Genomic DNA, 57,671 nt, shown 5'->3' with positions numbered 1-57,671 from the left:
TCGTCACAATATCTGTAAGGATCATCAAAAAGTCCTAATTCATATTTTGCTTTTAAAATTCTTTTTACTGAATCGTCAATAAGTGCTACATCAACTTTCTTTTCATTGACTAAAGCTACAAGTCTATCTACATACGCATACGATTCCATATCCATATCAGACCCGGCTATGACTGCCAGTCGCGCAGCATCTTTAAGATCTTGCGCATATCCATGATCTATCATTTCTTTAATGGATCCCCAATCTGAAACAACGAAACCATCAAAGCCCCATTTTCCTTTAAGAATATCACGTTGTAAGAAGCTATCACCCGTTGCAGGTATTCCATTTAGCTCATTAAACGAGTTCATAAAGGTCATTACACCCGCATCTACCGTTGCTCTAAATGGAGGGAAAACGGTATTATAAAGGGTTGAAGTTCCAATATCCACCGTATTATAATCACGTCCTCCCTCAGCAAATCCGTAAGCAGCAAAGTGTTTTGCACAAGCAGCAATTGTACTGGCAGATGATAAATCTTTTCCTTGAAATCCTCTAACTCTGGCTTTAGCGATTAAACTGCCTAAATAGGGATCTTCACCACCACCTTCCATGACTCTTCCCCAGCGGGCATCGCGTGAAATATCCACCATAGGAGCAAATGTCCAGTTAATACCTGCTGCCGAAGCCTCAAGAGCAGCCATTTTTGCGGATTTTTCAATGGCTTCCATATCCCAGCTGGCACTTTCTGCAATCGGAATTGGACTCAATGTTTTATACCCATGTATTACATCAAAGCCAATAATGAGAGGTATTCCAAGCCGAGATTCTTCAACAGCTACTTTTTGAACCGCACGTACTTCTTTTACTCCCCGTACATTTAGCATGGAACCAACGCGTCCTCTTCTTAAGTCGTCATACTTTTTGGCTGCATCACCATCTTGAGGAGTAGGTCCCGTAACATTCCAAAAGCCATTATATTGATTCATTTGACCGACTTTTTCTTCTAAAGTCATAATCGCCAAGAGCGAATCTACTTTATAGTCAATCGCACTTTTAGTCGAATTTTGAGCCGAATTTTTCATTTGATTGTTCGATAGTTCTGTATTACAAGATACTATAAACAGTGTGATGAATACACTAAACAGGAGTTGTCTCATAGCTTGATTTATTGATATACCTTAACATAATCAATTTCCATCGTACTTTCAACAAAATTTGGGTCAATAGTACCTCCAAAGTTTCCACCCATTGCTACATTGAGTAACAAGAAAAAGTCTTTATTGAAAGGCACATCCTGACTATTTTCAAAGAAAAGTGTTAGAGAATCATTGACATAAAATTTGATGTTCTCTTCGGTCCATTCAACTGAATAAATATTAAAATTATCTGATACTCCGGCTACGGTTTGTTCGTCAAAAATTGGATTACCGCCAGAGTTTCCAGGAAAGTGCAACGCAGATGATACTACATCCTGGTTATTACCCACATGTTCCATAATATCCATCTCTCCCGCACCGGGCCATGGATTACTATCAATGTCTGCACCCAGCATCCAAATGGCAGGCCATGTTCCACCACCGGTTGGAAGCTTAGCACGTACCTCTACTTTACCATATTGGAAATCAAACTTATCTTTTGTTAGTAAACGGGCAGAGGTATATTCTCTTCCTCCAAAATTTTCTTTTCGTGCAGTAATTTTTAATATCCCATTCTCAACGATCACATTTTCAGGACGGTCAGTATAGTATTGGCTTTCGTTATTACCCCAACCACATAAATTGGGACAACCATCACCTAGATCGTATCCCCATACATCTGGATTTGGAGCGCCATCAACATCAAATTCGTCTTCAAATATTAAATCATCAAAGGGATCTCCTCCTGTATCATCACCTACGGGTGTGGTGGTAAACTTATGATACCAAGCTAACACAGGGTTTAATGCATCTCTAGTTCGTACGTATAAAGAGTTTTCAGAAATTTCTAAAATTTCGTAAGATGAAGAACTCACGTAATATCCCATAAATCCACCATCACTAAAGTTTAGCTGAGTTCCTCGCGTTTGATCTGAAGGAACTTCACCGCTTGCTGGGGCGAGAGTTACATTTTTAACTCCGCTGGTATCGAAATTGAAACAAGCGTCTCCATCACTGCCATTACCACCAACAATAGCCTGATGAGCTGCGTTAAAAAACGTTTCTCCGTTGTTGTTGAGTACGTAGGTTAATTGATTATTATTAAGCGAGAATGTTAATTCATCATTGCAAAGACATTGCGTTTGATCAGAACATATTCCAAAAGGTGCTGCTGAGAAAAACGACGGAGTCCACCAAACGCTTGTATCTTCAATCGGATTAAAAAAGTCTATTGACGGACCAACCCCAAGGTGTCCGGACTCAGAGGCTGCCAAATACCATGTCTTTGATTCTCCTTCACCTCCACTAAGAATATTGAGAGCTTCTTGATCCTCAAAAGCACTAAACACTTCAATAGAAATAGTTTGTGAGGAAACAGCACCGCCGGTACCGGCAGCAATTGCGGTTACATTATACGTGTTTATTCCGGGCTCTGTAAATCTATACGTTAATACGCCTTCTGGCGCAGAAACAACTTCGGTTGTATTTCCTGTAAAGCTAAATCTATAGCTTACCGCATTATCGGCATTTAAATTAAAGGTTACAAATCCAGATCCGTCGCCAAAAGGATTGTCTGCATCTTCTCCTTCAATTTCAAAGGATAATTCTAAGTTGGTTGGAGCAACTACATCTCCAAATTCCTGATCTTCTTCCTGGCAACTCACCAAGAATAAACTTATTACTCCGAGTAAAAACACTATCTTTTTCATTAGTTAATTCTTAATTATGAAAATATACGTTATCGATATATATCGTTGATTCTCCGGCCGGATCAGCAGAAATAATAAACTGATTAATATCATTTTGATTCATTCCTTCAAAATCTGTTAGCGGAATTTCTAAACTAACCCATTCTCCTTGATTAGGCATAAAACTTAGTTCAAATTCTGTATCATCATTTCCACCGAATCCACTACCTCCAAAGTCCACTAGCTTCACTCTGAACGCTGTTATATTTGGTGTCCATAAATCTATATGCAGCATAGTCATTCCATTCCCTGTGAGGTCGATAGGACTAGTTATGGTTTCAGTCCCATTAAAATTGAGGTCAGTATATTTCTTAGCCGCATTGCCATCAATAAAAATATCTTCTAAAATAGCTGCACTCCAATCTGTATTCCAGGTGTCTACAACAACATCATCGTATACATCACTGAACATTGAAATTACATTAGCCTGCGGTAACACAGGATCTGGAGCAGCAGTATCTGGACTATCGGGATCTGAATAAAAATAGATGTTGTCAATATAAACAGTTCCATCATTATCTCCTAAATCAGAAATGATCAATTGGTTGATATCGTTAAGATTCATCCCTTGAAAATCTGTTAAAGGAATATCCAGACTTACCCATTCCTTTGAGTTAGGGAAAAACGAGAGTTCAAACTCAGTATCATTGCCTCCGCCAAAGCCATCGCCTGCAAAATCTACCAGTTTTACTTTAAACTCAGTAATGTTTGGGGTCCAAATGTCCATATGAAGAAACTCAACACCTTCTGCCACTAAATCTAATGGACTAGTTACTGTTTCAATTCCATTAAAAAACAGGTTCGAATATTTTTTTGTTGGGTTTCCATTTATTTCAATTTCTTCATAATCGGCATCACTCCAATCCGTATTCCATGTATCTACTACCACATCGTCATAATTATCTGAAAATAATGAAAGTACCAAATTTTCTGATTGCACGGGGTCTGGAGCCGGGGCCGGTGGACCTTCACCTTGAGAAAGTTGAACATCATCAAAATAATAAATACTACCATCGCCAACATTACCAAAGTCAAAGAATAGAATGACTTTTTGGTATTCTTCATTGAGATCAACTAAATCACTAAAGTCAAAAAATAATTCTTCCCAAGAATTTTGAGTTGTGGTGATAGCAGAAGTTTCAATAAATATGTCGGCATTTTCTACGTTCTCCAACTTAAGTAAAACGGTTATTCCACTTGCAGGGGACCAGGTCTTTACGCTAATATTTTTTAGCGTAGAAAAGTCAATAGGCGTATCCACGGTTAAAATTGATCCCGCAAAGGTTTCTGCACCTACCTCTTTAAGACTTTCTGCTACACGAGAACTTGTGTTAATACCAGACGCATCAGGATTATCAATTACTGCATTAACGGCCCCTCCAAATGTTTCAAAATCATACGGGAGTGTATTATCTTCAAATGTAATGGGTAATAATAAAGGATTCTCAATAACAACACTTTGAGTCACCGCAGTAGTAGCTTCTCCACCACTTAAAGCGATTACTGTAGCTTGATATTCACCTATATCTTGATAAACATAATTAAGAATTTCATCCTCCATAAACGGGATGGGATCTTCATCATCATCTATCCCAGGAAAAAAGTAAAAAAAGGTTTCAAAATCTGCAGAAGCTGAAACATTTACGGCAAAATTGTTAGAATCGTCCGGTGTGATATCAACCACTACATTTTCAGGGGCTACAAATGTCACAGTTAACTCCTGTTGGGTTTCATTTGTTTCACCATTGATATTTGTAGCGATAATACGAACGGTGTAGATACCTTCTTCATAAAAATTAACAGCACTTTCTCCCGCTAAAACTTCTTGAGAAGAGTTTTCCTCGTCTCCAAAAAAGACTTCGAACATCGTGGCGCTTTGCGCTGAAGGAGTAATGGTTACCTTACCGGTATTATCCTGTGTAATGATATAGGTAGCAGTAAGGTCACTGGGTTGTTGTAATCCATTTAAATAATCTATATCACGTTCTTCATCGTCACATGAATAAATAAAGATCGAAATACATAAAATCAAACAATATTTAAGTGTTTTCATAGTCTTATATTAATATCCTGGGTTTTGTTCCCAACGATTTCCAGCTAATTCTATTTCTATTTGTGGAATAGGAAAAAGTTCGTGTTTTCCCGCCTGAAAGCCCGGGATCTCCGTACTGGCTCTTCCCGTTCGAACCAGATCAAAAAAGCGATGTCCTTCACCTACCAATTCTACGCGTCGTTCTTGATAAATTGCATCAGTTAATGAAGCTCCCGTAGAGGAGATTTCATCTAATCCGGCTCTGGTTCTCACCTGGTTCACATAGACCAAGGCTTTTGGATCATCTTGTCCGCTTCGGTTAAGTGCTTCAGCAGCCATAAGCAAAACATCTGCGTAACGAATACTGCGGTAATTATTTGGATTGGTAAGGTTAGCATCACCGGTACCCAAATCACCTTTTCTTGCGATATATTTTCGGTTAAAATAACCAGTATGCTCATAACCCGTGCTAAAAGTAGCCCCTGTGCTGTCAGCCCATTGCTCTATATCAAGAATAGCTTCATTACGTCGTACATCACCCGCTTCAAATGCGTCAAAAGCATCTTGTGTGGGCACATTAAAACTAAAACCTGAATCAAACTCTGGTCCTTGATAATTTCGTATTCCATTAAATCCTACGGCTATATTTCCTTCACTACATTGTAAACAATCAAAACCAGCTCCTTCTTTATCAGTATATTGTATTTCAAAAACAGATTCTGCATTATTTTCATTGTCATTTTCAAACATGGTACTGTAATCATCTATAAGACTATATGCGCCAGAATTTATAACGTTTTCTAAGGGTACTATTGCTTCGGAAAATTTATCCTGATACAAAAATACTTTTCCTAGTAAGGCTAAAGCAGCTCCCTTGGTTATTCTCCCGGCTTGTATCTGGGTAACCGGAAGATTATCTGCCGCAAACTGCAGGTCTTCTTCAATCTGCGCGTATACCTCAGCAGACGGATTTCGATCTACCTCAAACTGATCGCCAAATAAAACACGTTCATCTACGACTAATGGGACATCTCCAAAAAACTTTACTAACTCAAAATAGTAATATGCCCTTAAAAACCGTGCTTGTGCCAACACTTCGTTTTTACCGGCAAAATCTATTTTGTCCTGAAACTCAAGAATAAAATTAGCTCTGTTTATGCCTGAAAACATCCAACCCCAGATATCTCTCAATTGAGCGTTGCTAGGTGTATGAATCATATCGTCAATTTGTTGAATCCCTATAACATCTGTAGCGCTTTCACCTCCGGCCAATGTATTATCTGATGCGATCTCACCTAGCATTACATTAAGGTAGGTAGTCTGAAGCAAATCATATGCTCCTATTAGGGCTTGCTGATAATCTTCTTCTGTATTGAAAAAATTATCAGATGCAGGATTTAGCGAATCAACATCCACAAAATCGTCGCTGCATGACAAGGTTGTCAATAGGACGGTACAAACAACAATATGATATATTCTCCTTTTCATGAACCTAAAATTTTAAATTTGTTCCAATTAAAAATGTACGGGGATTTGGATAAAATCCACCATCAATTCCTGCTCCCAGGGGTGCTCCCGAAGAAGCCGCTGGATCATACCCTCTATATTCTGTTAGGGTAAACAGGTTATTCACAGATACGTAAAATCTTGCTCTTGTAAGTCTGATTTTTTCTAATACATTCTCTGGTAGAGAATATCCTAATTGAATATTCTGAGCACGTATAAACGATCCGTCTTCAACATAATAGTCTGAAAATACGTTATTCGTAGTCGCACCTGTAGTTACTCTGGGGTTTTCATTTGTGCTACCGGGACCGGTCCATCGATCAAGTGCGTAAATGGTTTTGTTTGTTATGGGATCATTACGATCATAATTTCGAACAATATCATTTCCTAAAGAAGCAAAGAAATAACTTTGAAAATCAAACGCCTTGAAGTTAAAATTGATATTTAATCCGAATGTAGCATCTGGAATAGGATCACCTACAAATGTTCTATCCTCCAAATTAATCTCACCATCTCCATTTTGATCCACATATCTTAGATCCCCAGGTTGTGCATCTGCACCAAGATCAGATTGTGAGGCATGAGCATCAACTTCTGCCTGAGTTTGAAAAATTCCATCTGTTTGATACCCGTAAAAAACTCCTAAAGGCTGCCCTACTTGCATTCTAGCTATGGGTTCTGGTTGGCCTATCCCAAAAAAGGCGTCTTGTTCAAATCCTAATCCATTATTAACTTCTAATACCTCATTATCTAACCAGGTAACATTAAAACCTGCGTCAAAACTGAATGAATCTGATATATCTTCTCTATACTTAATCTGAAATTCTATTCCTTCATTTTTTACTGATCCTGCATTGACAATAGGAACTCCAGATCCCGGAGCATTGGCACCAGTGACTAGGGATGTTTGTACAGGTAGTAATAGGTCTTCTGTTTCGCGATAAAAGTAATCTGACGTAATTCTTAGCTTGTTGTTGAAGAAATTAGCCTCTACACCACCGTCATACGTATTTTGCTCTTCCCATTTAATTTCTGGATTAGCAATGGCCCCTGTCGCGTTACCAAAGAAAAGTTCATCATCAAACACATATGTTCCTTCGCCATCAATAAGTGATACAAATCGGAAAGCTGGAATCCTATCGTTTCCAATTTTTCCGCCAGAACCACGTATTTTTAAGAAATTAATCGCGCCGTCTGAATTGAAAAATTCTTCATCAGATATAATCCAGCCAGCAGAGAAGGCATAAAATATTCCAAATTTATTTTCGGGACCAAAAATTGATGACCCATCTCTTCGCACTAATGCCGAAAACAAATAACGCTCTTTGAAATCATATTGAATCCTTCCGAAGTAAGATAATAATCTTGTATCAAATATGCGGTTATCAAGATTTTGAAAATTATCTAAGATCGTCACGGCATTATCTACTTCTGCGTCTGCAAGACCTTGTGCCTGAACATTCTCTCCGGTTCTTCCATAAAAATCTCCGGTTGTTTTAAATATAGATGTTCCAAACGTCGCCGATACCTTATGGACATCATTAAAAGTATTGTCATAGTTCAGAAATGCATCAAATGTATAATCTCTAAAATATTGATTACTTTCATTTACTGTTGCAAAGTCAAGACGATCAAAGACAGTATTTGCTCCTGGATTACCAAAATCAACGACCGGGAAAAATCCTTTCCCTATCACTTCAGAATAATTCCATTGATAATTAGCCGTTGCTTTGAAATTATTTAAAAATGTATAATTAGCGCCTAGTACTCCATTTAACTTATTGACTTCAGTGTTATTAAATGTATTCGCAATCTGCGCCAATGGATTGATAACTTCTATTGGATAATTGAGCGCTCTGGAGAAAGATCCATCAGCTTGTCTTGGAGTGATGGTAGGGTCAATATTTAATGCGTTAAATAAAACCGATCCTAATCCACCTTCGGATATTGTTCTTCTGTTTTGGTGTGTAAATGTGATGAGTCCTTTGACATTAAAATCTTCAAACAACTCTGTCCCTAAATTTAATCGTGACGTATAGCGATTAAAATTTGATTTATCTCCCCCTACAATACCATCTTGATTAAAATAGGACACTCCTAATGCGTACGTTGATTTTTCAGTTCCTCCACGCAAATTCAAGTTATAATTCGTAATTGGGGCAGTTTCAAAGACTTCATCCTGCCAATCTGTACCCTGACCTAAACCAGATACGTTAGTATAAAAAGGAGATTGACCGTTAGCTGCTAATGCTTCGTTACGAAGCAAGGCATATTCTGTAGCGTTAAGTAGTGGTATTTCTCTGGTGGTTTCCTGAAACCCAGTGTAAAAATCAAATTCTCCCTGAAGAGGCATTTCCTTACGTCCAGATTTTGTGGTTATAAGGATTACTCCGTTTGCTGCACGTACACCATAAATACCTGCAGTAGCATCCTTGAGAACCGTAATATTTTCAATATCCCCAGGGCTCACTACACTTAAATCTTCGATTACCGCTCCATCAAGCAATATTAATGGTCTATTATCGCCATTAGTTGAGACACCTCTAATTCTTATGTCTAATGCAGCTCCAGGAGCTCCTGAAGAAGAGGTAATATTTACACCGGCAACTTGACCCTGGAGCGCTTGCTCAATTCTTGCAGGTTTTAACGTCTCAATAGTTTCTGAACTAACTACAGAAACAGCCCCTGTAACTTCTTTTTTCTTTTGTGTTCCATACCCAACAACCACCACTTCATCTAGTTTTGCCACGTCCTCAACTAACTGTACACTTATGGCTTCATCTGAGCTGACCAGTATCTCTTGTGTTATAAAGCCAACATAACTAAAGACAAGTGTTGACGGGAGTTGCAGATTATCAATCGTAAAATTTCCATCAAAATCCGTTACTGTTCCCCTGCTTTCACCCTTGATTATCACACTTACCCCTGGTATCGGAAATCCATCAACCTGACTCACAACAGTTCCAGAAACTTGTGAAGATTGTGCAAATGATATACTACTTAAGAACAATAAAACAAAAAATGTACGTATTGTATTCATAGGTTGATAATTATTGAGTTAAAACTATCAAAATACTTTATTGAATTCTTAAATCGTACCCCTACAAAAAATATACATTGAAAAAAAAAGTGCCTTTTATTAACAAAATCTCAGCTAAACCCCGTGCGATAACGATTTCGGAACACCAAAATGATGCGATTTTCTAATTTATATTGAATCTGTTGTGGTAATGTTGTGGTAAATTAAGAGGGTGTTGCAGTCTTAAATAGACAAGATGTAGTCAGATAAACTCGATTTCTGCGTGAGATTGAGTTTTTTACGCAAACGATATCGCTTAACTTCTACACTTCGCGAAGAAATATTTAGCAATGGAGCTATCTCTTTTGAAGAAAGATTTAGTCTAAGGTACGCGGAGAGCCTTAAATCGTTAGCGGTTAAAGAGGGATGTCGCTCTTTCATTTCCTTAATGAAATCTTTATCCGCATTATTGAATGCTTCTTGAAACAGCTCCCAATCTCCTGTATTGGAAAGATTCCTATCAATAAGTTCTATTACCAGTGGAATATTTACTTCTTTACTTTTATTAAGCGCATTTTTAATTTCTACCAAAATCTCGTTTTTTCTTAGGATGTTCATCGTAGATGTAGCCAGTTCTTTATTCCTGTTTTCAATATCTTGTTGTAGGCGTTCATTTTCTATTCTTACCAATTCCTGTTGAGCCTGTAGCCTTTTTTGCTCCGACTCTTTTGTTGATGCCAATATCATACGTTCCTGCTTGTTACGATAATATTTCTTATATGCCATATTCACCAAAAAAATAATTAACAGGAAGAGTAAAACGTATGATACAATAACGCTATTTGATAAATACCAGGGCTCCTTAACATAAAATGAATACTTTATTTCGTTATTCGAATCCGGATTGCTTGATTTGATTTGTCCCGTAAATGTGTAGTCGCCGTAAGGGAGATTTTCAAAGTCTATTTGATTGCTATTCGTCCACTCACTCCATTCATCATATAAGCCACTCAATTTGTATCGATAAGATGGTGAAAAAAACTTTTCGTATGTTGGAGTCGCTAATTGAAAACGTATTAAATCTGTTCCATTTTCAAAAAAAATGTCCCCCGTTAATTCTACTTTATCTCGTATTTCTTTTTTTCTACCTACTTCTACAGCATCAAGAAATAGATCTACCTGAATAGGTTTATATTTTAAAATATCAACAGTAATGTAACCAAAGGACGTCCCAACTAAATATACGTTTTCTTCTAATTCTAAAATTGACTCATAACTGGATACTGTGTTTCTAAGGTTTTCTGCGAGGTAGATGCTGCTTAAAACCATTCGATTTTTGACTACTCCCGGACTTACATAATGTATAGCATCTTGAGTAAAAGCCCATAATCTCTCTTGGTCGTTCTCATATATTAACTTTCCAGAAACATATTGAGATTCATCCCGTAGTTTACTTAATGTTGAGTCTTTAACAAAATGATTTTTGACCAGATCATAGGTATAGATGCCTTTTTGGTATGAATACAACACATCTGATTTGTAACGAATCAGATCAGAGTTGAGTCCTTTTCTTAGCGTGTCTTGGCGTATACCCTCTATATATAAGAAATCAGAATCAACAGCAAGTTCATAAATACCCTTATACTCATGATTTACGAAAATTCGTTGCGCACTTTCAAATGCAATATGCCTTGAGGAGATATCAAAACCTTTAATTTTATTCTTATAAATCCAAGTATTACCCTCTTTAATTATTACATGAAGTCCGCTGTAATTTCCCTGAAGTAACATATCCTCACGATTAGGAACTGAGGTTAGCATCCAGGTTCCTTCAGGACCATTTTCAAGAAGCCTTGCGTTAGCACCGTCAACCGTAAACGTTCCCTTGTTATGACCACAAAAAAGTGTTCCATCTATAACATCCAGAAACCACACTTGTCCGTTAGTGTTACTCACAAAAGAATATTCTGAATCACTCGCCAGGTCCTTATAAAACAATCCTTGATTTGTGCCCAAGTAAAGTCTATTTTGATGAATTGCAGACGCGTAGACACTACCCAATAAACCTTTAGGATCATTATATATTCTAAAGGCCGAAGCTAAATTGATGCAGTTGATTCCATTATCTAAGGCTAACCAAACATTCCCATCTTGATCTTGAAAAAGGTTCAAAACAGTATTATTCTCAAGCCCTTTGCTGTAATCAAGATGATACTCTACCTCTCCTTCACTTGAAATAACATATACACCATGAGCAATTGTACCGACTGCATAGCCTCCTGTTGTCAATGCAATGCTATTATAAACAGTAACATTTTCTAGAATTTTATTTACAGCCGCATTCCATTTTTGATGATTCCCTTCAGAATTAACCCTATGAAATCCTGCTCCTTGCGTTTGATACAACAAATCTCCAGATGATTGAAAAATATTAACAATAACCTCTTGGCGAGCAAGTGAAGAATCGTCTACTACTACCGCAGTTCCATTTTCAACTTTATAAATACCATGACCATAATCTTGGAAATAAATCTCATCGTTAACCTGAAACATTTTGGTCAAGGTAGAGACAGATTCGATGATATCAATTCTTTTGGTCAATGTATCATAGATATAGATTCTGTTGAGTGATTGAAATATAATTGTATTCGTAACACTTAAGATATTCCAAAATTGTTCGTCCTCTACAAGATTTACCTTCAATTCATCCACCAGGGATTGGTAATATAACGTTCCCGTTTTATCATAAAGCCAATAACCAAAATCCATATAAGATCCGGTATATACTATGTCATCAACAGCATGAACCGATCTGAGAATAGTATTATTTGGTGAATTATAAAGCTGCCAAGTAGAGCCGTTAAAAGACAATAATCCTTTATTGTTGGCAAAAAACATGTTTTTATTACTCCCCTGGCTAACGCTCCAATTTTGGTTTTCAGCGTTATAATCTTTCGCAGAAAAACCTAATAAAGGAGGTAATTCCTGACTATGAATTGAAGAAATACTACATGTAAAAAATAGAAAAAGACTTATGAGTCGTTGCATACATATTTCAAATATGTTGAGTCACTAAAATACGTTATTATTTGATTTTAGTACCTCTTATATAAAAATGTATGGGTGAATTTTTACATGTAGTGTGTGCAAAGTTCAACGTTTTATGGTATAGAAATATCTTAAAGGATTATTTATTCACCAAGATCAAATACTGCCAGGGTTCAAAATTATGTTTCGTGCTATTTGACATATTTACATCTTCTTTACTGGCATAATTTACCATATCGCCTGAATATTCTAAACTTGCCGAAACAGGTTGATCGCTAAGATTAGCAATAAATACTACCTTATTGCCATCCTTTTCTCTTTCAAAGGCTAAGACTTGGCTATCAGCAGAGGTTTTGATGCGGGTATAACTGCCTGGAGCTTCACCGGTGTGCAATGCAGGATTATCTTTAAGTGCTCCTAATTGCTCATACAACGGATAAAACTCTCCTTTGGTTTTAGGAATTGAATCTTTTTCAAAAAACTTTAAACGGTGATCCATATCGTACTCTTGTCCACTGTAAATCAATGGCATCCCTGGCGCAACAAAGGTTAATGCAGCAAAGGTTTGTGCGGCTTCACCCATACGTTCTTCTACAGTTCCATTCCAAGAGTTTTCATCGTGGTTAGAGGTAAAGTTCATGATAATATCATTATCCTCGTACATGCTATCCACTACCTTCATGCGTATGTCCCAAGCAGAAACATTTTTTTTACCCTGTGCAATATCATTCATTACATGATGCGTATCCCATCCATACGCCATGTCAAATAACTCGCGCTCTTTCATTAGTTCTGGTTTCCAGGCTTCGGCTAACATAAATAGGTGTTTCTTTTCACGGAGTTTAGGGATCGTCTCTACCCAAAAGTCTGTAGGTACCATCCCGGCCACATCACATCTAAATCCATCAATATCTTCCTGCTCTACCCAATAACTCATATCAGCCAGCATTTGTTTGCGCATCTCTTTGTTACCATAGTTTAGATCAGCAACATCTGCCCATCCTACCGGGGTACCATCTTCGTTTAAGGGTTCAGAAACTTCTCCTTTGTCATTTTTTGTGTAATACTCTGGATTTGTGGTAATCCATTTGTGATCCCAACCGGTGTGGTTAGGTACCCAATCCAAAATAACATACATATTATTATCGTGAGCCGTTTTTACCAGCTCTCTAAAATCTTCAATGCTTCCAAACTCTGGGTTTACCTTAGTGAAATCACTCACCGCATAGTAACTCCCCAGGTATTTTTTTCGCTCTTCTTCATCTTCAATTTCTTCGGCGAACTTATCGTTAGTAGCTTTTCGCTTTACTTTTGAGATCGGAAAAATGGGCATTACCCAGATGATTTCTACGCCTAATTCTTTAAGCTGCGGAATGTCTTTGGTAAATGCCGAAAATTTACCTTCCGGGGAATACTGGCGAACATTCAATTCATAGATCACCCCATCCTGAACGACCTCATGTGTAGGGGGTTTAAGGCTTTCTTCTATTGAAGCTGAATTCTCAGCAATGGCTTCTGTTTCTTTTTTGTCGTCTTTACAACTTACCATACTTATTACAGCAAGTAAGAGCAGCATGATTTTTTTCATGGTTTTCACTGGTTATTGGTTATTAGATTATTGGTTATTAGATTATTGGTTATTAGGTTATTAGGTTATTAGGTTATTGGTTATTAAGTTATTGGTTATTTGTTATTGAGTTATTGAGACTGTCAACTGCGACTGAAAACTAATTAGCCTTCATTAAGCTAATCGCCAATCCACCACCCGGAGCTAATCGAATTGTTCTAGTATCTCCCTTCTTGATTTCTTCCGTAGAGATATCAATTGCTAATGGATTACTGTCCCAATGCGCATCTTTTCCATCCTGATAGATTGTTGCGGTATAAGTTTCACCTTCAGCTAAAAAATCAAAATTCGCAGTGATTTCACGTTCATTCTCATCTGTGATACTGCCTAAAAACCAATTGCCGGTCTCCCGCTCTTCTCTGGCAATCGTCACAAAATCACCTACTGCTCCATTCAACACCTTCGTTTGTTCCCAATCTACGCCTACGTCTTTAATAAATTGAAAAGGCTCCATATTCGCCTCATAATGCTCTACCAAATCTGCTGCCATCTGCACCGGACTATAAATCACGACGTACAATGCTAACTGTTGTGCAAGCGTGGTATTGACCTGATTGTCTTTTTTATACTCATTAAACTTGATGTTAAAAATCCCCGGAGTAAAATCTATAGGACCGCCCAGCATTCGCGTAAAAGCAACAATGGGTAGATGTTCCGGTGGATTACCCCCGTCACTGGCCCAGGCATTAAATTCTTGCCCACGTAATCCTTCTCTAGAAATTGTGTTAGGATAAGTTCTACGTAAGCCCGTCGCTTTGATAGGTTCGTGTGCATTAATCGCTACTTGATATTTTGCCGCTTTCTCTACGGTGTTGTTGTAGTGATTCACCATATACTGACCGTGGTGATATTCTCCCTTAGGCAGGATTTTACCCACATAACCCGTTTTTACAGCGTGTATGCCCAAATCTTTCATTAAAGCAAAGGCAGTATCCTGTTGCTGGGCATAAGTTTCTGTCGCAGCAGAAGTTTCATGGTGCATGATAATTTCTACTCCTTTTTCTCGTCCATAGCGCACAACTTCTTGGATGTCATAATCTGGGTAAGGCGTTACAAAATCAAAAACGCCTTCGCGATCTTCAAAACCTATCCACTCTTCCCAACCGGTATTCCATCCTTCCACCAGCACTCCGCCGATATTATTCTCAGCAGAAAAATCAATGAAGTTTTTCACATTCTCAGTAGTGGCTCCATGCCTACCATGGGCTTTTCCGGTATCGGTCCATTTTCCATCTATCTTTTCCATCCCATAATCCCACGAGGATTTACCCAAATGCATCTCCCACCATACTCCTGTATATTTCATGGGAGTAAACCAAGAAACATCGCCTAACTTGTTGGGTTCATTTAGATTGACAATGAGGTTTGACTCAATAAGATCCGGCGCATTATCTGTAATGGTGAGTGTGCGCCAGGGTGTACTGAATGGAAGTGTACGTTTCACCTTATACTCGGTATTTTTTGAGCCTACCAAGCTACTGGTTAAAGTTAAATTTTGAGGATCAATTTTTAAGGTCATCCCACTATAATCTACTAGCGCCGCTTCATGAATGCTAAGATGTGTACCATCTTTGCCCACCATGGTTACGGGTGTAGCGACCGAATTTTCAGGAATGTAAGTCTGTGCCAGATTATCGTCGTTCGCATAGTTAAGTGCATCTATTTCTGACAATTGAGTCGTACTGTACAAATGCTCATAAATATCCCAATCGCCCGGAATCCAAAAAGTAGTATAATCTTCTGTCAAGTTAAACTGGGTATTTTCTTGAGCAATAAGCGCTTCTGTCATATGATCCTGCTCCGGGAAATGATATCTAAATCCTACCCCGTCATCATATACCTTAAAAATGAGCTCAAACTTACGGGGGTTTTCTGTAGTTTCGGCAAGCTTTACGACCAACTCATTGTAAGTATTTTTGACGTCCATCTGTTCGCCCCACGGCATTTGCCAGGTTTCATCTACCGATCTTGTAGATGTGGATTCAATTTGTAACTCTTGTTTGATTGCTTCGGCGTTAGTAAACTCAAAACCTACATACGATGTATCTATAAGCATCTTATTTTTATAGTCTACAGTATAAGCCAACTCCCCATTTTCATTTAGATATAGCGCTACGCTAATATCTTTATTAGGAGAAGAAATATTTGTGTCAAGTTGCTCCTTTTCGGCGCAGCCAACAAAAAGAAGCAGAAGGAGTAAGGTCAATATATAGCCTGGTTTTTTCATGAGGTCTATTGTTTAATTTGCAAATCCACTGTGGTACTGGCGTTCCAATCCACATCAACGCGTAATTGATTTTCGGTTTCACTATACTCAAAAGTGACTTTCTTGTCATTTATTCTAAGACTACGGGGTTTTTTCGCTACTCCATGAACAACCAAATTCACCCTTCTATTTTTAGGCTTTTCATTTTTCCCTACTAAGGTCGTCATGCCGATATAATGCGTATTTTTCTTTTTCACCGCATGAAAACGCAGGAGACGGTATTTGCCATTTTTGACCGTATTAGGTGTTTTGCCGTCATCCTCAAATAAAGTACCGCTACTCAATTGATTGCTGGTAAAATAATGTAGCATAAAGATATCTGTGCTATAGTCTGCGGTGGATTGAATAGTCTCAATCATAGGGATAAAACTTCCTTCTTTTACAAACGTGGGAATATATTCTTTTGTAACGCTTATCGCGGAAGACGATCCGCCAGGATACACCTCTTTAGTATAAAAATCAATCCAGTTGGATCCCTTGGGAAAGTACACTTGCTTAGTCGTGACGCCCGAAGCCGTGACAGGAGCAATCATAAAAGCGTCTCCCCAAAGGTATTGGTCTGAAACTTCGTACAACTCCAGATTGTTAGGCTCTTCAAAAAATAAAGGTCGCATTAATGGAATCCCGGTTCGGCTATTTTGATACGCCAAGGTGTAGTTGTACGGTAAAAGCTGATAGCGCAATTCTATGGCTTGTTTGGCTAGCTGTTTTGTTTCTGCATCATGAAACACAGGTTCTGGCGCGATATGTTCTTGCGCATGAGGACGACAAATCGGCTGAAAAACACCGTATTGCAGCCATCTGGTGTATAATTCTGCATCAAAGGTTTCTCCACCGGCAAAACCTCCCAAATCCGAATGCATATAGCCCAAGCCCTGTAATCCCATTTGAGTAGCAATTTCTACTTGGGGTTTGAGTCCGCCCCAGCTTCGACTCACATCACCCGACCAGGGAATAATGCCGTGGCGCTGCGAACCCGAGTATCCTGCCCGCATTAAAATAAACGGACGCTGATCTGGAAAGTCTTTTTGGTAGCCTTCGGCAATCATGCCTGCCCAATCGTGACCGTACGTATTGTGAATTTGTTTAGCAGGAATCCCCGCACCATGGATCATATCAGCCGGGTGAACCTCTGGCTCTCCCAAATCCCCCCACTGTCCTGCGACTCCGTAGGAATCAATCAATCCCTTATATACCGACCAAAACCATTCTTTTGCTTTGGGGTTGTAGAGGTCGACTAAGCCCGTATTGCCAAAATAAAAATCATAAGTATAGGGATTGCCCAAACTGTCTTTACCTACATAGCCATTATCACGCACGATGTCCCATTTGCTTGAACTGGTTAAGATAAAGGGTTCTGTGATGAGTATGGTATTGATGTCATCTTGAGCCAAATCTGCGATCATTTTTTTGGGGTTGGGAAAAGAATCTTTTAGAAATTCTAAGTTGCCCATGCTCCCCTTGATCTCTTTTCCAAACCAATAGATATCCAAAATAATTGCATCTAATGGAATGCTGTCGTTTTTGAACTTTTTTACCGTTTCTACTACTTCTTGCTGCGAGTGGTACCCAAACCTACTGGCGAAATTACCCAACGCCCAACGTGGTGGCATGGGCTGGCGTCCTGTGAGTTTGGTATACGCGTCCAGGATGGATGTCCACGTATTTCCAGCTACGATTTGATAAACCAAATCGCCACCATCTGGCTCAAAAGAGAGTTGATCTTCCTTAGATCCGGCCAAATCCAAATATCCTGTAAAGCTATTATCAAAATGTAAGAGATATTGATTCGAAGAAAGTGCGATTGGAAGGGTGTAATTCAATAATTCTGAGCGCTCTTCATACCCATAATGTGCCTGGTTATAGAGTTTAAGGCGGGTCCCTCTTCGATTCATCCCTAAAGCTCTTGCACCCCCGCCCATAAGTTTCTCTGGAGTTGTAACACTAAAGGTGAGTTTTGTGCTATCTGCCGGGGCTACTAATTCGCTGGTCAATGGATTGTCTAGGTACGCGTATTGAATTTCTGCCGGGCCGGTTTTGGCGATAAAAAAGGATAGGCCATTCGTTTTGACCGTGATGCGTTCATCGGTTTCTTCCAGCACAAAATCAGTTTGGTCAGGTTTCATTACCACTGCGTGTGATGGAATTTGTCGTTTACGCTTCCCCTCAAACCTTCTGGCCTCAATGATACGATCATTAAAAGGAGTGAATTCGTATGAAATTCCGTCTGTAAATTCTACGGTCACCCGGTTATTTTCTAGTGTGTGCGATACGTATGTTAGAGAAGTTTGCTGAGCAAACAGGGAACCTCCTAAAAAAATTAAGACATGGAATAAAACAGAATGTAATTTCATTAAATATTGTTTTGTTGCGTGATTAAACGCTAATGTTCAAAAGAATCATTTCTAAAGTCTCCTTCAAGCAGAGCGGTTGCTTCAATTTACAATGAAGCTATCATCAGATACTAAATAGATTGTCTTTTTAGAATGTAATGCATCTATTTTTCCATTAAAAACTCCATCCATACATCAACGCGTTTTTGCCAAGATGCTTCAGAATGATCAGTTCCTTCAAATTTAAGGTTTTTAAAGTTTTTTGCCGTATACCCGGCATTATGATAAAGCGAATCCACTGTTGGTGCGTACTTGGGATAATATTGATCTAAGGTTTTTGTACCAAAGTCGTAGTAGACATGGTGTGTTTTAGGATTTGGCATGGTCGCCTCAACGTACTTAAAAATGGCTTTTTCAAACGGATTATCCGGAGTGGGATTTGCTCCCGGCCAGTGCGTAGAGATCCCCGCGGCACCTCCTAAAATTTCTGGATACTCATGGATGGCATACATAGACATAAGTCCGCCCATACTGGATCCTGCTACAAACGTATTTTCCTTATCTGGTTTAGTGGCATAGGTCTTGTCTACAAAGGGTTTTAATTCTTCTACTAAAAATTTAAGATACTCATCGCCTGTAAGATTGGTGTTGAAATTTTGTTTTTGGGCATCTGCTCTAATCGCTTCGGCGGTTTCTTTAGGCATGTAATCAAAGGTTTTTTCGGGATAAAGATCCTGCCAACGTATGTCTGAAATACTGTGAATACCAACTACAATAACAGGTTCGATTTTATCCGCATTAACTAGTTTGGTCACTGTCTCATCAATTTTCCATTCCTGTTTATTCCAGGTGGTAGTAGAATCAAATAAGTTTTGACCGTCGTGCATGTACAATACCCCATATTTTTTTGATGGGGTGTATCCCTGCGGAAGCCAGATATCGACCCTTCTTGATTGAATATAGTTTGACGGAAAAGAATCTACACTCTCCAGGGTTCCGCCTGCCAATACGGCATTTTTTACTTTTACCGGACTTGGTTGTTGTGCATTACCGCTGAAGCATACAATAAGTAGGAATAAGATTATATTTTTCATTTGTGGTACGTTAATTATTAATTTTAGATTCCTGCCTTGCTCCTCCGCTAAAGCTTCGGCGACACGCGGACGCGGGAATGACAAATGAATTATAATTTCGTGGTCAGCACTGTGCTCCCCTTTTTATTTAACTTCATGGTATCACCCCAGGTCGTCACATCACCGGTAATAATATTCTTTAGCTGTTTGCCGCTGAGCATCAACTCTTCAAAACGATTCAAATTGAGATCATATGCCGTTTCATTTTTATTGATGATGTGAATGACCTTTTCTTCTCCATTAGAACGCACTAAAACATACACTCCCTCTACGGGTGCGAAATGTATCGTTTTCCCTTCTTGCAGCGCCTTACTGGACTTACGGTAGTTGAGTATTTTTCTTAAGTAAGCCTGCATATCCTTTTGTTCTGGCGACAGCCCATTTCCTGTAAAAGCACTTACCGTATCTCCTTGCCAACCACCTGGAAAATCGGTGCGAATGAGTCCGTGATCGCCGGGCTTATCAAAATCATCCATCATGATTTCTGTCCCATAATAAATCTGCGGAATACGCGGTAATACTAACAAATAACTCAGCGCCATTTTGGTATTCGCCACGTCACCGTCAAATTCTGTAAACACTCTACTCTTATCGTGATTATCTAAAAACGCCATAATTTTTTGCGGATACGCATAGGCGAAGTCATTGGCCAGCCCTTCATAAAGGTGGACTAAGCCTTCGTTCCAACTTTCAGGTTCTTTGATGCCTTTAATGATGTTACTTTGCATAGCAAAATCCATGGTAGAAGGCAAATTAGATTGATAATCTCCACCCACGGGTGAATTTTTTTGCCAGTAACTAATCAGCAGCGGATTGTAGCTCCACTCCTCACCTACAATACTAAAGTTGGGATACTCAGTCATAATGGCGCCGGCCCAGTTCGCCATAAATTTTTTATCGGGATAAGGATAAGTATCCTGACGAATGCCGCCTAACTCCAGGGTTTCTATCCACCATATGCTATTTTGAATGATGTATTTTGCCAGAAAGGGATTACGCTGATTTAAATCTGGCATAGTCTCAACAAACCATCCCTCATTCATGCCTTTTGCATCTACTTTTGACGCATAGAGATCCTGATTGGTGGTTCTTCTATGATTCGAATACATAGGTTGTTTACCGGCTTCAAAACGCTTTTGAAAATTTACCCAATCTTTAAAAGGCAAGTCTTTCATCCACCAGTGTTCTAACCCGCAGTGGTTAGCCACTTGATCCATGATGAGCTTCATGCCTTTAGCGCTGCTTTCTGCAGCCAGCATTTTGTATTCGTCTAAGGTCCCAAAACGCGGATCAACCTGATAATAATCGGTAATGGCATAGCCATGATAGGATCCTTGTTTCATATCATTGGTCAACAATGGAGAAGGCCAAACCGCGGTAAAACCCAGTTCTTTAATATAGTCCAAGTTCGAAGTTATCCCTTCGATATCCCCGCCGTGGCGTTTATAATCATGGCTGCGATCCACTTCTTGCTCTAATAATCCCTTAACCTGATCATTAGCAGAATTAGCATTCGCAAAACGATCTGGAGTAATGAGATAAATGGCATCACTGCTGTTAAATCCTATGTATTCCTTGGCAGGTTTGCTTCGGGCGAGTAAGGGATAATCCACCTTAACTTTCTTTCCTTTTGGAGGTGAAAATGTCAATGCGATGTTACCGGGTTTCGCTTCCGCTGAAAACAATAGATCCAGAAAGAGGTAATTTGGACTGTCGGTCTTATTCACTTTAGTGAGTTTAACACCAGGGTACTCTACTTCAACTTCCGCGAAAGCGATATCAGGATGATGCACTAGTACCTGTAGCATGTTATTTTTCATACCGGTCCACCAATTTGGGGGCTCCACCCGGTTGAGTTGGGCACTTAGAGAGGTACAGACAAGTAAGAATACTAGTTGAAATAATTTCTTCATGATCTCACATTTAAATTTTTTTTATGTAAAGTGACACTTCAAAACACCATGAGATAATGAGTTGGAGTTATCCAAGTTTTATATTGACATCTTCTCTTTTGGAGCTATGTGCTTTTCTTTTCCATCTACGACAAGCGTTAATTCTTGATCTCCTTCTACATTAAAGGAAGCACCCTCTTTCGTTACCGAAACGGTTATGATTTGGTCCCTAAAATTAACCTTAAATGAATATGAATTCCACTCCTTCGGAATTTTAGGACTAAAATGCAATTGATTGTCTTTTACGCGCATGCCGCCAAAACCTTCGACTATACTCATCCAGGTTCCTGCCATGGAGGTGATGTGAAGACCCTCATGTACTTCTTTATTGTAATCATCTAGATCAAGTCGAGAAGTTCTTAAATAAAAGGTGTAGGCCATCTCCATGTCATCCAGCGATGCAGCTAATACGCTATGTACACAGGGTGAAAGTGAAGATTCGTGCACCGTAAAAGGTTCATAAAAATCAAAGTGCTTTTTAAGCTCTTCTTTGGTAAAATGATCTTCAAAAAAGTAGAATCCTTGTAAGGTATCTGCCTGTTTGATATAGGGCGAACGCAAGATTCTATCCCAGCTCCAGTATTGATTAATGGGACGTTCACTCATTGCCAACTGATCCACAGGATTCAGTTCTTTGTCTAAAAAACCATCTTGCTGTAAAAAGACTTCATGTTCGTTGGAATATGGAAAATACATATGATCAGCCACCTCTTTCCATTGGTCAATCTCACCTTGAGTAAGTTTAGTTTCCTTAAAAATACGCGCATAATCTGAAGCGTATTCCTCTTTCACCTTATCTAGTTGCTCCACAGCATAGTCTATACACCATTTTGCAATGTAGTTGGTATACCAGTTATTGTTGACGTTGTTTTCGTATTCATTAGGACCTGTAACTCCTAAAATGACATATTTATTTTTGGACGTCGAAAAATTAGCGCGCTGTTGCCAAAAACGGGCAATACCGATGAGTACTTCCAGACCCTTTTCCGGAATATAACTATAATCCCCCGTAAAGCGATAATAATTGAAAATCGCGAATGCAATTGCGCCGTTACGGTGAATTTCTTCAAAGGTGATTTCCCATTCATTATGGCATTCTTCACCATTCATGGTTACCATGGGATATAACGCGGCACCATTAGAAAACCCAAGTTTTTCTGCATTTTCAATGGCTTTACCTAAATGTTGGTAACGATATGTTAAGAGATTTCTAGCCACGCCCTGATCTTTGGTCGCCATGTAAAAGGGAATACAATATGCTTCAGTATCCCAATAAGTACTTCCGCCGTATTTTTCGCCTGTAAATCCTTTAGGACCTATGTTCAAACTGGCATCTGTCCCCAAATAGGTTTGATTAAGCTGAAAAATATTGAATCGTATGGCCTGTTGTGCTTTTACATCACCGTCAATGGTTATGTCACCCATTTTCCAGATCTCAGCCCACGCCTGCTTTTGCTCTGCTAATAATTGATCAAATCCTTTTGTGGTAACCTCTTTTAGGACCGCTTTCGCAGAAGTCACTAATTGATCCTTATCGTGGTTGCGATCTACCGTATATCCTCCAAACTTTTGTACTGCTAGGGTTTCTCCCTTTTTCGCTTGCGCGGAATACGAAAACCGAACACTTTTATCATCTTTTGTAACGCTAGGTTCACCTGAAGCTTTTTCACCATCCTTTATGAATTGAGTTTCCATAAAGGTACAGGTCGAAAAGAAGGTTTTCATGGTATGCGCTTCTATAAATGCCTGAGAACCTTTAGCGTTAACCGATGTTACCTGCCAAAACTGATCATCCCAGTTAGAATCTTCATTGGTGATGCCTGCATCCAGATAAGGTTCAAATCTGATTTCGGCCTCTTGGTTTACGGGAGTAATCTTATAATCGATCGCACCTACTTGATCTGTAGATAAACTTAAGAATCGGGTGACTTCTACCGCTATCTTAACTGAATTTTGTAAAGTTGCAGTAAAGCTACGCGTATACCAACCCTCTTTCATGTTCAATTCACGCTTAAAATCTTCAATAGATGTGCAACGGTATAAATCCAACTGCTCATTATTGATCCATACGTCTATCCCAATCCAATTAGGAGCATTGAGTACTTTTGCGAAATATTCAGGATAACCATTTTTCCACCAGCCTACACGGGTTTTATCGGGATAGTAAACTCCGGCAATATAACTCCCCTGAAAGGTTGGCCCTGTATATAATTCTTCAAAATTAGCGCGTTGGCCCATCGCTCCATTGCCCAGTGCAAAGAGACTTTCAGATGATTTTACGCGTGTAGTATCAAATCCTTCTTCTATGATCGACCATTCATTTGGTATGATATAATCCTGATTCATTGATTTATTCTTTTATTCGGTACGTTGAAATATTTTATTCTCTATTAAAAATTTTACTTACTGTGGCGCTTCGACAAGCTCAGCGACCATTCGACAAGCTCAGCGACGATCTAATACATTTAGCAACTGGCACTTACTTGCGGATTAGTTCCTGTAAAAAATCTTTAGAAAGTTCTGTGAAATCTCTAAAAATATGATCTGCCTCATGTAATACATACTTATCTCCTATGCCAATACTTACCATTCCGGCAATATTTGCCGCTTGTACTCCGGCGACAGAATCTTCAAACACAATGCAGTCTTCGGGCTTTATGTCGAGTGCTTTTGCACCAATGAGGAAAACTTCCGGATCTGGTTTAGCTTTAGACACATCTGTACCATCCACAATAGCATCAAATTGATCTGTCAAATCTACTTTTTCTAAAATTCTACGGGCATTTTTACTGGCTGAGCCTAACGCTATGGCTTGGTTTTGCTCTTTTAAATACTCCAGCGTTTCAGCCACCTTAGGCAAAAGCTCATCTTCATCCATGCGATCTACGTGAGCCAGATATTCTTCATTTTTATGCGCCATAAGGCGGTCAAATTCTTCTTGAGAAATGCTTTTGTTTCCCCAGTCAAGAATTTTCTCTAAGGATCGTACTCTGCTAACTCCTTTGAGTTGCTCATTTTCTTCTTCGGTAAAATCAATCCCGAGTGAGTTTGCCAGGTTTCTCCACGCTAAAAAGTGATATTTGGCCGTATCAACAATCACCCCATCCAGATCGAATATAAATCCTTTACGCTTATTCATTAATATTAATTTTTCTGTTGGTAGACACCCCTAAAGTTAAGAATCCTGCCAAGATCATTGCACATCCTCCTACAATCAATGCATATACAGGTTCATTATTAAATAATTCTTTGACCAAGAAGCCCAAAATTGTGGCTGCTACAATCTGCGGGATAACGATAAAGAAATTAAATACCCCCATATAATATCCCATTTTTGAGGCCGGCAGTGATCCCGAAAGCATTGCATAAGGGATAGATAAAATACTCGCCCATGCAATTCCTACCCCTACCATAGAAAGTAGTAAACCTACTTTATCTCCAAGAAAATAAATAGAGATAAGACCTACACCTCCAAAACTTAGGGCAAGTAAATGAGTTACTTTATTACTAGTTCTTCTAGCTAATACCGGTAATAAAAATGCTACCGCGGCGGCCACACCATTATATACCGTAAACATTACGGTAACCCAGTCAGCAGCATCATTATAAGCTTCGGTGGTGGTGTCTGTCTCACCAAACACATGACCTGTAACGGCTTGCGTGGTATATATCCACATGGAGAAGAGGGCAAACCATGAAAAGAACTGCACCCAAGCTAATTGTTTCATGGTTTTAGGCATATTTAGCAAATCCGTCACAATAATGGTAAAGCCGTTTTTAATCTGCTGATTTCTAAGAATTGCAGCCAGAAGAAAAAGCATTCCAAAAATGACTAACCCAACAAATAGGATATATAATTCTTTTGTAAGATTATTTGAATAGATAAGATATGTTATGATACCTCCAAGAATGATCATACCAATACCGTAGACCTGTTGTTTTTTAATACTCTTTTTTCTATTCGCTTCTTCTATACGTCCATCTGTAGCGGCCTCGTCTAGCTTTTCGGCTGCTTCAAAAGCCGCAAGCTCTTCAGGAGAATATTCTTTAGAAGAAAATACGGTCCATAGTACAGCTAGGAGAAATACAATTCCGCCAACATAAAATGACCATTTTACTGAAGGCGGTATAATACCTTCTGGAGCAGTATTGCTCAATCCAATATAGTTGGTAAATATATAAGGCAGCAAGGATCCTGCCACCGCCCCGATGCCGATAAAAAAACTCTGCATAGCAAAACCCAGAGTACGCTGACGTTCCGGTAGATTATCTCCTACAAAAGCCCTAAAAGGTTCCATTGAGATATTGATGGATGCATCCATGAGCCAGAGTGTACCGGCGGCAACCCAAAGTGAAGGTGAGTTAGGCATGATAAACAGTGCAATGGAAGAAAGAATTGCCCCTACCAAGAAATAGGGTTTGCGACGACCTAGTTTTGTCCAGGTACGATCGCTCATATACCCAATGATAGGTTGAATGATCAATCCCGTGACTGGTGCCGCAATCCAAAGGATAGGTATATCCTCTACATCTGCCCCTAAGGTTTCGAAAATTCTGGAAGTGTTTGCATTCTGTAGTGCAAATCCGAACTGTATTCCCAGAAATCCGAAACTCATGTTCCAGATTTGCCAGAAACTTAATTGTTTTTTTTGCATATCGTATCATTAATACGATAAGCCATTATGACTTATCACTTGAGGGAAGTAAGCTTACGTCAATAATTTGAAGGGTAAATATAGAATATTTTATTTATTTAGTAGCTTCACTATTCGTCTAGCACTAAAATTTTAACCTAAATCGTTTGCGGAACTAGTTTTTTAGTTTAAGGTTACTACTACTAATTACTGGCTACTGGCTATTGACTATTGGCTATTGGCTAATAACTCATACCTACCGTGTTGATTCGCGTTTAACCAGATTAGTTTTGATTTCAATGGTTTGGTACTGCTCCTCTTCTTCGGTTTCAGGTTTTTCAAGCTTGTCGATGATAAGTTTAGCGGCTTGTCGGCCCATTTCGGTACCCGGTTGGTTTACTGTAGTAAGCTTAGGGATAAAATTTTTGGAGATCACTCCGTCAGTAAAGCCAATCACAGAAACATCTTCCGGAATTTCTTTTTCAGTCTTTCGCAACGCTGAAATTGCCTGTACAGCATATTCTTCATTCACGGCAAATATTCCGTCAAAATCTTCCGTTTTGACAAATTCTTTAATCAATTCTTCAGAATTTGAATCATCTTCTATCTTTAAAATGTATTTTTCATGAATAGGCATTCTATTTTTGTTTAACGCTTCAGTATATCCCTGTGTGCGTAATTTTCCGACATTAATATAATCAGGAGTAGTGATTAAGCCAACTTTTTTACATCCTGTATCCAATAGATGTTGTACTGCTTTAGTCGCTCCTTCTACATCATCAATCACCACTTTATCGCATTTAATTTGATCTACAACGCGATCAAACATTACCACAGGCATTCCCTGATTAATCACCTCATTAATATGGTGATAATCTTCTTTAAGCATAGTTTCTTTTGAGATCGATAGGATAAACCCGTCAATACTCCCATTTGCCAACATCTCCATGTTGATCACCTCTTTATCAAACGAGTTATTAGACAGACAAACCATCACGTGATAGCCCTTTTCATTGGCATATTCTTCAATACCGCGTATAACTGTAGTGAAAAAATGATGCACAATTTCTGGAACAATAAGACCGATGGTTTTTGTTTTTCTATTCTTGAGGCTTAACGCAATGTTGTTTGGTTTGTAATTATAGAGCTTGGCAAAGGCCTTTACTTTTTGCTTGGTATCTTCACTAATTTCCGCACTATCTCTAAGCGCTTTTGAAACAGTAGAGATAGACACATCTAATTCTCGCGCAATTTGTTTGAGGGTAAGTTTTGGTCTCATAAAAAATTGAATGTCATTGTCAAATTGTGAATCAAAGATAATTTTATTTGCGGATACATTAATTAAACAGATGTTAAGCGCAAAATTGTTAAAACAAAGAAAGTTTTCCACACGAAAACGTTTGCGTCGTAGTTTTGCGTAAGTTAAACTTTTAGGAACCTAAAATTTACATATTTTTAACGTCGGGAAGTAAGTTTTTAAGTTCTATTTAACTAAACCATAATTCATATTATATGAAATCACTATTTAAAAGTTCGCTCTTTATCTTTATGATGATACCGGCGTACTTTTTTGCGCAAACTACAGTAACCGGAACGGTGACTGAAGAAGGATCTAATATGCCAATACCTGGCGTTAATGTAATTATTAAAGATTCTACCACAGGTACCACAACAGATTTTGATGGTAATTATTCGTTAGATAATGTCAATCAAGGTGATGTTCTTGTATTTTCTTATGTAGGTTACTTAACTAGGGAAATTGCTTTTACAGGACAAACTTCGATTAATGTTGCGCTACCATTAGACGCAGCTGTGTTAGACGAAGTTGTGCTTGTTGGTTATGGGTCTACTACAAAAAAAGATTTAACAGGTTCTGTTACTTCAATAACCACTGAGGATTTCAACGAAGGAAACATCGTAACCGCTGAAAATCTTCTTGCAGGTAGAGCTGCTGGTGTACAAATTATTACAGATGGAGCACCGGGGGGTGGAGCAAATATTCAAATTAGGGGTGCCACTTCCTTAAATGCGGGTAGTGCTCCTTTAATAGTTGTAGATGGATTACCTCTTCAGGGTGGAACTGCGGATGGATCACGATCATTTTTATCGACGCTTAATCCTAATGATATCAAATCATTTAACATTTTAAAAGATGCTTCGGCAACAGCAATATATGGCAATAGGGCATCAGGTGGAGTGATTATCATTGAGACTAAAAAGGGTACGTCTACTCTAAATGCGACTTTTGATCAACTTTATAATGTAAATGTTCTACCTAATCTTATAGAAAATTTTTCTGCCAGTGAGTACAGAAATATAATTTCTGATCGTTTCCCTGAGCGACTTAGTGAATTAGGAGAATTTAATACGGATTGGCAGAGAGCGATATACCAGCAAAAACTTGGATCTATAACTAATGCTTCTGTTAGTGGATCTATCGCGAACATACTGCCGGCAAGGCTATCCATGAATTTAACAAATCAACCTGGTGCTAGAAAGACCTCAGAATTTCAGAGGTATACATCTTCTTTAGCTCTAAATCCTACTTTTTTTGATGGTAACTTACGATTTGACCTAAATGCAAATTATGCTATTGAAGAAAATAGATTTGCAGATGCTGTTGAACGAGGATCACTCACGTTTGACCCAACGCAACCTATATTCGCTGATGGGTTAAATGTTGGAGCTGGATTTTTCGAATATACAAATCCAGATGGCACATTAGCAGCTGCTAATGCTCCAAAAAACCCATTAGCCTTACTAGATTTACGCAACAACCGTAGTAACGTAAAACGTTTATTTGGTAATCTCAAAACCACGGTCAAATTTCCTTGGGTTGAAGGTTTAAGTGCAACGCTTAACTTAGGTTTTGATGAAACAAGAACGAGAGGGACGAATGAATTAGATAGAAGATCTGCGGCAGGAGTGCGTTTGGAAATTGATGGCCAAGAGACTCTTGTTGGCTCTAAAACAGATTATGCTGATTATCGAAGAAACAGGAACCTAAACGCTACATTAAATTATAAAACGGGAGAGGATTTTACCGTTGATTTAACAGCAGGTTATGATTGGCAACGTTTTGATCGGAGCGGGTTTAATTCTGGAGAACAGAGGGATTTGGATACTGATTTTGACAATTTTACAGAAGATGATGTTCAGTTACTTGGATTTTTAGGTAGAGCAAATTTTGGCTACTTGGGTAAATATTTAGTTACTTTAAATTATCGCTATGACGGTACTTCACGATTTAGTGAAGACAATCGTTGGGATGGATTTGCAGGTGGTTCTCTTGCATGGAATATAGCAGAAGAAGAGTTTTTAAAAGACAATAGCACGCTAAGCCTTTTAAAACTTAGATTGGGATACGGTGAAACTGGAAATCAAGCTATAAACGCGGGGACGTTATTCTTAAATAGATACCGCTTTAGCCAAGGAACGTCTCAATACATTTTTGGTGGAGAAACATTTCCGGTAGCTGTACCTTTAGTGTTTAACCCTGATATTAGATGGGAGAAACAGACCGAATACAACATTGGTTTAGACTATGGCCTTTTTGCTGACAGAATAATCGGTTCATTTGATATTTTTCAACGTAATACCACAGATCTAATCGTTTTTTCTCAACTAGAAGAGGGTAATAATTTCTCAAATCGTGTTGATCGAAATGTAGGTGAATTAGAGACTAGAGGATTTGAAGCTAATGTAGATATAGCATTAGTTCAAAAATCTGATTTTAACTGGAATGTAAATTATAACTTTACCTATCTGGATCAAGAGATCGTAGATTTAGATGGCGATATTTTTGAGGTTGGGGGTATTTCAGGAGGTACAGGATTAAATATTCAAGTACAGCAAGAGGGAGTATGGCCTAACTCATTTTTAGTATACAATCAGCTTTATGACGATAATGGAAATCCAATACAAGGTGCTTTTTCTGATTTAAATGGGGATGGAATTATTAATGCAGATGATAGATACGTATATCAAAATCCAAGCGCTAATGTTATTATGGGCTTTCAGTCTCAATTAAATTATAAAAATTTAGATTTTAGTTTTAACCTTAGGGCAAATTTAAATAATTACGTGTATAACAATGTAGAAAGCGATCTTGCAGAATATAGAGCTCTATTAAATAACAATTTCTTAGGGAACATACCTACCAGTGTACTCAATAGTAATTTTGAATCTACTGATGGAAATCAAATCTTTTCAGATTATTACGTTCGCAATGCCTCATTTTTGAGAATGGATAATGTCACTTTAGGATACACATTTGACATTAGTGAAAAAAGAAATAGTAAAATGAGATTATCGACAGGGGTGCAAAATGTTTTTGTTCTAACAGATTACAATGGTTTAGATCCTGAAATTTCTGGAGGTATTGATAATACAATTTATCCTAGAGCCAGAACCTACTTATTTGGCATACGTTATACTTATTAAAATGATGAACATGAAAAAAATGAGTTTTTATTTTAGATTAATATTATCAACTATAATGCTAGCCGCAACGGTTAGCTGCGTTGATGATTTAGATGTTGAACCACAGGATGACCAAAATGTTTTAGCCGATGAACTGTTTCAGGATATTGAAGGATATCAAGCACTTATTGGAGCAGCATATGCCAATCTAGCATTAACAGGACCTGATGGACCTGAGTCATCTAATATCGCAAACATTGATGCGGGAACAAGCCAATACGGTAGGGCGTTAATGAATTTACAAACATTTAGTACAGATGAAGCAGTATGGACATATGAAAATGATCCTGGAATTGGAGATATTCAACGTTCCATCTGGTCTTCAAATAATGTAATTTCTGCTGGTGCTTATGCCCGTATTCGTTACATGATTTCTGTTACAAATAATTTTCTAGCGCAATCTACTCCAGACTTAATATCATCAAGAGGATTTAATAGTGAAGAAACTGCATTAATAAATCAATATGCTGCCGAGGCAAGACTATTAAGAGCAATGGCATATTATCACATGACTGATCTATTTGGTAAGGCTCCTTTACTTTTAGAGAACGATCCACCCATTGGATATGAAGCGCCAGAGCTTGATCGTGTAGAGCTATTTAATTTTGTCGAAGGAGAATTACTCGATATAGAAGAGGAACTTGAAGAACCCAGAGGTTTTGTAGGAGTAGATTATGGCCGTGCAGATCGTGCGGTAGCATGGATGATTTTGTCAAAGCTATATTTAAATGCCGAAGTATATACTGGTCAGGGTCGTTATGCTGACGCATTAACTTACATTAATAAAATTCTTAATGAAGGTGGCTATAGCTTGGCCAATGAGTATAAAAATTTATTTAGAGGTGACAACGATGTAAACGAAGCAAATAGCGAGATCATCTTTGCTATCATTTCTGATGGTATTACTGTTCAAAACTTTGGACCTACTACTGTGATGACAAACGGTGCCGTGGGAAGTTTAGAACAAAATGGTGCCAATTTGGGGGTAACCGAAGCTGGTTGGGGTGGTGCCATAAGAGTGTCTCCTCAGTTCGCTGATAAAATGTTACCTTCTGATGATCGAAACACTCTTATAACAGACGGTAGATCAGCAAACATTACGAATATAACGGATCCAGCTACAGGTTTTATTTTAGAAAAATATTCAAACTTAACTGCTGATGGTGAATCTGGTAGCGATTTGACATTTAGTGACGTAGATTTTCCCATGTTTCGACTTGGTGATGTATACTTAATGTATGCCGAAGCTGTTTTGAGAGACGGCGGAGGTGATCAAGCAACTGCCCTAGATTACATAAATCAGCTAAGAATCAGAGCTAACGCTCCTCAAATAAATTCAGGTGATTTAACATTAGATTTTATAATTGATGAACGTGCAAGAGAGCTGTATTGGGAATTGCATAGACGCCAAGATCTAATTCGTTTTAGTTTATTTACTGGTGGCGTATACAACTGGGCACTTAAAGGAAATTCATTGATCAATGGTACGGGGATAGCGAGTTTTAGAGATCTCTATCCAATACCTGCTAATGTGGTGCAATCAAATGACAACTTAACTCAGAACGAAGGTTATTAATAAATAAAAAAAAGCAATGAAAAAAATTCTTTATTTCTTCTTCCTATCCTTACTAATAGGATTTAACTCTTCTTGTGAGGGTGATCGCGAAGAATTATCAGTTCAAGTACAGGGTCAACCCGTGCTTTTTGATGTAGATGTCGATGTGTTAGTCTTGGATTCAAACAATTTGAATAATCCGGCGCTTACGCTTCAGTGGGACAAAGCTGACTATGGAGTTCAAACTGCTGTACAATATGATGTTGAACTATCTAATTCTGCAGATTTTGAAATGAATACATTGGGTGCAACTACTTCAGCCACTACAATAACTTGGTCTGTTAGAGAGCTTAATAATGTTTTGGGGAATATTAATGTGACACCTTTTGAAGAAAATGAAATCTTTTTTAGAATAAGATCAGTTGTTGGTAATGATGATTCATTACCAGCATTTTCAGAAGTAATCTCAGTTACAATTGTGCCTTACTACACTTTTCCTTTCTTAGACATTTTTCTTGTAGGTAATGCATGTGTATCTGATTGGAATAATGATAATAATAATCCCCCGCTTCTAAGATCACCTGGTAACCCTAACGCTTACAGTTATACAGGATTTTTTAATGGTGATCCCAATCAATTTAAAATTCTGGAAACAAGAGGTCAATGGCAACCTCAATGGGGTGATACTGATACTCCCGGAGAGCTTGCTGTAAATCGAGGTGATTCTGATGATCCAGGCGAATTTGATTTACCCGGAGACGCAGGATACTATGTTTTTAATTGTGAACTAATGGGCAATACTGGAACCTTTACAATAAATGCATTTGAAGGTGATCTTATCACACCTCCATCAATAATAAATATATCTGGAAGTGCTACAGATGAGGCGCAATCACTTGAGTTGACGCAAAGGGACGCGGGATTTGATCCTTATGTTTGGACATCTGGACCTATAAGATTAATTCCCGGTGAATTAAATTTCATTATAGACGGTAATTCACTAGGTGGAGATACAGAATTTAGTGGTACAGCAAGTGCAGATTCTCCAGCAATACCCGTTGTAGTTATTGACGATTACGAAGTGTGGTATTATGCTTTGACTAATGAATATCATTTAATTCCTTTGACATATACTAATTAGAATTGTTATGAAAAAATATCTGTATTTACTTACTATATTGAGTCTACTTGTTATTGTAGGCTGTGAAGAAGAAGCAACGCCAGAATTTGAAGAAGATCAACAAGTTTTCGTAATCAATGATGCTGGATTATCAAGCGTTGGTTTAAACTTTAGTATTCCTCAAAATCCTGCTTTTACATTGACGTGGCAGGACAATTTGACCGGAAGCTCTAGTTATGATGTGGAGTTTGCCTTAACGGAAGATTTCGAAGAAACAGCCACCTTAAGAACTACAGCTGAACAATCATTCACAATTTCAGTAGCCGAATTGAATAGCTTTCTATTAGATCAAGGCGCAGTACCATTTCAGTCATTTCCATTTTTTTTAAGAATTGTAGCCGAAAATGACATAACAACAGAGAATATTCAATATTCTGCCATCACTTATGTAGATGGAGTTAATCCGCAATTCACTTCAATCTCAAATGATACAGAATTAACTTTAGTAGAGGATCTAGCTGAAGAAGATGTGGCAACTGTAACGTGGTCTGATTTTGATAATGAAGCCTCTGTTGTAAATGTTGATTATGTACTTGAAGCTGCCTTTGCCGGGACAGACTTTGAAACTGTTTTGGTAGCAGGAACTACAACAAGTGACGCAGATGGAGATGAGGATGATGATATTGAAAATCAAATTACTTGGACCCATGAAGAAGTCAACAATTTAGCCAATGCACTAGGAGTAACTCTAGGTGAAACAACCATGGTTGATTTACGTATTAAATCTTCGTTGATCAGTAATAATGCAGAACTCGTTCGATATAGCGATCCTGTAACGATCACAGTAAATACCTATGAGCCTACTCCGGCAGGTGAAGGACCTTATCTGTTCTTAGTTGGTGCTGCAACAGCACCGGGTTGGGATAACAACAATAACAATCCCCCTGTATTTAGAAATGCAGATGATTCATTCTCATATACCTATACGGGCTATTTTGAAGCAGATGCCTTCAAAATGCTTGAGGAACGCGGTCAATGGCAGCCCCAATGGGGAACCAACGATGGTTCAACGTTAGCCGTAAACCCCGGTGATACTAGTGATCCAGATGTATTCTCAGTAGCCACCGCTGGATATAAAACATTTCAAGTAGATATCGTTGGAGATTCCGGAACATTTTCTATCACTGACTTTGATGCATCCGGTTCACCAGACTACACTTCTCCAGGAATTGGTCTTATTGGAAGTTCAACACCCAATGGCTGGGATGATGATACACCTATGACACAAAGTACATTTGACAGCCATTTATGGTATATAACGGATGTAGTTTTAGTAGATGGAGAAGCGAAATTTAGAACCGTAGGCAACTGGGATATAAACTGGGGTGCAGATACTTCGTTCTATGGACAAGGAACTCAAAATGGATCTAATATTCCGGTTACGGCTGGAACATATGACGTTTGGTTTAACGATCTGGATGGTCGATACGTATTTATTTTAATTGATTAATGCTATAACGTTTCAAAAAAGCCTGTGAATTCACAGGCTTTTTTTATCATAACACTTAAATCATGAAGAAGATTATTTTCTTATTTAGTATACTTTTTACTTCCACTTCAATAGCTCAGGGAGTACTTACAATTGATCCACCCACATTTAATGAAGATCAAGAAATCACCATCACCTTCTCCGGAATCGATGTTCCTGCAGATTGGGGAGTTAACGATGTTTACTTATGGGCCTGGTATTTTGACCTGGATGATAATTTCGTGGGCAACTCTCCGGTAACCGGAAATGACTTTGGTAATTCACCACCAGCAGCACAATTTACAGATAACGGTGACGGAACGTATTCATACACCCTTACTCCTACCGCATTCTATAATGATACCGGAATAGGGAGAATAGGGCTGATTGCTAAATCTCAAAATGGAAGCAATCAAACCAACGATTTCTTATTTGAGGTAGGGGTTTTCCAGCTCAATCTAATCAGCCCGGTTGAGGATATTACCCTGGTTCAAAATGGTACATTATACAATATCGCTGCAAATGTACAAGGTGCAACGGCAGACTTTGAGCTACTGGCAGATGGATCTCCCATCAATGCAGTAAGCAACGTAAGCAATTATTCATTTGATTTTACAGTTACGCAAACGACTGATTTCGTCCTTTCGGCAACAAGTACAGATACGGGTGAAACACTTACTGAAGAATTTACCCTGCTTGTTATTGACCAACCTCAGATTCTTCCGGTTCCGGCGGGAGCGAATGACGGCGCCAATATTGACTTTCCAAATGACGATGATCTAACTTTAGTGCTTTATGGAAAAGATAAAGACTTTGTTCATTTAATTAGTGAGCTCTCTAACTGGGAGATTGACAATAATTACTTGCTGAACTTTGACCCTGCGCTCGACAAACATTGGATTACAATCAGCAACGTAACTCAGGATAATTTTTTATATCAATATTTAGTTGATGCACAAATCAGAGTGGCGGACCCCTACTCTACATTGATTTTAGATGAGTTTAACGATCCGTTTATTAGTAATGCAACATTCCCAAATATCCCAGACTACCCAGATGACCTCACCGATAATCCTGTTTCATGGGTGAGAACCAACCAAACCGACTATAATTGGCAAAATGACAACGTAAATCTTCCTGCTAAAGAAGATCTTATAATTTATGAGGTTTTGCTAAGAGATTTTGACGATAACCATAATTTTGACGATGTTGTTAATCGTTTGGATTACTTAGAAAATCTAGGCGTAAATGCCATTGAGTTAATGCCGGTCAATGAATTTGACGGTAATTTAAGTTGGGGATATAACCCAGCATTTCACAATGCGCTAGATAAGTATTACGGTACGCCAGAAGATTTTAAGAATCTTGTGGATGAGTGCCATGCCAGAGGGATCGCAGTGATCGTTGACGTAGTGTACAACCAAGGAACAGGTCAACATCCCTTCTATCGTATGTACAACACCGATAATGGTGGTACCGGCGGACAGGCAACAGCCGATAGCCCGTTCTTTAATCCCAGCGCCACGCATGCATATAATGTTTTTAATGACTTTGATCACAGTAGTGCAGCAACGCAAGAATACGTAGAGCAAACCTTACAATACTGGCTGAATGAATTTCATTTAGATGGCTTTAGATTTGATCTTACTAAAGGATTTACACAAAACTGTACTGGCGGTGATGAAGGATGTACCAATGGGTATCAGGCAGATCGTGTAGCGGTTTTAAAAGAATATGCTGATGCGGTTTGGGAAGCTAACGATGATGCTTACGTTATTTTTGAGCATCTGGGAAGCGGCGGATCGCGCCAGGAAGAAATTGAATGGAGTAATTATCGTCTCAATGAAGGTAAGGGAATAATGTTTTGGGATAAACACACTTTTGCTTATAATGAAGCAACCATGGGGTACTCCAATGCAAACTTTAATGGGATTTCATGGCAAAATATTGGCTTAGATGCACCACGCAATGTTGGCTATATGGAAAGTCATGATGAAGAGCGTCTGATGTATAAAAATTTGGCGTTTGGTAATTCCAGTGGTGGATATGACGTGACAGAGCTTCCTATTGCATTAGAACGCATGAAGGCAGCCGGAGCTTTCTTCCTTACCGTGCCTGGTCCAAAAATGATATGGCAGTTTGGCGAATTAGGATATGACACCAGTATATTTACCTGTCCAGACGGTACAATTCCCCAACCTTATGGTAATGACAGCTGTAAACTAGCCGATAAGCCCGATGGCTGGGATTTCTTAAACGAGGCAGATCGCGTTGAAGTATATGATTTATGGTCTACCCTTATTGGATTTAAGCAAAGCTTACCCATTTTCAAAACTGATAACTTTACGATTGAATCTCAGACAACAGATGGATTAAAACGTATCTATCTTACAGATGATGATGCCACCGGAAATGAGATTCGGCATGTAGTCATCCTAGGTAATTTTAGTGTTACGACTAAAGATATCACGCCAGATTTTCCTGAAACCGGTGAATGGTTCAACATGTTGACCAATGCATCTGTCAATGTGGTAAACACCTCCACTCCAATCACATTAGCGCCCGGTGAATTTTTAATGTATTCTAGTGAAGATCGCCAATTAAGCGTTCAGGATGTGACCTTGCAAACCATTAGTATGTATCCTAACCCAAGTAATGGCGGCATTAGCTTTAGTAATGATATTGATGGATTACACATCTATGATGTAAGTGGTAAACAAGTCTTCGCTCAAGGCGGAAAGATTGTCGCACGCACTACCATTGAGCACCAATTAAGCAGCGGAATTTATTTTGTACAGCTGCAAAAAGGGGCTTTACAACAAACCCTGAAGCTTATTGTGAAGTAAGCTTATTTTCTAAAACCCTGAAGCCGAAGCAGTCTCACTGTTTCGGCTTTTTTATGGGAATTAAATAAGACTCTGATTTATGGTCTAAATAGTTGAGTCTTCTTTGTTATTTTTATGTTATGAAACGTCCCTATCAAATTTTAGACATAGACCAGAACTACTAGATGATACTGAAGTCAGTGAACTTATCAGGGAGTATGACCAGGTATGTGACCAATTTATCGAATTGGAACAACAGCAAGAAGCCAGTAAAGAAGATTTACTTAAGATTTTAGTTAGAGAAATATAAGAAAGTATATCGCATCAAATCAAATGTGATCGGGAAAATGAACGTTTTAAGCTTAATGACCTCATGGATTTTAAACAAGGAATGTTGGATTTGCAACATCATATACGCGAATACCTGCGTAATAATCGGCTTTGGCTTTTATAAATACAAGACCCACAATTAAATTTAGCTACTCAACAAAAACCTGAGTAAGAGTGATAAACTCTATTTCAATACATCAAACGTAATGCTGGAATCGTGAAATACGCTATGCGTTTGCGCTTTGAAATCCTCTGCTTTTGCCTTAAAAATGTTCGGCACATAGGTCTGCGGATTTAAATCAATCAACGGGAACCACGTACTTTGCACCTGCACCTGAATCTTATGTCCTTTTTTAAACGTATGATGTATATCCTGCAAGGTGATATCCACATCGGTTTTTTCATTGGGTACAAACGGATCTGGCGTGTCGTCAAAGCCGTTTCTAAATCTACCTCTAAGCACTTCACTTCGAACCATCATGTGGTAATTACTCATTTTTAAGTAGTCCTGAGTTTCTTCAAAATCTTCAGCATCTGGCGGATAGACATCAATCACCTTTACAATCCAATCTGCCGCAGTACCTGTCGTAGCAACATTTAACTGAGCCAAAATATCTCCCGCCATGGTGATGTCGTCCCTAAGCACATCTGTTTCATACACCAGCACATCTGGTCGTCTTGCAGCAAAGCGTTGATCATCGGTCATGTATTTTCGGGGAGTGAAGACCATTTTAATATCTTCGGTATAGGGAACAGGCTTATTGGGATCGCTAACAAATGTTTCAACTGCGTTATCTTCTTGCGAATTTTGTAGCTCCTCATCATCACCAAGATAATAGGACATCTTTTTAGTGTTTTTTGGAGGCCATTCCGCGTAGCGCTTCCACTCCATCGTACCTGTATCGTACATCGTAGCTTCACTTAGGTTAGCCTCTCCGCCTTTTAAAAATTTATTGAAGAATCTGGTTTCTATATCCCGTTGAAAATCCCGACTTAGGTGATCTCCAAAATATACATTCCCGATAGCCTGTCGCTCCTTAGTTCTCGCCCAGTCTCCATGACTCCACGGACCAAAAACCAGCGTGTTGTAGGTATCGCTATTTTGCTCAATAGCTTTATAGGTTTCAAATGGACCGTATAAATCTTCGGCATCAAATAAACCACCTACCACCATCACGGCAGGTTTGATGTCTTTTAAATGCTGAATAATTCCCCTACTCCGCCAAAATTCATCATAGTTGGGATGATCTTTTAATTGCTGCCAGAATACATTATCTTCTTTATAGTATTGATCCAAATTAGATAACGGACCGGCATTTTTAAAGAATTGATACTGATCTTTGGTATTTAGCTCTGGAAATTTATACCAGCTGGTATCGCTAGGGGTATTTTTTTCATATCCAAATACGGCAGTAGCTCTCCAGTAACTTAGTAAATACGCTCCATTATGATGAAAATCATCAAAATAAAAGTCTCCAATACAGGCTTGGGGCGATACTGCTTTTAGCGCAGGGTGACTGTCTAGCAAAGAATAGGTTGCATAAAAGCCGGGATATGAAATCCCCCAGGTGCCTACATTACCGTTATTGTTTTTTACATTTTTTACCAGCCAATCAATCGTGTCATACGTATCGCTAGCCTCATCGGTTTGTTTGCGTTTTTTATTGGGAATGTAGGCACGCATATTATCATACACACCTTCACTCATCCAACGCCCACGAACGTCTTGATACACGATGATATTACCTTCCTTCATCATAAATTCATTGGGACCGATCTTAGATCTAAATTTATCTTCACCGTAGGGACGTAAACTATATGGGGTACGCTGCAACAAGATAGGATACTCTTTTGAGGTGTCCTTAGGCGAGTAGATGGTCGTATATAACCTTATACCATCACGCATTTTAATATAGGTCTCTTGTTTGTTGTAATGATCCTGGACGTTATAGTCAGCTTGCTGGGCAGCAAGCGTGATTGAATATGTAATCGCAAGGACAAAAAGAAGGTAAGATTTCATAAAAAGTGTTTGAGGTTAAAAGTAATGAAAAACCCTACTCTATTAAAAAGTAGGGTTTAAAACTTAGTATATTATTAATCTAATTTATTACAATCTTTTGTACCCGACTTCCAAAGGGTGTCTCTAATAAAACAAAATACAATCCTGATGCCAGATTTAGCGTATAGCTCTCTTCAAATAGCGTGTTTTGAGCTATAGTTCGATGGTCATAAATCGTATTATCGGCCATCCCAAAGATTTTTAGACTTATTGGCAATTCCTCATTCAAGGTTACTTCAACCGTAAAATTACCAAAGGACGGATTGGGGTAAATAATATAAGACGTAATCAAGGATTGTCCGTCGTTCTGATCACTACCAAAATTTTCTGGATCGACTACCAATACTGTTTTTTGGATGGTATCCTGACATTCTCCCTTCCCTACTGTAAGCGAAAGAGTGTATTCTCCAGGTACTAAAAATAGAATAGACGCATATCCATCATAAGATTCAATAATTTGAGCTTCGGCCGGTAAGGACCATTCTGACCATTCCATGGACTGATCAGAAACATTGACGAGCACAAATTCTTCATTGGTAAATACTTGGGTTGACACTAAGAAATCTGCAGCTACCACTTCTGCGCTTTCATTGATCGTAAGCGTATCTTCTATGATACAACCCTCTGTGGTCGTTACAGTAATCGTATACACCCCGGCATCGCTAAGTTCTACTTCTGCCTCATCACTGTAAAACCCATTGTCTGCTTCCCATTGATAATTCATTCCATTATCTATCGTAGCATCTAATGAAATGCTTTGTCCTTGACATAAGGTCACTTGATCTATCATGTCTAAGAATAGTTCTTCGGGATTTTCTACGGTGTACGCAGCGGTTAGCGCACAGCCTTTGTTATCTGTCACGACAAGCGTATAGTCTCCTGCTTCAAGATTTGTTGGATTCGCTGTGGTATCTCCGTTACTCCACGCATACGTATACGGCGGAGTTCCTCCAGACACCTCTACATTTATTTCACCATCATCACCTTCATAACACGTTGGAATACTAATTGTCTCTTCTACGGCTAGTGAAGGAGGCGGAATCAATTCAATCTCTTCAGTAATGGTACAACCATTGGCATCGGTAAGTATAAGCTGATAGGTTCCAGGAGTCACATCTACAAGATTTTCTAGGGTACTGCCATTGCTCCAGCTAAATGCATACGGCAACGTACCCCCAGATGCGGTCGTCGTAACGTCCCAGTCTTCTAAATCCCCACAATTTTCAAAATCTGCAGTGAGTGCTAGTGCTAGTGCCGTTGGTTCTGTTAATTCAATTGCCGGTGTTTGCACTGTATTGGCATTAGCATCTGTGACGATTACATAGTAGAATCCGGCACCCACGTTACTCAAAGTTTGGGTATTAGCGATAAACGCGCCGGTAGTGTTATCAAACCATTCATAGAGATAAGGATTTCCGTTTGTAAACGGGACTCCGCCGGTTGCTGCAACGGTTAAACTTCCGTTTTCATCTTGTGCGCATAAAATAATATTGACTACAGCTACATCTGCGCTTAGTGCTTCAGGTTCGCCAAGCGTAATTTCCTGAGCGTATTCACAGTCGTTTTGATCTGTAAGCAAAAGCGTATAAGTACCCGCAGAAATATTTGCAAGCAGGTTTGTAGTTTGGTTAATCACCCCATTTTCATCAAACCATGCGTACGTATAAGGCTGAGTTCCACCCTGCGGAATCACTTCTATACTCCCATTGGATAATCCGTTCCCGGTTGGTTGAGTCAGGATCACATCAGCCAGATTCAACTCTTCCGGGCTTTCCAGGGTTGCCGATAAGACGAGGATGTTTCCGTTTTCTTCATTAAAACACCCGTTGGTATCTGAAACTTGCACATCATATTCTCCCTCTACTAATCCTGTTACTGTTGTAGTATTAGCTTCCGCGAAAGCGATCCAGTCTCCATAATCGCCACTATTGAAGCGATAACGGTACTGGAACGTATTATTCCCACCCGTTGCATTGAGGCTTATCATTCCATCTTCGCTCATAAAACAGCTTGGATTTTCAAAGGAAATATTGGCGGATACCACAAGAGGTTGATCCACAAAAAATACGGCACTCTGCTCTTGGATACCTTCGGCATTACTCACAATAAGGTAATAGTTCCCGGTAGAAACGCCTGTGAAAATATTAGCCGTACTTAACAACGTATCATCAGCGGCATCGTACCAGGCGTAATTATTTCCGCCCACACCACCGGTGGTGATTGCCTCTAATATACCGTCGCTCCCTCCAAAACAGGTGATGGGTTGATTTAAAACGATATCCACTAAGAGTTCCCCCGGATTTGCCAGGTTATAGGTTTCGACCACCGTACAGCCCTCTGCATCTGTGATGGTGATGGTATAGATGCCTTCTTGGACGTTAAGTAATTCATCGGTGAGTTGAGATGTCCCTAAGGTTTGCTGGATAATATCTCCTCCCTCATTGGTCCATACATAGTCAAACGGTGGGGAACTGCCTTCTAGTTGAATTGAGATGCTCCCGTCGAACACTCCTTCATCAGAAGGTTGAACTAAACTTACCGCTGTAATATCAAACACCGCAGGTTGATTTACCGTAATCACTCCAGATGATACTGTACAGGTATTTGCATCGGTCACACTTACTTCATACTCTCCCGTGGTAATATTGCCTAATATGTTCGTGGTTGAACTTCCACCCTGCCAGGTATATATATAATCTCCGGTTCCTCCGGTTATAGTAAGTTCAATGCTCCCATCACTCCCGCCGTAACAACTTACGTCGGTCACATCAATTGCTGTGATGAGCAATTCATTTGGCTGAGTTAATTCTTGGGTGAGTGTCGCAGTGTTTCCATTGGCATCAGTTACCAGGATGGAATAAAATCCGGCTAGAACATCACCTGTACTTTCTTGAGAAGAAATTACTGTGCCCGCATTATCGGTCCATTCATAACTGTATGGACCTACTCCACCAACTCCCTGAGCAATTAATGCTCCTGTTTCACCAAAACAGTTTATGGGCTGAGTGGTAATGTCAATGGTTAGTGGTGCCGGCTCTGTTACTTCAAATTCGATAGGTCCCAGTATACAGCCATTCGCATCTGTAACGTTGAGAAAATACGTTCCCGCCAACAGATCAGTCACCTGATTTGCATCGGTCCCAACTGGATTGGAATCTGCATCGTTCCACACATAGGAATAATCGGGCGTTCCCCCATCAATTTCTACCGTAATACTACCGTCATTTAATCCGTTACCCGTAGTGTTTACGATGGTTTGTGAAGCAATGGAGATTGGATTATCCGGTTGAGTCAGGGTCACTTCAATTGAAGTTTCACACAAATTATTATCCCTTACGGTAAGGGTGTACGTACCGGCAATGAGATTACCAACGTCTTGACTATTTAAGCCATTGCTCCAAAAATAATCATAAGGAGCTGTTCCACCGGTTACTGAGACATCAATGGCACCATCATTCCCACCAAAACAAGAAATATTAGATTGAGCCCATGTTGCCTCTAATGCTTCGGGTTGAGTAAGTTCGTAGCTTAATGCCGCAACATTACCATTCGCATCGGTAACCGCTATTTGGTAAGTACCCGCACCTATACCAGATAAGATTAATCCTGTAGAAAGGACTGTAGCGTCTCCTTGCTCCGTCCACTCGTACTGATAAGGCTCAACACCACCGGTGACGGTCGCTTCAATCTCTCCCAGCTCATCCGTAAAGCAGGGAATAGATTCATTTTCTACTATACTTACTACATCCAGTAATTCTGGTTGGGTAACCGTGTAGGTAGCCGGCAAGGTACAGTTTGCAGCATCTGTGATCAGTAATTCGTACTCTCCAGCCGGGATGTTTTCTAACGTTGAGGAATCCCCCACTTCATTAAGATCGCTATCGAACCATTGATAGGTATACGCTGGTGTTCCTCCAGATACCTCAACGGCAATGCTCCCATTATTTGTTTCAAAACCGGTAAGGTTAGTAATGGTAAAAGAATCAATGGTAATAGGATCGTCTGGTTGTGTAATGTCTACCGGTCCAAGTGTCGTGCTACATCCATTGGCATCGGTTAAGATAAGGTTATAGGTTTCTGCAGGGAGGTTGGTAAGATCTTCGGTATCGTAGGTTACTCCGTTAAGATCACTCCATTCAAAGGTATAAGGCAAGGTTCCCCCGGCAACATCAATATTGATGGTCCCCGTAGATTCCCCAAAGCAGGATACCGCTTCCGCGGAAGCGAGACTAACGATAAGTTCATCTGGCTGGTAAAACGTATAATCGAAAAAGGCAACTGCTCCATTGGCATCGGTCACCTCAACACGATACTCCCCCGGTAAAAGATTTTCTATCACAGGTGTGGTGATCCCAAGAGCTACGGGATTACCCGAAACCAATTCAAACCATACGTATTGATAGGCTTCAACCCCACCCGTAGCAGTTGCTAACAGCGCCCCATTTGTATCGCCATTACACAAAAAAGGAACCTGTTCTGTAATCGTTACACTAAGCGGAAGAGGTTCGACAACGGTAAATGTTTGCGTCACAATACAGCCCGCATTGGTAGCCGAAACATCTGCATTTGCATCGCGGATTTCAACGGAATACTCGCCTGCGGTGAGGTTAGTTAAGTCCTGAGTTGTTTCACTAAAATCTAAATCTCCCGTTTTAGTCCACTGATAGGTATATCCCGGAGTTCCTCCTGAAACTTCAATGTCAATCGCTCCTGTATTTTGACCTGAAATAAGTACATCTGTAGTTGTGAATGAATCAATGACTACTGCTTGTGCAGGTTGCTCAATGAGTACTGTAGTCGTAATTGTATTAGGATTAGGATCCGTTTCAGTATCAGTTACCAATAGGGTATAATTTCCTGTATCAAGACCTGAGAGTGAAGCCGTATTTGCTGAAAAACCTGCATCATCATCTTTTGTCCACGAATAATTATAAGGAGGCAATCCCCCCGTCACAACAATATCTGCTGTACCATCTGCTCCTCCAAAACATAAAACATCTGTTGAAGAGGTACTTGATATTTCTAAAGGGTCATATAAAACATACGTTTCAGCTGCGGTACAACCATTAAAATCTGTGACAGTGACTTGATATTCTCCTGCCGAAAGGCCTATAAGATCTGGATCTGTATTGATGTTGATTCCCGTAGAAAGATTTACCCATTGATAGGTATAGGGTGAGACTCCACCATTTACTAGGATATCTATAGCACCATCAGCCGCTCCTGCGGTAGTAGGTTGTTGGAGTCCGGCATTTTCAAGATTAATAGTAATAGGAGCTGGGTAGGCAATAGGGAAAATTGTTATGCCTTCTACCTGCGCTAGTTGATCAGGACATGAATCGCCTGAAAAAACTGTAATCTCATATACTCCGGGAGACAAATCAGTAATTGATGCATTCGTACTGTAATCCACTCCATCCTTTTGCCAAACAAAGGTATATGCCTGTGCTCCGCCCGTTATATTTATAACGCTGAGAGAAGCATCATCTATCGCATTACAGGAAGGTTGATTTACTGTAACATCAAAGTTGATTGGGTCAACTTCATCAACAGTCAGGATATTCGATGTAATTCTAGTTCCTGATCCATTGTTATCAGTAACCTCTACTTTATAATTCGCAGGCGGTAATCCTGTTCTAGAAAAAGTTAGGGTTTGTGCTAAGTTGTCAGAAATACCATAATCAATCGTAAATATACCTGAACCCGGGAAAGTTTCAACTTTTAACTGATATACATAATTTTGTCCTATGATTCCTCCTTGTGCCTTAGCTGTGATGCTTCCATCATTAGCGTTTACACAGGTTTCATCCATTGCATCTGCGAACTCGAATTCAAATAAAGGGGGATCAGTTAAGGTAAATGTTGCGGTTTGATCACAAAGATTTTCATCGATGATGCTAAGAACATATATCCCGGCTCCAAGATCTGAAAAGGCAAGATTATAAACATCCCAGTTAGGATTGGGGTCTGACGTAATCGAGGTATTTGTCGTTGGCGTTATTGGGGCGCCATCTTTTGTTATACTATGAGTATATAGCGCTGAATTGCTGAACTGTGTTCCTCCCGTGATCGTTAGGCTAATAAATCCATCTGTAGTACCTGCAAAGCTTGGATCCTGTGTCGTTGCATTGATCGTAATTTCATCGGGTTGAGAAATCGTTATAGAAACAACTTTTGGATTAGGTCCGGGATTTCCTTGCGACCAACTCCACAAAGGCAGAAGGAGTAGTACTAATATAGGAATGAGTAATTCTTTTTTCATAGTCTTATCTTTAAATGAAATTCTTCATTTTAATTATTTTGTTGCTGGCAATCATTACTATCTTGAACCCTCATCTGATAGTTGGCAGCAGGTAAATTTTTAGAATAAGATATAATAGCGTCATATCTTATGCGATAAACTTCTGGTTTAAATGATATACTTACATTACTATTCCAATGTCCACTGTTTCCAAAAGAGAAGGGTGCACATGGATAACCATTTCCATTACAATGAACTCCCACGTCTGTGATTTGACCTTTTAGAGAGGGAATATTTAATGAGTTCCATGGTTCTCCACTCGCATTAAATAACCACCTCTGACCAACTGTACCTAAAATGGATAAACAAATAAGCGCAATGGATATTAGTAATTTCATATTCTTAATTCTGTTGCTCACATTGATTACTATCTCTAACACGTACATCGTACTCACCTACTGATAGCCCTGATATTACCATAGGGTTACTTGTGAATGAACTGTACGTATTGCCATTATCCAAACTATACTCATAGCTTCCTGTGCCTCCATTTGCTTCGACCGTCATGCTTCCTGATCCTTCTTCAAAACAACTTAAGTCAGTACTTGACAGTATTGAAAATACCACAGGAGTCGGGGCATTAATTTCTATAGGTTCATGAGATTCTTGTGTATTGGTATTATTAGTTTGGTATCTTATACGATACACGCCGCTATCTAGCGTTGAAGGCCACGTATACGTTGTTCCGGCATAAGTAAGATCAGTTAATGAAGCATACGAATTTATATCATCTCCGTCATTTAATATGTTATTTGGTCCTGCCCAGTCTAAAATAGCTGTCGTAATAATTTCACCCGGATCCAGCGGTCGGTCAAACGTAAGCGTAAAATTACCGTCATTGGTGTATTCGCAGGATTCGTCTGTACTTGATGAGGCCAAAACTTTAGGGGAACATTTTGTTAGATCTACAGTTAATATTTCACCGTAAGGCGACGGCGAATCTTCATAGACTACTCTCAATTTGATGTTAGTATCTGTTGAAGTAATACCTGGAAAATCATCAACACCTACAGTGAAGGTTGGGCTTCTCCAATCATAATTCAATAAGGTATTCCAATTTGACGTACCTGAGTCTGCCTGATATTGATATTCTACTTTATAGCTAAAGGGTGAAGAACAATCTGCCACACTTATCTCTAAATCTTCGCATGAGGTAAGTGTGGTATTTGCATTGATATTCGTTAAATTTTCTATTGGGATCATACGCGTAAAATCCAACCCATTAGATGGATAAAGGCAAAGTCCTGTGGGAAACTGTAATTGACAATTGATATTAGATGATACGGGCATGGTTTCGTAGAACGTACAAAAATCTGTAGGTCCGGATCCCTGATAAATTACATAGTTTGGAATAAAATCCAAATTTATAACTTCATCCATGGTTGTATTAATCGCTGGGGAATCACCGAATTGATAATTAACATTAGAATAAAAAATTAAATACGAACCAGAGGGGCTTGTATTTTCACTCAAACTTATCTGATAAGTTAGATAATTAATGAGCTGCGCATCTGGAGAGCTGTCCATATCAAGCGTAAGCGAATACTCAATCTTATATTTATGTTGCGCCAGAATACTAGACCCTATAAGTAAAACTATTATCGTAACAATCTGTTTCATCTTTGAATCAATTTTGTTGTTCACAGGTATTACTATCTCTTACACGTACGTTATACTCTCCAACAGATAACCCCGTTATTGTCATGGGATTACTTATTAATGCACTATATGTACTGCCGTTATCTAAGCTATAGGCATAACTTCCGGTTCCCCCACTTGCTGAGATTGTTATACTTCCTGATCCGTCTTCAAAGCAAGTAAGGTCATTATAGTCGGCTGTAAATGCAACCGGAACAGGAGAATTTAATTCTATAGGTTCATGAGATTCTTGTGTATTGGTATTATTGGTTTGGTATCTTATACGATACACGCCGCTATTTAGTGTTGAAGGCCACGTATACGTTGTTCCAGCATAAATAAGATCAGTTAATGAAGCATAGGAATTTATATCATCTCCGTCATTTAAAATGTTATTAGGTCCTGCCCAGTCTAAAATAGCTGTCGTAATAATTTCACCCGGATCAAGCGGTCGGTCGAACGTAAGCGTAAAATTCCCGTCATTGGTGTATTCGCAGGATTCGTCTGTACTTGATGAGGCCAAAACTTTAGGGGAACATTTTGTTAGATCTAGAGTCAATATTTCATCATAAGGTGAAGGAGTATCTTCATAAACGATTCTCAATTTTAAATTCGTATCAGCCCCAGTAATGCCGGGAAAATCTGTCATATCTATTGCGAAAGATGGGCTACGCACTCCGTAATCTAATAACGTGTTCCAATTGTCTGTTCCTGAGTCTACCTGATATTGGTATTCAACTTTATAGCTAAATGGAACGACACATTCAGCCGCTTTAAGGGTTAAGCTTTCACAACTTGTTAGATTTGTATCACCATTAATATTTACTAAATCCCTCAATCGTATAATTCTTCCAATTCCAACTGGGGTGACGCAATGATTCTGATTTGATATAACAATACCACATTGAGCACTATCTGAAAAATCTTGATTGGTACTATAGAAACAATCACCATTCGCCGCAAGAATAATACTGGATTGACTGCTTATACTGTCTGGAAGGAAATTTAGCGTAATTACTTCATCACGTCGTGTAGAGTTTGGTGAATTGGCATAAGCGAATGCATAATAGATGGAAGATGCACTAGAATTATTACGTAGTCTAATTTCATATTCGCTAAATTCTACCGCATTTGGTTGACCTACGATCTGATGCGTGAGGGTATAATTATACTCCACTTTATAGTGATACTGCGCCTGCATACTAGACGTAGTCACTATAAAAATAAATATGATTGCTACTTTATTCATATCAATTCTGTTCTTCACAGGAATTACTATCTCTTACTCGTACATCATACTCTCCAATTGATAGTCCCGTTATTGTCATAGGGTTACTGCTTAATGCGCTATACGTAACACCATTATCCAAGCTGTATTCTAAACTCCCGGTTCCACCGGATGCATCAATGTAAATATTTCCAGCTCCTTGTTCAAAGCAATTTAGATCATTACTACTAGTAGTAAATTCGACTGGACTGGGAGTGCCTATTGTAAATACTATAGGCGGATCTCCTGGTTTGGGCACTGGTTGTGAACTCGGTTGTTCTTGATAAGTTAAGGTATATGTTCCTGGTGGTAAATCAATTCCAGATTCGCTCCAGTTAAATGCAGTTCCATTTATGGTCGCGCTATATGAGAAGTTAACCCCATCTGCACTTGAGACAACAAATAATATAGAAACGTTAGTAAGAGACTCTTGAAAGTCAAGTTCAAATCCACCGTCTGTCGTATACACACAAGAGGTATCTACTCCTGCAATCGTTGAATAAGCTGGAGAAGCCTTTATCACATCTAAGATATACGTATCGAAATATAATTCTGAACTTCCCGGAGTAGTACTTTCACTTGGAGGGAATGTTGGCCCTGTTTGAAATTTGGTGTAAACACCTCCCCCGCTACTGGACAGTCTAAATTGAAGCTTCACGTTCCCAATAGCGAGTATATCATCTACTACCATGTCATCTAATTGTTGCAACGTAATATTCATGGGGAACTTATTTTTTACTGATACATTTGTCAATGGGATATATTGTCCATCAGCATTTGAAAAATAATACCACTGTCCATCTGAAATGTTTTGTCCAGATACATCAAACACCTGATCATCTAAAGAACGCTCATTATTACTTGCATCAACACGTATTTTAGGTAATAACCAGACTTTTGAATAGCTCCTAAGCGGACTACTGCTAGTTAAATTTGAAGAATTGGAGTTTCCCCATTCTGCACTTCCAAAAAGTGATAGTGTTTTTGTTTGTTCACCAGCGGTATTATTTGATCCACAGTTAGTACTATTTATTGAGCAATAATCAGTAGGTGAACAACTTGGACAATCTGCCTCAACCCAATTAGTTACATATCCCCCCATCTTAACGGTATAGGGTCCTCCGGTATAAGGCACGGCAATTCGTTTGTTGCTAAACGCACTACCACCGCTTCCGATTGTTCCTGATGTAAATAATATGGAATTATTATTTCTACGCACAATGGGCTGGGCATTATAACTTTTATAATCATCTGGAGGTCCACCATTACCAGTGATATTAATAAGCATATAATAGTTGTGTCCTGCATAATATAGATCTGCCTCTTGCGCAAATGAAATTATAGTAACCAAAGTAATCCCTAGAAATAGTAATTTCTTCATCATCAATATTTAACTTCTATTAGCTTCATCTTAGACAATCTTCCATCCTTATAATTTGCACGAATGGCATAGGTATATGCAGTATTTACTCGTATCCCGTTGTCATAAATTAACTTTGAATCTGCAGGTAGTTCGCGCAGCATACTTAACTTACTATCTGCGATTGCTTTGTATAATGTAAAGCCCGAAACTTCATCAAGATCCCCTTTATATCGCCAACTAAGTTGGATGTGCCGTTGATTTCTGTTGGCCTGGGCATAGAAACCTTTAATTTCTCCAGATGCATCCAGCTTAGGAAGGTTTATGACAATGGGTTGTGACGGTACCGACTCTAAACCACTTTGATCTCTGGAAACTATGGTATAACTGTATAGATTTCCTTCTTCAATATCTACATCCACAAAACGTTCTTGAATATTAGGCAGTGTAGCGATCAAATTCCATGAACTTTCTTCATTTTGTTTTCTATACAATAACGTTTCTATAGCATCTTTGCTGGAGCTTTTAGCCCAATTCAATGATATCCCGTTATCTTCTGATTTAAAGGTTTTAAATGCAGGTGATGTTGGCGGAATAACATCAGGCTTTTCAAGCACCAATATAGATGAAGCTTTAGAGGTATTGTACCTCATATCGACCGATGCTACAGTATAGAAAATATTTGGGTTGAGGTTGTTTATGTTAATTGTATCTACATAACTACTATCTTGAATAGGCGAGGCTGTAATCTGGCTAAATTCTTCATTCTTGTTCGATCCCTTAAAGATACGGTAGCCCAAAAAGTCTTCTTCGGTATTTTTCTTCCACGTAAGTGTAACAACGCCTAAACTATCTACTTTACCCCTTAAACCGGAAGGAACTGCTGGAGGAATCGAATCTACAGGTTGTACCAGTATTGGGAATGATGTCCTGTTGCTATTATTCTTTCCAATGGCTGAGATGGTAAAATAATTTGAGGCTGCCAATCCTTCATACTCCACACTCCGCGCAGATGGTGAAATATCCCGAATTACTACTTTAATGGTTTCTCCTCGTCCGTCAGATTTGTTTAATTCAAACCCCTTGATTTTATTATTCCCTTCAACCGGAAACTCCCAAGTCAATTTTACTTTATTATCACTCAATAGCTCTTTGATCGTAAGATGAGGAACATACTGTAGAATTTCTTCTCCGCTTCCACTTACTACATCAGAGTAAGGTCCCTTTTCACCAAAGGTTGAAATTCCCTGTATTCTATAATAGTATGTATTTGCATTATTTATTGAATCCAAGTAGAAGATACGGGTAGCTCTATTTCCTGCGCTTTGATTCTCAATATTACTATAGGGTCTTGGATTTATTTTCTTAAATGAAACCCCGTCAGTAGATCGCTCTATGTTAAACGCGGTGTAAAATTTAGATGAAATACTTCTATTCCAACTTAAGATCGTTTGACGATCTCCAAATACACCTACGAAATCCACTGGCTTCGGGAGTTCTTTATATTCAGAAATTCCTGTGAAAACCCCTCCGTAAGGAATGCTCATCACATTATTAGGCACTTTAGAAATGACACGATACAAATACTTTTCAGTAGGAACTGCGGTACGATCAACATAACCCAATCCTGCCATTCTTGCAACTTCAAAATCCTGTTCTACTGTATACAATGTAAACGTATACCGCTGTTGTAAACCTTGGGATAACGCTACCAAACGTTCAATTTGACTCCCTCCAGTAACTTCAAAATCTTCGCCATATAGCGCCTGTGCAACAATAGCAGCATTATCATTTTCTTCAATAATCGTCATCCATTCGTCTAATCCCTGCGGACGAATAGGATTAGGGGTCAAAATTTGTTTGACCGGTGTATCCAGAGATGTGCCGTCTCTGGAAATCGTATAGCGTTCAATAGTATATCCAAAACCATTCAATTTTTTCCAGGCAATAGGAGTAGTGGGTGCCCAGCGAATCATGATCCTATCTTGCATAGGTCTGGCAGTTACTTTAATCTCTGCAACAGGTAATCCAACAGAATCCACCTGGACCTGTGCATAGCTGGAAAAGCTTAGTATTGCTAAAAGTATATATAGATTAAACCTTTTCATTAATTAGGCTTATTAAAAGTATAAGTACTAGTATTTCCATCTTGTGTACCCGGCAATTGGTACGAGATATCAATATTATAATTCCCTTGTTTTAGGTACGGAAAAACACCGTTAATGATATAATCAAACTGTTGTATTTGCTGTTGATATTGCACGGGATCATTTAAATAGGCATTCGTAATTTTATATCGTATGTCCACAAAATCTTCTTCATAATATAGCGGAAGATTATAGCGATATGGGAAACGTATGCTCAGCAAATTAAAATTGGGATCATTTTCCAGATACGTGATGTACCAGGTTAACATCTCCACGGCTTTAACAGGTGGTATTCCCATAATAGATACGTCACGATTCGTTGTAAAACCATTGATTGGATAACCCTCATAAATCAACGGGTATACCTCATTTTGGTAATACGTGTCATCCAGACTGGCTTCAATAGAAATAAGCGGCTCATCGTTTGTATATTGATTTCCTAAAATTTCTACCAGATCAAAAGGCTCAGTTGTTGCATGCTGGATCTCTAACGCATGAATATTAGACTGAATGATATCTATGATAGGAGCTGTAACTGCTTTTGCTGCTAGCTTATTCGCGAACGTAGTGTATTGACTGGTGGAAAAGTTATACGCTAACATTTGAATGGCATCTGCATTGGTGAGTAGATCGTCTAATTCAATTTGTTGCACTTCAACATTTTGGTCTTCTCCAATATCTACCGTATCGTACGAAGTGGTTACATTATCCATGGGGTCAGATCCAGGTGGTAGCGTAGCCAATGTCATGGCATAGGCTTGTGAAGTCTCCAGCGTAGGAATCCCCATCATGACTATGTTATCGGCAGAATTATAAGTGATCGCACCTTCTTCAACTGTAGTAGTTGTCGTATAATAAGTCACTTGTGACCAACCGTCTTCCAAGTCAAAGAGGTAATCTTGTCCTTGTAATAATTTAATGTATGCCTGATTAGTCTCATTTGGATACATGTATTTTTGATCCAAGACGGGATAACAATAAGCGATATTACTTTCAGGAATATAATCTGGTGCCTCACCTGTAGTAAAGTTTCGTATTTCTTCTTCGATGAACTCTTCCCCGTTTTCGGTATAGACTTGCCAGCTTCCGCCACTGTACTTCTCAAAAATTACCGAAACCCTTAGTTCGATATCTGTGGTTGGTGGTAAAACATCCGTGGACCTAAACGTTACTAAGTTATTGTCATCATTCCAGGTCATTTCTCCCTCAATCTCATTACCTGCATCCAGTAGTTTAAACTCGTTTAAGGTAATACGGTAGGTTTGGGTTTGACCTGTATCTTCATCATCTAATTGAAACGCATTATTCAATTGCATATTGAATCCTACCTGTGGAATAGAAAAGACATCCACATCTCCCACTCCATCATTAGGTTGAATATCGGCAATGACTTTAAGACCATCTAATGGCCCGCCATTAATTAATTCACACTCCTCTCCCAGCTCAATTTTGAAATTAAAACTTCCTTTTACTAAACCACCCAGCAAATTAAATTGTCCACCCACATAGCCTCTAAACCAGGTTGGGTTAGGCAATTTTGCCTGCATAAGCATGGCAGCACCTGCGCTGATAATTGGAATTTTCTTTCTAACAAAAAGTAATTTAATTTTAATCCCAAGTTCACCTTGTAAATAGGCGTAGGCCTGCCCGTTGGCGTACCAGCCATCAATCCCTATTTGTCCACTACCTTGACAGGCGGCATCCCCATAATCCTTGACCATAATATCGAAGCCTGCACCTACCTGAAAGCGTGCGTAGAAAACAAGGAAAGTTAAATCTCCTGTATCTAACGCAAAATCCTGCCCAAAGGCAAGACCACGACCATCACCTAACATATTTTCATCCCGCATATAATCCAATACATCAGCATCTACTCCTAACAGATCAGCAACGATTGGTGGCGGGGGTGGACTTGCCGGTATGTTATCTCCAATCATAAAGTAACCGCCGGATTCTAGGCTAAAACTACCTATCCCTACCCTAAGACCTAAACGATCTGTTGGTGTACCCATGTGAATATACCAACTCCCTGGTTCAAAATGGAGTACGGCCCAACCTGCACGATTCCCACTAGCTCTACCTTTTATCAAACCTCCCGCTGCGTCAACGTACAAATCAAATGTTCCATGCAAAGTACTTGTGGTAAAATTATATTCAATCGCAGCATAGGCGTTGATTCCTACCTGACCTGAAACTTCATCGGGATACACCTGTTTAGAAACCTCAATAAGATTTGTGTCCTTTAAGTAATCCAGGGTAGTTTGATTCATTCCCATTTCTGTCATGACAACACTTTCCAGTTTATCCTGTATTTGCGCAGCAGGATTATCAAAACTAAAATCCTGCATGACATGTCCTTCACCATAGATGCTTACTCTATTCAATCCTCCAGTACTATTAAAAGCTACTTCAAAACCTGCTCCACCGTGAAAAACATTATCATTTGCTGCATTGGCAAATAGAATCATGGCTTTGATCCCTAAACCTGAATCTTCATTAGGTTGGTAATCTGCACCAGAAGCTGTGAAATTAGAACTAAAACCAACTTTCTCCATTTTATAATAGGCTCCACCTCCAAATCCTTTGATTTTAAAGGCTCCCCCGGTATTGATATTTAGACCATCTGCCAGTGCATCAACATACCAATACCTAAAGCCTGTTTTCCCAAACATAGCATTGGCTGTAATTTCTAAGGGATTAGAACCTAAGGTTTTAAACTTAGCACTTAACGACCCCTGAAAGCCGTCCCCATAAATAGGATCATCATCTAAAAATGTAACGCTTCCTGCAAATTCGGTTGCGCCTAAGTCTACCAAGACATTGATCTCATCTACGGTGATTTTATCAAACTTCCATTTCTGGATGCCGTCATCTTCTTCAAACTTACCTTCGATACCTAAGGTGGTATCTCCGCTAAATCCACTGGTATCCCCCATAAAATTAACCGCAATGGTAAATCCTAAGGTCGCCGTATTATTTGTGGTCGTAAGATCAATATCTGAAATAGTGATAGGGAATTTTGCCAGGCTTACGGTACCATCATATCCCATAGATCCTACGCTTACGTAAGGTGTTTCAGTCTGTAAGACTAAACTTTGAAACGTAACGCCCGTAAACTGAACTGTTTTTTCATCATCTGGAGTTGTGTTGGGATCATTGTTATTCCCGTCATTATTTCCATCTCCTGTAGCTTCAGAAGGTTCACTGGCATCAGCATAGATTCCCATGCTTCCATGAATTGTGGCTACCGGTCTAAATTTCCCATCTTGTACAGTAAGCTCAATGGAAGAATTAGGTTCTATGGTCGCAGTAGCTTTCCAGACATCAAATTTAAGTTGAGATTGAGTGGTTGCTGTAAAAACGTATTCATTGTTGGCTGGATTTACGATACCCACATAGGCCATCGCAAAGCCACCGGCGTCTTGATCATCATCACCATTCCCATCGCCGTTATTGCCGTTGCCGTCAGGATTTTGCTGGGTCTGCGCAAAGGCTTGCGCCTGATCAGCATCCACCTCTTTAGAAATAGGCAGGACGATCCCGCCCCTAAGTTCTGCCCCCGTTAAATTATTAGCTACAAAGGTGGCTTCGATACGATCCAGTGAAAACTGCCATTTTGAAGCATCTCCTTCATTAAGTGGTAAGACATTATTCACTGAAAATTCTCCCGAAACGCCCATCCCATCGATTAAGAGGTTTACAGCCTGAAACGTAATGCGTTCTGTACTGCCCTTTCGTTTAAATTGCTCAGGTAACGCCACGGTAAGTGAACTTACATACACTCCCCGCCATAATTCTTCGTTACCGGGCACCAGATACTGACTGTAATCTTGGGGCCATTGTACCTGAGGATCATTTCTTAAATCACTAAAATCCAGTACAGCCGTATTTAGATCAAACGCAAGACCATCTTGCCAACTGGCCAGCGCAAATCGTGGAATAGAAACATTCACCAAAATATCATTCCAGTCGCTTGCTGTGGTACTAAACTCACCTTTAACTCGTTTTGTAGTATCAGTTTCAACCGTATAATCTGGTTTTAAAGGAACCAGCATGGATCGTGGAAACTCTACTTCTGCTTGGAGTCCCAATTCTTTGAAACCATCACAATCTACTTTTACATAGGTGCGGTCATTAACCTCTCCCGTTGCCATTTCAAATCCACCTTTTACAATGACCAGTCCGTTTCCACCATTAATTCTAAACGGGACATCACCAAGTAAAGCTAAAGTAGCATCACCAATCAGTCCACCGGTGTGGGATAAACGAATACCCGTTGCGCCAAAAAAGAATTGCTTTTGATTCCCCGCAGCGTCTTGTTGGGGCAAGATCATTTTAAAGAACACAGTAAGTTCTGTATACTCCGGAGTAAAAGTTGCGCCACTGATTCCCATCATATACTGGACATTATTGATGGTTTGCCGCACGCCTACAGGTAATTCTACTAAATCACTAGGTTGTAAGGTTTCAATCCAGTTTTGATTATTCTCCAACTCATCAAAGGTTCCTACTGCTTTAGCTAAAAACTCATTCACCGTAGTATCTACTGCTGCTATACGTTCTAAATATTCATCACTAAATTCTTGAGTACGTTGGGTACGCTTTAAGTAGGAATTGAGTAGTTGATCATCAAAAGAAGAAAA

General features: G+C 39.1%; 28 protein-coding genes (2 of these 28 running past the window's edge). 5 read left to right on the top strand and 23 right to left on the bottom strand.

The annotated features are described in order from the left end of the window. From bglX to ABD000_RS07515, 15 genes are all read right to left on the bottom strand, one after another. Window positions 1-1,139: the beginning of a beta-glucosidase BglX gene (bglX, locus tag ABD000_RS07585; RefSeq protein WP_343765530.1), read on the bottom strand. It extends 1,159 nt beyond the left edge of the window; the window shows 1,139 of its 2,298 coding nt (coding positions 1-1,139); its start codon is at window positions 1,137-1,139; the stop codon falls past the left edge of the window. Window positions 1,140-1,147: 8 nt separating this feature from the next. After that, window positions 1,148-2,827 (bottom strand): family 16 glycosylhydrolase, encoded by a 1,680-nt coding sequence (locus ABD000_RS07580; RefSeq protein ID WP_343765527.1) that lies wholly within the window; start codon window positions 2,825-2,827, stop codon window positions 1,148-1,150. A 10-nt stretch (window positions 2,828-2,837) separates the two neighbouring features. After that, window positions 2,838-4,919 (bottom strand): hypothetical protein, encoded by a 2,082-nt coding sequence (locus ABD000_RS07575; RefSeq protein WP_343765523.1) that lies wholly within the window; start codon window positions 4,917-4,919, stop codon window positions 2,838-2,840. Window positions 4,920-4,928: 9 nt separating this feature from the next. Next, window positions 4,929-6,386 (bottom strand): RagB/SusD family nutrient uptake outer membrane protein, encoded by a 1,458-nt coding sequence (locus tag ABD000_RS07570; protein WP_343765519.1) that lies wholly within the window; start codon window positions 6,384-6,386, stop codon window positions 4,929-4,931. A 4-nt stretch (window positions 6,387-6,390) separates the two neighbouring features. Continuing rightward, window positions 6,391-9,444: a SusC/RagA family TonB-linked outer membrane protein gene (locus ABD000_RS07565; RefSeq protein ID WP_343765517.1), complete on the bottom strand. Its 3,054-nt coding sequence runs from the start codon at window positions 9,442-9,444 to the stop codon at window positions 6,391-6,393. A 222-nt stretch (window positions 9,445-9,666) separates the two neighbouring features. Beyond that, window positions 9,667-12,471, bottom strand: coding sequence for a helix-turn-helix and ligand-binding sensor domain-containing protein (locus ABD000_RS07560; RefSeq protein WP_343765515.1), 2,805 nt, complete (start codon window positions 12,469-12,471; stop codon window positions 9,667-9,669). A 139-nt stretch (window positions 12,472-12,610) separates the two neighbouring features. Further along, the gene (locus tag ABD000_RS07555; RefSeq protein ID WP_343765513.1) at window positions 12,611-14,059 is read right to left on the bottom strand and encodes an alpha-amylase family glycosyl hydrolase; all 1,449 of its coding nucleotides are present in this window, start codon (window positions 14,057-14,059) and stop codon (window positions 12,611-12,613) included. Window positions 14,060-14,198: 139 nt separating this feature from the next. Further along, the gene (locus ABD000_RS07550; protein ID WP_343765510.1) at window positions 14,199-16,325 is read right to left on the bottom strand and encodes a glycoside hydrolase family 97 protein; all 2,127 of its coding nucleotides are present in this window, start codon (window positions 16,323-16,325) and stop codon (window positions 14,199-14,201) included. A gap of 5 nt (window positions 16,326-16,330) precedes the next feature. Then, the gene (locus tag ABD000_RS07545) at window positions 16,331-18,718 is read right to left on the bottom strand and encodes a glycoside hydrolase family 31 protein (RefSeq protein ID WP_343765508.1); all 2,388 of its coding nucleotides are present in this window, start codon (window positions 18,716-18,718) and stop codon (window positions 16,331-16,333) included. A 143-nt stretch (window positions 18,719-18,861) separates the two neighbouring features. Continuing rightward, window positions 18,862-19,791 (bottom strand): alpha/beta hydrolase, encoded by a 930-nt coding sequence (locus tag ABD000_RS07540; protein ID WP_343765506.1) that lies wholly within the window; start codon window positions 19,789-19,791, stop codon window positions 18,862-18,864. A gap of 89 nt (window positions 19,792-19,880) precedes the next feature. After that, window positions 19,881-21,743, bottom strand: coding sequence for a glycoside hydrolase family 13 protein (locus ABD000_RS07535; RefSeq protein ID WP_343765503.1), 1,863 nt, complete (start codon window positions 21,741-21,743; stop codon window positions 19,881-19,883). A gap of 78 nt (window positions 21,744-21,821) precedes the next feature. Then, on the bottom strand, window positions 21,822-24,128 hold the full coding sequence (locus ABD000_RS07530; protein WP_343765501.1) for a glycoside hydrolase family 65 protein: 2,307 nt from the start codon (window positions 24,126-24,128) through the stop codon (window positions 21,822-21,824). Window positions 24,129-24,261: 133 nt separating this feature from the next. Next, complete coding sequence (pgmB, locus tag ABD000_RS07525; protein WP_343765499.1) at window positions 24,262-24,921, bottom strand: beta-phosphoglucomutase; 660 nt, start codon at window positions 24,919-24,921, stop codon at window positions 24,262-24,264. Then, complete coding sequence (locus ABD000_RS07520; RefSeq protein WP_343765497.1) at window positions 24,914-26,437, bottom strand: MFS transporter; 1,524 nt, start codon at window positions 26,435-26,437, stop codon at window positions 24,914-24,916. The genes pgmB and ABD000_RS07520 overlap by 8 nt, the downstream gene beginning before the upstream one ends. A 235-nt stretch (window positions 26,438-26,672) precedes the next feature. Continuing rightward, a complete protein-coding gene (locus ABD000_RS07515; protein ID WP_343765494.1) occupies window positions 26,673-27,695 on the bottom strand; it encodes a LacI family DNA-binding transcriptional regulator in 1,023 nt (340 codons plus the stop codon). A 233-nt stretch (window positions 27,696-27,928) separates the two neighbouring features. Here ABD000_RS07515 and ABD000_RS07510 point away from each other — a divergent pair, with 233 nt between their 5' ends. From ABD000_RS07510 to ABD000_RS07490, 5 genes are all read left to right on the top strand, one after another. Next, the gene (locus ABD000_RS07510) at window positions 27,929-30,859 is read left to right on the top strand and encodes a SusC/RagA family TonB-linked outer membrane protein (RefSeq protein ID WP_343765491.1); all 2,931 of its coding nucleotides are present in this window, start codon (window positions 27,929-27,931) and stop codon (window positions 30,857-30,859) included. A gap of 10 nt (window positions 30,860-30,869) precedes the next feature. Beyond that, window positions 30,870-32,474 carry a RagB/SusD family nutrient uptake outer membrane protein gene (locus ABD000_RS07505; RefSeq protein WP_343765488.1) on the top strand — a complete coding sequence of 535 codons (1,605 nt, stop codon included), beginning with the start codon at window positions 30,870-30,872 and terminating at the stop codon, window positions 32,472-32,474. A gap of 16 nt (window positions 32,475-32,490) precedes the next feature. Continuing rightward, window positions 32,491-33,594: a SusE domain-containing protein gene (locus tag ABD000_RS07500; protein WP_343765485.1), complete on the top strand. Its 1,104-nt coding sequence runs from the start codon at window positions 32,491-32,493 to the stop codon at window positions 33,592-33,594. Between the two features lie 7 nt (window positions 33,595-33,601). Next, window positions 33,602-35,083 (top strand): SusE domain-containing protein, encoded by a 1,482-nt coding sequence (locus ABD000_RS07495; protein WP_343765483.1) that lies wholly within the window; start codon window positions 33,602-33,604, stop codon window positions 35,081-35,083. Between the two features lie 62 nt (window positions 35,084-35,145). Continuing rightward, a complete protein-coding gene (locus ABD000_RS07490) occupies window positions 35,146-37,947 on the top strand; it encodes an alpha-amylase family glycosyl hydrolase (protein ID WP_343765479.1) in 2,802 nt (933 codons plus the stop codon). Between the two features lie 493 nt (window positions 37,948-38,440). Here the strand turns inward: ABD000_RS07490 and ABD000_RS07485 are convergent, their stop codons facing one another. From ABD000_RS07485 to ABD000_RS07450, 8 genes are all read right to left on the bottom strand, one after another. After that, the gene (locus tag ABD000_RS07485) at window positions 38,441-40,276 is read right to left on the bottom strand and encodes a CocE/NonD family hydrolase (protein ID WP_343765476.1); all 1,836 of its coding nucleotides are present in this window, start codon (window positions 40,274-40,276) and stop codon (window positions 38,441-38,443) included. A gap of 79 nt (window positions 40,277-40,355) precedes the next feature. Then, entirely contained in the window at window positions 40,356-46,577 is a 6,222-nt protein-coding gene (locus tag ABD000_RS07480) for a T9SS type A sorting domain-containing protein (RefSeq protein WP_343765473.1), read from the bottom strand. Window positions 46,578-46,606: 29 nt separating this feature from the next. After that, a complete protein-coding gene (locus ABD000_RS07475; protein WP_343765470.1) occupies window positions 46,607-46,954 on the bottom strand; it encodes a hypothetical protein in 348 nt (115 codons plus the stop codon). A gap of 4 nt (window positions 46,955-46,958) precedes the next feature. Continuing rightward, the gene (locus ABD000_RS07470) at window positions 46,959-48,236 is read right to left on the bottom strand and encodes a SprB repeat-containing protein (protein WP_343765467.1); all 1,278 of its coding nucleotides are present in this window, start codon (window positions 48,234-48,236) and stop codon (window positions 46,959-46,961) included. 7 nt (window positions 48,237-48,243) lie between these two features. Further along, the gene (locus ABD000_RS07465) at window positions 48,244-49,503 is read right to left on the bottom strand and encodes a SprB repeat-containing protein (protein ID WP_343765462.1); all 1,260 of its coding nucleotides are present in this window, start codon (window positions 49,501-49,503) and stop codon (window positions 48,244-48,246) included. Window position 49,504: 1 nt separating this feature from the next. After that, window positions 49,505-50,902, bottom strand: coding sequence for a hypothetical protein (locus ABD000_RS07460; protein WP_343765457.1), 1,398 nt, complete (start codon window positions 50,900-50,902; stop codon window positions 49,505-49,507). A gap of 2 nt (window positions 50,903-50,904) precedes the next feature. Continuing rightward, window positions 50,905-52,989, bottom strand: coding sequence for a fibronectin type III domain-containing protein (locus ABD000_RS07455; RefSeq protein WP_343765454.1), 2,085 nt, complete (start codon window positions 52,987-52,989; stop codon window positions 50,905-50,907). After that, on the bottom strand, window positions 52,989-57,671 hold the 3' portion of the coding sequence (locus ABD000_RS07450) for a hypothetical protein (RefSeq protein WP_343765451.1). 195 nt of this gene lie beyond the right edge of the window; 4,683 of the gene's 4,878 nt are visible here — the last part of the coding sequence; its start codon lies beyond the right edge, outside the window; its stop codon occupies window positions 52,989-52,991. The genes ABD000_RS07455 and ABD000_RS07450 overlap by 1 nt, the downstream gene beginning before the upstream one ends.

It is taken from the genome of Gangjinia marincola (assembly GCF_039523415.1).
In the GTDB taxonomy this organism is placed as follows: domain Bacteria; phylum Bacteroidota; class Bacteroidia; order Flavobacteriales; family Flavobacteriaceae; genus Gangjinia; species Gangjinia marincola.
This window is presented reverse-complemented; position numbering and strand designations above follow the sequence as displayed.

What these genes read in the sequence shown, in the direction of transcription:
- ABD000_RS07545 (WP_343765508.1), bottom strand. Translation starts at nt 18,718, where the DNA reads ATGAAATTACATTCTGTTTTATTCCATGTCTTAATTTTTTTAGGAGGT.
- ABD000_RS07490 (WP_343765479.1), top strand. Translation starts at nt 35,146, where the DNA reads ATGAAGAAGATTATTTTCTTATTTAGTATACTTTTTACTTCCACTTCA.
- ABD000_RS07530 (WP_343765501.1), bottom strand. Translation starts at nt 24,128, where the DNA reads ATGAATCAGGATTATATCATACCAAATGAATGGTCGATCATAGAAGAA.
- ABD000_RS07495 (WP_343765483.1), top strand. Translation starts at nt 33,602, where the DNA reads ATGAAAAAATATCTGTATTTACTTACTATATTGAGTCTACTTGTTATT.
- ABD000_RS07470 (WP_343765467.1), bottom strand. Translation starts at nt 48,236, where the DNA reads ATGAAACAGATTGTTACGATAATAGTTTTACTTATAGGGTCTAGTATT.
- ABD000_RS07485 (WP_343765476.1), bottom strand. Translation starts at nt 40,276, where the DNA reads ATGAAATCTTACCTTCTTTTTGTCCTTGCGATTACATATTCAATCACG.
- ABD000_RS07455 (WP_343765454.1), bottom strand. Translation starts at nt 52,989, where the DNA reads ATGAAAAGGTTTAATCTATATATACTTTTAGCAATACTAAGCTTTTCC.
- ABD000_RS07580 (WP_343765527.1), bottom strand. Translation starts at nt 2,827, where the DNA reads ATGAAAAAGATAGTGTTTTTACTCGGAGTAATAAGTTTATTCTTGGTG.
- ABD000_RS07480 (WP_343765473.1), bottom strand. Translation starts at nt 46,577, where the DNA reads ATGAAAAAAGAATTACTCATTCCTATATTAGTACTACTCCTTCTGCCT.
- ABD000_RS07475 (WP_343765470.1), bottom strand. Translation starts at nt 46,954, where the DNA reads ATGAAATTACTAATATCCATTGCGCTTATTTGTTTATCCATTTTAGGT.
- ABD000_RS07515 (WP_343765494.1), bottom strand. Translation starts at nt 27,695, where the DNA reads ATGAGACCAAAACTTACCCTCAAACAAATTGCGCGAGAATTAGATGTG.
- ABD000_RS07555 (WP_343765513.1), bottom strand. Translation starts at nt 14,059, where the DNA reads ATGAAAAAAATCATGCTGCTCTTACTTGCTGTAATAAGTATGGTAAGT.
- ABD000_RS07540 (WP_343765506.1), bottom strand. Translation starts at nt 19,791, where the DNA reads ATGAAAAATATAATCTTATTCCTACTTATTGTATGCTTCAGCGGTAAT.
- ABD000_RS07550 (WP_343765510.1), bottom strand. Translation starts at nt 16,325, where the DNA reads ATGAAAAAACCAGGCTATATATTGACCTTACTCCTTCTGCTTCTTTTT.
- ABD000_RS07510 (WP_343765491.1), top strand. Translation starts at nt 27,929, where the DNA reads ATGAAATCACTATTTAAAAGTTCGCTCTTTATCTTTATGATGATACCG.
- ABD000_RS07570 (WP_343765519.1), bottom strand. Translation starts at nt 6,386, where the DNA reads ATGAAAAGGAGAATATATCATATTGTTGTTTGTACCGTCCTATTGACA.
- ABD000_RS07565 (WP_343765517.1), bottom strand. Translation starts at nt 9,444, where the DNA reads ATGAATACAATACGTACATTTTTTGTTTTATTGTTCTTAAGTAGTATA.
- ABD000_RS07460 (WP_343765457.1), bottom strand. Translation starts at nt 50,902, where the DNA reads ATGAAGAAATTACTATTTCTAGGGATTACTTTGGTTACTATAATTTCA.
- ABD000_RS07560 (WP_343765515.1), bottom strand. Translation starts at nt 12,471, where the DNA reads ATGCAACGACTCATAAGTCTTTTTCTATTTTTTACATGTAGTATTTCT.
- pgmB (WP_343765499.1), bottom strand. Translation starts at nt 24,921, where the DNA reads ATGAATAAGCGTAAAGGATTTATATTCGATCTGGATGGGGTGATTGTT.
- ABD000_RS07520 (WP_343765497.1), bottom strand. Translation starts at nt 26,437, where the DNA reads ATGCAAAAAAAACAATTAAGTTTCTGGCAAATCTGGAACATGAGTTTC.
- ABD000_RS07465 (WP_343765462.1), bottom strand. Translation starts at nt 49,503, where the DNA reads ATGAATAAAGTAGCAATCATATTTATTTTTATAGTGACTACGTCTAGT.
- ABD000_RS07505 (WP_343765488.1), top strand. Translation starts at nt 30,870, where the DNA reads ATGAAAAAAATGAGTTTTTATTTTAGATTAATATTATCAACTATAATG.
- ABD000_RS07500 (WP_343765485.1), top strand. Translation starts at nt 32,491, where the DNA reads ATGAAAAAAATTCTTTATTTCTTCTTCCTATCCTTACTAATAGGATTT.
- ABD000_RS07535 (WP_343765503.1), bottom strand. Translation starts at nt 21,743, where the DNA reads ATGAAGAAATTATTTCAACTAGTATTCTTACTTGTCTGTACCTCTCTA.
- ABD000_RS07575 (WP_343765523.1), bottom strand. Translation starts at nt 4,919, where the DNA reads ATGAAAACACTTAAATATTGTTTGATTTTATGTATTTCGATCTTTATT.